This window comes from Methylobacterium sp. UNC378MF, from assembly GCF_900103195.1.
Classification (GTDB): domain Bacteria; phylum Pseudomonadota; class Alphaproteobacteria; order Rhizobiales; family Beijerinckiaceae; genus Methylobacterium.
Map to the genome: position 1 here is coordinate 1 of NZ_FMWU01000015.1, position 55,912 is coordinate 55,912.

Consider the following 55,912-nt stretch of genomic DNA (forward strand, 5'->3'; position numbering starts at 1 on the left):
GCCGATCTTCCGGCAGTAAACCTTTCCCCAAAAGGGCGTATCCGGTATTAGCCCTAGTTTCCCAGGGTTATTCCAGACCAGAAGGCACGTTCCCACGCGTTACTCACCCGTCCGCCGCTGACCCCGAAGGGCCCGCTCGACTTGCATGTGTTAAGCCTGCCGCCAGCGTTCGCTCTGAGCCAGGATCAAACTCTCACGTTGAAGAGATTGATCTGGCCGATCACATTATTCTCAGACGGAGCCTCACATCGACCAAGTGCCAGACGCTTCACAGCGCCAAAACACCCGTCGGTGAGCTCAGAAAGAAGAACAACAGATCAGCACAAGTCTCTCACGCCAGGTCCTAAGACCCAGCCGCAAGGACAAACGCCGCCCGCGTCTCCCTTCCTCATTCCAACTTGTCAAAGATCAGTAATCACTCTCGTAATTACCGGCTGAGGAGAAGTCAAGTACCTCGGCTTTCGCCAGATCTACTTTTCTAAACCCCGGGAAGTCCGTCCGACCCGCTCCGTTTTTCTTCCGGACCGCGTCGGGAGGCGCCGTATAAGCCGCCCCAGACTTCCGTGTCAACCGCCCATTTTCCCGGCGAAAGAACCGAACCGGCCGGGCCGGATCTCGGCGCCTCCGTCGACGAAGCGCAGCGTGGAACGGCCCGGAGGCCCTTCGGTGCGGCGCTGGACGATGGACGCTCCCTCAGCCGCCGGGTTCGGGTCGAGCCTGCGCCCGCGCCCGACAGCGTCCCGACCCCGAAGGGTCGATGCTGGCCGGTGATGCTGATGGAAGTTCCGGCCGACGGCGTGCCGTCGTGTCCGGTGAGGCGGATTTAGTGGTGGGGGCGGCGATACGCAAGGGGTCCCACGCAGGACGGCCAAGCCCGGGACGCACACCTCCCGGATGGCGGTTGCCGCCCGCGCAGAGACGACGCGGCCGGCCCCAATCTGCGCAAGGCGGGCCGCGGCCGCATCGCCTTTGGCCTTCCGTCGCGGGGCGCCGACGCGGATCATCCGGGCGCGAGTCCATCCTGTCCTGAGATGGTCCTGGCCGGGTATGCGTGCCGCAACCTCCGGCGACATCGTCACCCTGCAGGCGTATCGGGCCGGCGGCCAGGCTACGCCCCATCCCGCCCTGGCCGGAATCCCGGCAGACCTTGCTGCACGCCTTCGACACCCTGCCGCGCGGCCTGGAGCCCCATTTTGTGCCGGGCCGGTCCACGCGGAGGGGCCGAGCCCGGCGACATGGGTCAGGTCGACATCCTCGACCTGAGGTTCCGGCTCGCCTACGGGGGCGTCGGGCACGGGGTGTTAGGGCGACGGCAACGAGGGCGTCCACATGATGCGCCCGAAGAGCGCTCCGACCCCGTCCTGAGCGCCCCCGGCGCGGGCCTGCCCGGGCCCGGAGGCCGGCCGCCAAGACAGCTCGCCGAAGGCCTTAACCTAGGTCAATACCGTATTTATCGTCTCCTTAAACACGGAATTAGTATCTTCCGGACTATCGGATTCCGGTTTTCCTGCCGTGCGCCGCCCGGCGGCTCACTCGAGGCCACCTGGCATGCGCCCGCATCCCCAGCCTGCCATCCTGCCGCGCCGGGACGCGGCGCGCGATCCCCTGCTCCCCTATCTCGACGCGGTTCGGCAGGGCCTGCTGATGATCGACCGCACCGGGCTGGTCGTCATGGCGAACGCTCCGGCGCGGCAGCTCCTGGCCGGCCTGACGGTCACGCTGCGGGTGCAGGCCGCCGCGATCCCGCTGCTGCGGGCCCTGCGGGACGGGACCGCCCCGTCGCGGCGCGCCGTCCTGCGCAATCTCCGCCATGCACTGGCCCGGCGGCAGCCGGCCATGTTCGAAGTGCGGCGCCGGGACCATACGGTCCAGGTGGAGGTCCGTCCCCGCGCGGAGGACGGCTGGGTCGTCACACTCGAGGACGTCAGCACCCGCAAGGCCACCGAGGCCCGCGCCGACGCGATGGCGCGGCGCGATCCGCTCACCGGTCTGCCGAACCGCCTGCTCCTGCGCGAGCGTCTCGCCGAGGCCCTCGCGCGCCTCGCGCGGACCGGCGAGTGCTGCGCCCTGCTGCTGATCGACCTCGACCGGTTCAAGCCGGTCAACGACACGCTCGGCCATCCGGTCGGGGATGCGCTGCTGGAGACGGTCGCCGACCGCCTGCGCTCGACGGTCCGGCCCACCGACACGGTGGCGCGGATCGGCGGCGACGAGTTCGTCATCCTGCAGGCCGGGATCCGCGACGCGTCGGGCACGCAGGCGCTCGCCCGCCGGGTCGTGGACCTGATCGGCCGGACCTACATGGTGGAGGGGCATCTCCTGACGATCGGCGCCAGCGTCGGCGTGGCGCTGGCCCCCGAGGACGGGACGGATGCCGACAAGCTCCTGAAGAATGCCGACCTCGCCCTGTACCGCGCCAAGCTCGACGGCCGCAGCACCTACCGGTTCTTCGAGCCGGAGATGGATGCGCGCATGCAGACCCGCCGGAAGCTCGAACTCGACATGCGCCAGGCCCTCGCCCGGCGGGAATTCCAGCTGCATTTCCAGCCGCAATTGCAGCTTGCGAGCGGCACGCTGATCGGCTGCGAAGCCCTGATCCGATGGCGCCACCCTGAACGCGGGCTGGTCTCGCCCCTCGACTTCATTCCGCTGGCCGAGGAGATCGGGCTGATCGTCCCCATCGGCGAATGGGTCCTCCGCCAGGCCTGCCGCGACGCCATGACCTGGCCGGACCACATGTCGGTGGCCGTCAACGTCTCGCCGGCGCAGTTCAAGAGCGACCGGCTCGTGGAGACGATCATCTCGGCCCTGGCAGGCTCAGGGCTGCCCGCCCGGCGGCTGGAAGTGGAGATCACCGAGGGCGTGCTGCTGCAGGAGAACGAGAAGACGCTCCAGACCCTGCACCGGCTGCGGGAACTCGGCGTGCGCGTCTCCATGGACGATTTCGGCACCGGCTACTCGTCGCTGAGCTACCTGCGCTCGTTCCCGTTCGACAAGATCAAGATCGACCGCTCCTTCGTGAAGGATCTGACCAGCAAGCCCGACGGCGAAGCGATCATCCGGGCCATCGCCGGCCTGGGGAAGAGCCTGGGCATGACAACGGTCGCCGAGGGCGTCGAGACGGCGGAACAGATGCAGCGCATCCGCCTGGAGGGCTGCACCGACGTGCAGGGCTACCTCATCAGCAAGCCCGTTCCGGCCGAGGACCTGCGCCAGGTCTTCGCCGGCTTCCCGCAGGCCTGACCCCCCTCCCCTTCCGGACGCATTGCCATGAGCGACCTCTACCGTCTGGTCTATGCCAGCAAGAACCTGCTCCAGGGCCCGGAGCCGGAGGTGATGGCTGCAGTCCGGCAGATCCTCGACGCATCCCAGCGGAACAATGCGGCGGCCGGGGTCACCGGCGCCCTGATGTTCAACGCGGGCGCCTTCGCGCAGGTGCTCGAAGGCCCGCGGCGGGGCGTGGAGGCGACCTTCGAGCGCATCCAGCGCGACCTGCGGCACGACGACGTCACGGTCCTGCAATGCGGCCCGGCGGAGAGCCGCGCCTTCGGCAACTGGTCGATGGCGTTCGTGGGCCGGTCGACCAGCGGGCAGGCCCGCTTCAGCAGCCTCTCGGCCGAGAGCGGCTTCGACTTCGCGCGCCTCGACGGTGACCGGGTTTTCGCCATGCTGCACGGGCTCGTTCTGGAGGAAGAGGGATTCCCGGCCGTCGTGGCCGCCCCCGCAGAGATCAACGGCGCGGAGACCACCGGCGCTGAGAGCGCGCCCGAGCCGCGCGCGGCTTCCGGACTCGACGTCGCGCAGGTGCGGGCCGAGATCGCGCAGCTGCGCCCGGAGCCCGCAGCGCAGGTCGCCCCGCCGGCTTCCGGCGGATCGGACCGGACGCCACCGGTCGGCCCGATCCTGACCCGGCCTGCCGGAACGCGCGGCGCGACCGAAGCCGCGCTCAGCGTGCTCAAGGCGGCCCTGGCGAGTGAGCGGCAGCGCACGACCGACCTGCGGGCGGAGATCGACGCCCTGCGCATCGCGCTGGCCGCTTCCGCGGACCGGCTCGAGGCGATGCGCGACGAGAGGGACCTGTGGGCCGGACGGGCCGGCCTGCTCGCCCGCGCCATGGCGCAGGAGGCCGAAGGTGCGCGGGGCGCCGCACCGGCCGAGGCCGGCCAGACGCCTCCGGCGGCGACGCGCGAGACCCGCGCCGCCTGAAACCGCCGCGGCGGGCGGGCGAATAGGCGTCATCGTGGCCAGTCCCGAGGGACCCGATGACGCGGCTGCACGACCTGACGGGCCCCCCGGCATGACCGGGGGCGCCCTGCTCCTGCGCCTGTCCGCCATCGGCGCGGTGCTGGCCGGGACCGCCGGTACCTTCGCGTATGCCGGCGGCTGGCTCTCCCGTGGAAGTCGGCACCCTGACCCTCACGGCGGCGATGCCGGAGGCCGCCTCCACTTGCCGCGACATCAATTTCGATCCGCTGGTGCTGCCGGCCGGCAAATCACTGGCGCCATGCGCCGCCGCCCCTGCCGGCGGAGCTTCCGGGCTGGCAGAGGCGCGCCGCCCACGGCTCGCACATCCTGCTCTACGGCCTCATGCTGGCCCTGCCGCTCGTCGGCTGGGCGATACTGTCGGCGGCGCGCTATCCCGTTATCCTCGCCGGTCCGGTGGTCCTGCCGCCGATCCTGCCGCAGGATACGATGCTTTACGCGGTCCTGCGCCGACTCCACACCGTGCTGGCCTACGGGTTGTTCGGCGTGGTCCTTGCGCACCTCGGGGCCGCGCTGCTGCACGCGCTGATCCGCCGGGATGAGGTCGTCGCCAGCATGGCACCCCGGCGGTCGCGCCGCAGAGAGCCGACCGGCGGAGGATGACGGCTCAACCGTTCTCTTGAAAGTCTGATCCGTTCTCCATAAAGAACGCACGCCCGATCGGATTGGACGGTGCGGGCGCAGTCTGGGTGGAGGACGAGACGATGTCGGAGGGATTAGCGGCCCGGACCGTTGCGGCAGCCAACGGCGTGGCCCAGGACGCGGCCTTCGGCGCGGTGATCGCACCGATCCACCTGTCGACGACCTTCAAGTTCCCGGCCTTCGAGCAGGCCGGCCCCTATGATTACTCGCGCCTGGGCAACCCGACGCGGGATGCCCTCGCCGACACGATCGCCAAGCTCGAGGGCGGCGCCCGCGCCGTCCTGGTGGCGAGCGGCATGGCGGCCCTCGACCTCGCCCTGTCGAGCCTGCGGCCGGGCGATCTCCTGGTCGCGCCGCACGATTGCTACGGCGGGACGCACCGCCTGCTCAGCTTCCGCGCGGACCGGGGCCATTACCGCGTCGTCTTCGTCGACCAGACCGACCCGGACGCGCTGGCGGCGGCCCTGGCCCAGGGGCCGAAGGTCGTGCTGATCGAGACGCCCAGCAACCCGCTGATGCGCGTGGTCGATGTCCGGCGCATCACCGCGGACGCGAAGGCGGCCGGCGCGCTGGCTGTGGTGGACAACACCTTCCTGTCGCCCGCCCTGCAGCAGCCGATCGCCCTCGGGGCGGATCTGGTCGTCCATTCCACCACCAAGTTCCTGAACGGCCATTCCGACGTGATCGGCGGGGCGGTGATCGCCGCCGATAAGGCGGTGGGCGAGGACCTCGCCGCCTGGGCGAACACGATCGGCGTCACCGGCTCGCCCCTCGACGCCTACCTGACGCTCCGGGGCCTGCGCACCCTGTTCGTGCGGGTGGAGCAGCAGCAGCGCAACGCCGCCGCCCTGGCGGCTTTTCTGGATGCCCATCCGGCGGTGGCCCGGGTGCATTATCCCGGCCTGCCCACGCATCCGGGGCACGCCCTGGCCAAGGCGCAGCAGGCAGGCTTCGGGGCGATGCTGAGCTTCGAGCTGGCCGGCGGCCGCGCGGCGGTGAAGACCTTCGTGGAGGCCCTGCGGGTGTTCACGCTGGCCGAGTCGCTCGGCGGCGTCGAGAGCCTGATCGCCCATCCGCCGACCATGACGCACGCGGCGATGGACCCGGAGGCGCGCGCCATCGCGGGCATCACCGACGGGCTGCTGCGTCTCTCGGTCGGCCTGGAGGCGGAAGCCGACCTGCTGGCCGACCTGTCGCGGGCCTTCCAGGCCCTGGACGGCTGAGCCGGCCGGTCACTCCTCCTCGACCACGCTGAACCCGGATTCGTCCTCGACCACCCGGAAACGGGAGAGCTGCACGGTCCGGGAGCGCTCGGCCGCCTCGTCGCGGCACTTGTCGACATGGGCGGCGCGGTTGACCACCTGCAGGTTCGGCGCGCCCCAATAGCCGAGGAGCTCCGGCCAGGGCGCGTCCCGGTGCTCCCGCCAGACCCGGTAGAGCGGCAGCGTGTGGTCGACCTCGGCCGTTTTCAGCAGGCGCTTGCCGGTGGTGGTGCAGCGGTGACGCTGGCGGAGCTTCAGCGCCCGGACCTGGGCGTGGGGCGCGATCCAGAACTTCCACGCCGCGACACAGGCCGCGTGCCAGCCGGCCTTGGTGTTGGGCGCGCCGCCCGCCCAGAGATCCCGGTGCCAGCCGAACCGGTAGACCGGCTGGCCGCAGATGCAGCAGGCGCCCCGCCCGCGGGCGAAGGCCGGATCGCGGAAGGGGGCCGGTGGCAGGCGGAAGCTCCTGGCCTGGCCCGCGCCACCGAGCTGCCAGATCCAGCCCTCCGGCGTCCCGGAGCGAGCCGCGAGCGCCCGGGCGAGCCGGTCGGCCCTGAGGATGTGGTTGCGCCAGTAGCTCTCGACGGCGAGCCGCGGCGTCGGCGGGATCAGGGGGCGCGCGAGGGCGTGCTGCAAGACCGGCGCCGGGAAGATGGCCGGGAGGGCCTTCTCCAGTCGCGCCCGGGCCTGCACGTTGCGGAGGGTGCGCCAGCTCGATGTCGTCGTCATGCCGGACCGGTGGTAACCTGCCGGGCGCCGCGCCGCGACGGCGCCGCTGCAACAGCGGGCCCCTCCCGGTTTGCCGGCGCGATACCGCCTATTGTGCCGCGCCCGCCTCCGACGAGTTCGGCGCCCGCGCAAGGGTTAAGAGAATGTTTCCCGTGAAACATCGGCCGATCCGGCGGCTCCGGCACGCCGCTGCCCTCTAGCCCGGCCAGGCTCAAAGGCCCACCGTCGTCGACGGCAATTGGGTACGCGGTTGATGCCGCGATAGACGCGACAGAAATCGGGGCGCCCCGTTGCCAGGGCTGCACACCCCGCCTAGACGAGCCGGCGCAAGGTCTGCCCGTCACCCATCCTACTTCGCAGAGGCGATCTGTTCCGTGATCACCGGTCCGTGCCTCATCGTCCAGCCGATCCACGCGGCGGGCCTCGACCGGTTGCGCGCGGCCGGGCTTGAGCCGCGCCCGGCGAGTGGGACCGACCCCGAGACGCTGGCCCGCGAGGTCGGCGACTGCGTCGCCGTCATCACCCGCAACACCGGCTTCCCGGCCCGCGCCATCGCGGCGGCGCCGGTCCTGCGGGTGATCGGCGTGCACGGCACCGGCACCGACCACGTCGCCACCGCCGAGGCGACCGGGGCCGGGATCGTGGTGGTCAACACGCCCGGCGCCAACGCGGTCTCGGTGGCCGAGCAGACGCTGGCGCTGATCTTCGCCCTGGCCAAGGCCCTGCCGGAGGCCGACCGCTCGGTCCGGCGCGGCGACGACAGCTTCAAGTTCACCGCCCGCCTGGTCGAGCTCGCCGGCCTGACGCTGGGCCTCGTCGGCTTCGGGGCCATCGGGCAGGCGACTGCCCGGCTCGGCGCCGCCCTGGGCCTGCGGGTGCTGGCCTACGGCCCGAGCCGCCCGGACGCCGACTTCGCCAATGCCGGCGCCCTGCGGGCCGCCTCGGTCGATGCGCTCTTGGCCGAGGCCGACATCGTCTCCCTGCACGTGCCGCTCACCCCGGGCACCCGCGGCGTGATCGGCCGGGACCAGCTCGCCCGGATGAAGCGGGGAGCCTTCCTGATCAACACCAGCCGCGGCGGCCTGATCGACGAGGCGGCCCTGGTGGACGCGCTGGAGGCCGGCACGATCGCGGGCGCCGGGCTCGACGTCTTCGCCCAGGAGCCCTTGCCGGTCGACCACCCCCTCGCCCGCCAGGAGCGGGCGATCCTGACGCCCCATGTCGGCGGCTCCACCGGGGCTGCCCTGATCCGCACCGCCGAGACCGCCGCGACCCGCGTGGTCGACGTCCTCGCCGGCCGGCGGCCCGGCGGGCTGGTCAACCCGGCCGTCTGGGAGCGGCGCCGCGCGCCGTGATGGTCCCCCTCTCCCGTGCGGGAGAGGGTTGGGGTGAGAGACCCGTCGCTTCGGGATCGCGCGCCGTCGCCGCTCGCCCACCCGCGCGACTCGTCCGGAGAGCACGCATCCCTCACGCTGTCCCTCTCCCGCACGGGAGAGGGGACGCGCGGCCGATCCTGACGGCGCGGCGCAACTGGCCGGCCCGGATCACGGTGTTTCGTCCGCACCGCGACCGCCCGCCGCGCGCTCTGTCATGCAATCGTCGCAGACGGGCCGGAAAGCCACCCGCTGCATCCGAGGCCAGAGAGGGCTCCATGGACTTCCACCGCCGCTTCACGGTCCTGATGTGCGCCCCGGCCTTCGATCCGGACGATCTCGAGGGCGCGCGCCTCAATCAGATCGTGGCGGCCGTGGAGAGCCGCGGCTTCGAGGTGGTGCGCGCCCGGCGGGTGGAGGACGCGGCCATCGCCGTCCAGACCGACGCGGCGGTCGGCTGCCTCGTGGTCGACTGGGGCAAGCGCGGCCTCGACGGCAAGGCCGCCGCCCTCATCGACATGATGCGCCGGCGCGGCCTGGAGATGCCGATCGTCATCATGGTCCGCCGCAAGCGGCTGGAGGACATCCCGGTCGAGCTCCTCGACTTCATCGACGGCTACATCTTCCTCGCCGAGGAGACGCCGGAATTCATCGCCCGCGGCCTCGTCAGCCGGGTTACGCAATACGCCGAGACCCTCAAGACGCCGTTCTTCGGCGCGCTCGTCGACTACGCCGAGAAGGGCAACCAGCTCTGGACCTGCCCAGGCCACAACGGCGGCATCTTCTATAACCGGTCCCCCATCGGCCGGATCTTCGTGGAGCATCTGGGCGAGGCGATCTTCCGCGACGATCTCGACAACTCGGTCCTCGATCTCGGCGACCTGCTGACCCACGAGGGCCCGGCGCTAAAGGCCCAGAAGGAGGCCGCCAAGATCTTCGGGGCGGAGAAGACCTACTTCGTCCTCAACGGCACCTCGGCCTCCAACAAGATCGTCCTGTCCTCCCTGGTGGCGGAGGACGACCTCGTCCTGTTCGACCGCAACAACCACAAGGCGGCCCACCACGGCGCACTGTTCCTGGGCGGCGGCATCCCGATTTTTCTGGAAACGGACCGGAATGCGTACGGCCTGATCGGGCCGATCTTCCACGAGGCCCTCGACGAGACCCGGATCCGGGAGAAGATCCGCCGCAACCCGCTGGTGACCGATCCGGAGGCGTGGCGCCGGGAGCGGCCGTTCCGCGTCGCGGTGATCGAGCAGTGCACCTACGACGGCACGATCTACGACGCGCAGGAGATCCTGGAGAAGATCGGCCACCTCTGCGACTACATCCTGTTCGACGAGGCCTGGGCGGGCTTCATGAAGTTCCACCCGCTCTACGCCCGCCGGTTCGCCATGGGGCTGACCGGGCTCGACGAGACCTCGCCCGGCATCGTCGCCACGCAGTCGACCCACAAGCAGCTCGCGAGCTTCTCCCAGGCCTCGCAGATCCACACCCGGGACGGGCATATCCGCGGCCAGACCCGCCGGGTCGAGCACAAGCGGCTCAACGAGAGCTTCCTCGTCCACGCCTCGACCTCGCCCTTCTACCCGCTCTTCGCCTCCCTCGACGTCGGCGCCCAGATGATGAAGGGGCGCTCCGGCATGATCCTGTGGGACGACACGATCCGGCTCGGGATCGAGTGGCGCAAGAAGGTCCGGGCGATCCGGCGCGAGTTCGAGGAGAACGAGCGCGACCCGGCGCGGCGCTGGTTCTTCGACCCCTTCGTGCCGGACGTGACGGTGAACGCCGACGGCGCCGAGGTGCCGTGGGAGAGCGTGCCGACCGACGAGCTCGCCGCCACGCCGCGCCACTGGGAGCTGAAGCCCGGCGCGCGCTGGCACGGCTTCACCCACGTGGCGCCGGGCTACGCGATCACCGACCCGAACAAGCTCACCGTGCTGACCCCCGGATTCGACCGGCAGACCGGCGCCTACGCCCAGCACGGCGTGCCGGCGCCGGTCGTGGCGCAATACCTGCGTGAGAACCGGATCGTCGCCGAGAAGAACGACCTGAACTCGCTGCTCTTCCTGCTGACCCCGGGGGTCGAATCCTCGAAGGCCGGCACGCTGATCTCGGGCCTCGTCGCCTTCAAGCGGCTCCACGACGACAACGTCGCGCTGGAGGAGGCCATGCCGGAATTCGTCAACCGCCGGCCGAACCGCTACCGGGGCGTGCGCCTGCGCGACCTCTGCAACGAGCTCCACGCCTTCCACCGGGAGGCCGGCACCTCGGCACTGCAGCGGCGGCAATTCGCCCCCGAGCACCTGCCCGAGATGGTGATGCCGCCGAAGCGCGCCGCCCAGCTGCTGACGCGCAACAAGGTCGACTACGTGCCGATCGCCGAGGCCGAGGGGCGGATCGCCACCACGCTGATGCTGGTCTACCCCCCGGGCATCGGCACGGTGCTGCCGGGCGAGCGCCTGGACGAGCGGGCCAAGCCCATGCTCGACTATTTCAAGATGTTCGAGGCCTCCGCCAACCTGTTCCCGGGCTTCGAGGCCGAGATCCAGGGCGTCTACCGCGAGGTCGACCCGGACGGGCGGATCCGCTTTCACACCTACGTGGCGCGGGAGGGCGCCTGATGGAGATCGAGGTCGAGACGCCCGGCCCGGCCCGCGCCTGCCCCGACATCGTCATCCGCGCCTCCTCGGACGCCGATGTCGAGGCGATGGTGGCGATCTACGAGCACCACATCAGCCGGGGCGTCAGCGACGTCGGCGTCGCCGAGGAGGACCGGCTGCTCCCCGACGACCTGAAGCGGCGGCGCAAGACCATGCGCAAGAAGCGCCTGCCGCACCTCGTGGCCGAGCGGGACGGCGCGGTGGCGGGCTACGCCTACGCGGTGCCGTTCCGGAAGCGGCCGGCCTACCGCTACACGCTCAAGCACTCGATCTACGTGCATCCCGACCACCTCCATGCCGGGATCGGCCGGCGGCTGCTGCCGGCCCTGATCGAGGCCTGCGCGGCGGGCGGCTACCGCCAGATGATCGGCTACATCGACGCCGAGAACGCGGCCTCCCTGCGGCTCCACGAAGCCTGCGGGTTCGAGCGGGTCGGCTACCTGCGAGCGGTGGGCTTCAAGTACGGCCACTGGTCGGACAGCGTCATGGTCCAGCGGGCGCTGGGCACCGGGTCGGAGGACCGGCCGGGGTAGCGGGCCGGGACCGGGCCGCCGTCTTCGCGAGCGGAGCGAAGCGATCCAGCAGCGCCGGGTTCTCCGAGGTCGCGTTGCCCTGGGTCGCTTCGCTGCGCTCGCGAAGACGGAGCGCGTGACACACGCCGAAGGATTCGACCGGGGCCGGGATCAGTGGCCGGTCGCCGGCCGCGCCGTCGCCACGATGTCGATGTCGACCCCGACGTCGAGCGCCACCCACTGGCCCGAGGCCCAGGCCCCCTGCCCGACGCCGAACTCTGTGCGGACGAGACCGACGCGCCCCACGGCGTGCGCTGCCCCGCCGTCGAGGGTCAGGTGGAACGGCAGCGTCACCGGCCGGCTCGTGCCGCGGATCGTCAGCGTCCCGATCGCCGCGTAGTCGCCCTGCCCCTTGTCAACGAAGCGGGTCGCCTCGAAGCGCGCCTCGCTCGCCGCCTTGACGTCGAACCAATCCTTCTGCGGCAGGGCCTCGTCGCGCTGGACGTCCCCGGTCCGCGCGCTGGCGAGGTCGACCAACACGAGCGCGTGTCCCGCTTCGGGCTTGGTGGGGTCGAAATCGACCGCGGCCTTGAACCGCTCGAACCGTCCGGTGAAGGGCACGCCGACCTGCACGCCGGAGAACCGGATGGCGCTCCTGGCCGGATCGACCGCCCATTCGGCGGCGGCCGCCGGCAGGGCCGCACCCGGGAGCGCAGCCAGCAGCGCCGCGAGCAGGCAGAGGTGACGCGGGTTCATCGGGTCGACTCCACGGTGGGGGCGGCGGTCGGGGCGACCGGCGGCCGGTGCCCCGGCAGCATGCGGCGCAGCACGTCGTCGCGCAGGAGGAGGTGGTGGCGCAGGGCCGCCGCCATGTGGACGGCGAGCAAAGCCGCCAGGAACCACGCCCCCAGGGCGTGGACCCGCTCGAGGAGCCCCTCGGCGGCGTCCGGGTCGGGGACGAGGTCCGCCAGCGGCAGGTGCGGCCAGGGCACGAGCCCGTACAGCACCGTCGGGATGTTGAACGGCGACAGCGACACCACGGCCCAGCCGGTCAGGGGCAGCCCGACGAGGAGCAGGTACAGCAGGGCGTGCGCCGCCGCGGCCGCCCTCCGCTCCCGCGCCGGCATCCCGGCCGGGTGCGGCGGCGGCCGGTGGGTCAGGCGCCACAGGACGCGCAGGGCCGTCAGCGCCAGCACGGTGACGCCGACGGATTTGTGCCACTGGTAGAGCTGGAACTGGCGCAGCGGCGCCAACCCCGCATGGGTCATGATCAGGCCGAGGCCGATCAGGACGAGCACGCCCAGCGCGCTCGCCCAGTGCAGCAGGATCGCCACGGCGGAGTACCGCCGCGCGGGAACCCCGTTCGCCATGGCGGATCCCCTCAGGTCAGTCCTGCTTCTCGAAGGCGCCCGCGATCGTGAGGTGCAGCTCGTCGCCGATCAGCGGCACGTAGGTCTTCACCCCGAACTCGGAGCGCTTGAGCGTGCCGGTGGCCTCGAAGCCGACCGTGTATTTCTTGCTCAGCGGGTTCACGCCGGCGCCGACCAGCGTGACGTCGAGCGTCACCGGCTTGGTCACGCCGTGGAGCGTCAGGTCGCCCGTCACCTTCGCGTGGTCCTTGCCGGCGGGCACGACCTTGGTGGACACGAAGGTCATGTCGGGGAACTTGGCGGCGTCGAGCCACTGGTCGCCCTTGAGCTCGTCGGTGAGCTTGGCGCTGGTGGTCGTCACCGAGGCGACCGGGATCTTGACCGAGAGCTTGGCGGTGGACGGGTTCTTCGGCTGCAGCTCCAGCGTGCCGGACACGTCCGAGAAGCCGCCCGCATAGTTCGAGAAGCCCATATGGGAGACGCGCCAGCCGACCTGGGTGTGGCCGGGGTCGACCGCGTAGGTGCCGGCCTGGATCTGGGCGGGGTCGCGGGTCGGCGGCGTCTGGGCCAGCACCGGGGTGGTGACCAGCAGGGCCAGAAGGCCGGAGGCGAGAATCGACTTCAATTGTGTCTCCTGCAGAGCAGACGGTCGCGCCGCGATTCGCTGCGCCGCAGCAGCCCTGTAGACCCGTTCACGCCACCGGTTGAGCCTGCTATCCGGAACCCCATGGTTGCGAGAACGGAAACCTTCCGGGGCGGGCTCGAGGATGTGCGGGCCTTCTGCGCCGTGGTCGATCTCGGCACGGTGACGGCCGCGGCCGCGAGCCTGCAGGAGACCAAGGGCAGCGTCAGCCGGCGGATCTCCCGCCTGGAGCGGGCACTGGGCGCCCGGCTGATGGCCCGGACCTCCCGGGCGGTCTCACCGACCGCCGAGGGGCTCGCCTTCTACGCCAAGGCCCAGGAGAGCCTGACGCTCCTCGACGAGGCGGCCGAGACCGCCCGCGACGCCCGCACGGTGCCGGCCGGGCACCTGCGGATCACGACCTCGATCGATTTCGGGATCGAGGTGATGCCCGAGATCGTCGCGAGCTTCCGGGACGCCTACCCGCAGATCACCGTGGAGATGCTCAATACCGACGCGCGCCTCGACCTCGCGGCCAACCGGATCGACCTCGCCCTGCGGCTCGGCGGCGCGGAGGAGACCGGCTACCGCGCCATGGTTCTCGCCACCCTGGCCCTCGCCCTTTACGCCGCCCCCGCCTACCTGAAGCGCCGCCCGGCCCCGACCGACCTCGCGGGACTGCGCGACCACGACCTGATCCTCGCCCGGGAGCGGATCGGCTCGGCGGGGCTGACCCTCTCCGACGGGCACGGCCGCACGGAGCCGCTCTCCCTGAGCCCGGCGATCCGGGTCAGCGACTTCGCGACCGCACACCGGCTCACCCTCGCGGGCGCCGGGATCGGCCATCTCCCGAGCCTCGTGGCCGCCCGGGCGGTGGAGGCTGGGGAGATCGTGCGCGTGCTCAGCCCCTGGGCGACCCGCAGCAGCCGCCTGCGCGCCGTCACCCTGGCCGGGCGCGAGTTGCCGGCCCGCGTCCAGGTCTTCCGCGAGCATGTCCGCGCCGTCCTGGCCTCGCGCGAATGCCCCCGCGATGTCGTGGACGGTGACGGCGGACAGCGATAGGGCCGCCCCTCCCGGGTTCAGGACGCCGAGCCTGCAAAGGTCGAGATCGGTCCAATTTGACCGATTGCTGGCGCGACCGCTTAAGGGGTTTCGCGCATGCAGCGGAGGCCCGGACCGCCCGGCCATCATTCCGCACGGTCTGGCCCCTCTCGTTTCACGTCCGGATTCCGCTCATGGCCCTTCGCAGGAGGTGCCTGCGCCCCCTTCTATTCTTCGGGACGCTGGCCTTGATCGGAACGGGCATCGCCCTGGAGGCAGCCTGGGCCTCGTTGCCGGCCGCGACCCGGATCGTCCTGCAGAAGGGCAGCCGGTACTGGCCGACCGACCTGTATCTGCGCCGCGGCGACACCATCACGCTGCGAAACGGCGACGCACGCCTGATCCATCATGCCTTCATCGAGGCGGATCGGTTCTCGTTCGATGCCGGCGATCAGTCACCCGGCGCCGAGACGCGCCTGATCTTGGCTACCCCGGGCGATTTCATCATGCAGTGCGGCATTCACCCGAAGATGAAGCTCACGCTCCACGTCGAATAGGGCGCGGAATCCCGGGTCAGCCGTCGCGTCCGAGTCCGAGACCGCGGATGATGTCGCCGATCGGATCGATCCTCGCGGAAGGGTCCGCGGCGACTGGTGCGGGCTGAGGCGCGACCGCGGTAGCGGCCGCCCGATCAGACTGGGCGGTGCGCACGATTGCGGCATGACGGAGCCGGGCAGCCCGGTGCGGGCCGCGCTCCGCACCCTTCGGCCGGCGCGCCGCCACAGCCTTCCTCGGCGCTTCGGCCAGGCTCGCCATCTCGGCAGGAAGCGGCGCGGCCGGCATCGCGGTGGAGGGGACCGCGGCGGCGATCCGCGGCACCGGAACAGCTGCCAGCGCCCCTGTGGTTTCCGGTGCGGTCATTCGGGCCGGCGGATTGACCCAGGCCGTTGGGGCGATCGGTGCCCCGGCAGTCACGACCGGACGTGCGGGGCGCGTCTGCACTTCATAGTTGCCCGGATGCAGAATATGCGCAGCCGCCACCAGCCCGAATACGGCAACGGCAGTCGTCCCAAGGGTGGAGCGATAGTGTTCCATGGCGGAAAAACGTACCGCCAAGCTCCCGGTTCCGCAGGGCCGGAACGTCTGCCCGCATCGGGATGACCGGCCCAAAGAAAAAAGGCCACTCCCGAAGGAGCGGCCCGAAGTCTAGGGAGGAAACGCCCAAGAAGGGCAGCGGGATCGCGACGCCATCGCCATCCCGCAGTGCAGAGATAGGATACCGCATTGCGGCATGCAATGGATCGAGGCCGCCAAAGGCATGCATATGTGCCCTGGTGCAGCGGCAAAGCCATGCGCGCTCAGCATGCCGCAAAGGACGCACTCTCGGTGGAATGACGGCCCGCAACGCAACGGGTTGCAGCCGGAGCTGAAAACCGAGGCGCGAGCGGCGTGGTGTTCAAGCCCCGCCGGGCCGGCCATCCGGGCCGATCAGCCGCTCGATCTCCGCCTCCGCGACGGCGCGCGCCGCGTGTTCGGAAGTATACGGGCGGTACGACCCCCGGACCAGCTTGCCACGGTCGCGGATCGCCCAGGTGAAGCGGCCGGGATCATGCCGGCTCGGCCTGACCTCGACCGTGTAGAGATGCCCGTCCGTCGCACCCATGCGCAGAATGTGCGGAAGCCATCCACATCGGGACAGGGGGTGCGACCGTGGGCGGCAGCCGTGATCGCTGGATCCGTTCCCGATTGGGTCGAGACGGGGGCGATAGCCGAGCCCGTGCCGAACGAGGCACGGATCCCCTCTCCCACACGGGAGAGCGGGCATGTCGCGGCTGTCTCGACCAGAGACGCCTGCCTTCCAGACCGTCGCAGCACGATCGGCAACGGCCCTAGCGCGCCGGCCGCTTGCGGCCCGAGGCCGATCCGCGCGGTCCGGAGCCACCGGCGTCCCGGTCGACGCGCCCGCCCTGGATCGGGCTCCCGGCGCGGCCCTCGGCCCGAGCCTCGACCTGCCCCTCGGTCCGGGTCCCGAGCCAGACCACGTGCTTCGGACCGCTGCCGCGGCCGCTCGCATGGACTCGCATCTCGTCGACCGCGAAGCCGGAGCGTTGGAGGCGGCTCTTGAACTTCCGATCCGGCGCGCCCGACCAGACACCCAGGATGCCGCCCGGCCGCAGGGCCCACCGGGCGCGCTTCAGGCCCCAATTGTCGTAGAGCCGGTCGTTCGACTTGCGCATCAGCCCCTCCGGGCCGTTGTCGACGTCGAGCAGGATCGCGTCGTACCGGTCGGGACCGGCCTGGATCAGGCGGTTGACATCCGCCTCCTGCAGGTCGACCCGCGGATCATCCAGGCAGCCGGCGAAGACATGGGCCAGCGGCCCCCGGGCCCAGGCGACCACCGCGGGCACCAGCTCGGCCACCACCACCTGCGCCTCCGGCCCGAGGCCCTCGAGCGCCGCGCGCAGGGTGAAGCCCATGCCGAGGCCGCCGATCAGGATCCGGGCCCGGGGCCGGTCCTGGAGCCGCGCGCAGGTCATCGCGGCGAGCGCGACCTCCGAGCCGCTGCGCCGGTTGTTCATCAGCTCGATCGTATCGGCCAGGATCGCGAACTCGTCGCCGCGCCGCATCAGCCGCAGGTCGGTGCCGCCGCCCGGCACGGAGCCGGTATCGAGATGAACCCAGGGTATCACGCGCGCGTCCTCGTTTGCCGGCGCCCGTCCCGGACGGGCGTGCGGAGAGATCGTGGCAAGAGCGCGGTGGCGCGCGAGCCCGGCAGTGCGCGCCGCGCAACCCCCCGCCCGGCGACACGTCTTGCCGCGACCGATTCCGGCGGCGTATCAGCACCTATGGCCAAGCGCATCAAGTCGAGACCGCAGGAGCGGGGCTCCGTTCTGTTCGATATCGTCTTCACGGACGGCTCACGGGCCTCGAACCGGCGCGTGCCGGCCGAGATCCTCGGCGGTCTGGACGGCGACGAGCCGGCCCGGCAGTTGATCGCCGAGCAGGAGGAGGAGATCGCCCGCAAGGCCGGCCGGCCGGGCCGCGCGATCGAGAGCCTGACGCGCTCACCCATCGTCAAGCCGAAGCCGGTCGTCTGACCGGCCGGGTCAGACGCTCTCGGCCATCCGGCGTGCGACCTCGTCCCGCAGAGCCTCGTTCATCGCGGTGAACCGGGCTTCCAGGCGCGGGCGCAGCCAGGGGAACAGGCCGGGGGCGAGCAGGCCCGCGACGGTCTCGGACTGCACGAGGCGGACCCCGTCGGCGGTCTCGGTGATCCGGACGTCGTGGTCGCCGGTGAGCAGGGGCGGCACGGGGACGCCGCCGCGCCACGTCAGCCGCCGGCCGGGTTCCCAGCAGGTCACGGTCACCTGCCGCGCGCGATAGGCGCGGCCGTTCAAGGTTCGCTCCAGCCGCCAGCGCGCGCCCTCGCGCAGGCGGCCTTCCGCCTTGCGGATATAGGGGTTCCACGCCGCGTAGGAATCCAGATCCGTCAGTACGGACCAGACCAGTCCGGCCCGCGCGGGGATCGTGATCGCCGCGCTGCTGACCCTGCCGCCCGTCATGCATCCCCTCCCGGTGGCCCGGCGCCCGTTCGCGCCGGCCGTTTCCTGTTCCCGGAAACGCGCGCCGCCCGCCCTTCGGTTCAGACCGCGCCCTCGACCACCTCCAGCGCCCGCAGGATGGCGAAGCCGATCCGCTCGGCCTCGGCCTCCGCGTCGGCGGGGAGCAGCGCCACGGTCTCGACCCCCCGCTCGTCCTCCGGACCGACCACGATCCGGAGGATGTCGCCCTCGACCGCCGACGGGTCCCGGATCAGGCCAACCCGATGGCCGGCCCCCGTGCCGAAAACGCGCAGGGGTGCCTGGTCCAGATCGGGCTCCGGTTCCGGCGCGGGGCTGCGGGGGACGCCGAAGGCAGGGCGGATGACGTTGTCGTCGGACATGCGGAACCCAGTCTCCGTTCGTACGCGGATGCCGGCGCGGGCGGTGCTCAGGCCTGCTTGTGCCGGCGACCCGAGAGGCCTGCCGTCGCGAGCACCGCGTCGGCCAGCACCTCCAGGCCGGCCCCGGCCCAGGCCGGCGTGATGCTCTCGGCCTCGTTGTGGCTGATCCCGCCGTGGCAGGGGCAGAAGACCAGGGCGGCCGGCACCGCGCGGGCGCAGTAGACGGCGTCGTGGTAGATTGCGGTCGGCATGCGCGTCCAGGCATGGCCCCGCGCCTCGGCCGCCGCCTGGACGCGATCCACCAGAACCGGATCGAACGGGGTCGGCGGCGCCCGCCAGAACTCCGCGACCTGGATCGTGACGCCGCGCTCCGCCGCCAGGACGCCGGCCCGGGCGCGGATCTGCGCACCCATCGCCTCCAGCTGCGCGGTATCGCCGTGGCGGGTGTCGAGGCTGAACCAGACCCGGCCGGGCGTGATGTTGCGGCTCGCCGGCTCCGCCTGCAGCACGCCGACGGTGGCGCGGCCGCGCTCTCCGCCCGCGCCGACGGCCGCCCCGGCGATGCCTTCCAGCGACGCGATCAGCGCCGCCGCGGCCATCATCGCGTCGCGCCGGCCGGCCATGGGGCTGCCGGCATGGGCCTCCTCGCCGAGCACCGTGATCTCGTACCAGATCTGGGCGAGCGCCCGGTCGACCACCCCGATGGTGAGGCCGGCATCCTCCAGGCGCTTGCCCTGCTCGATGTGGAGCTCGAAATAGGCGCCGATCTCCCGCAGGCCGGCCGGATCCGCCGCCCCCGCCCAGCCGATGCGCCGCAATTCGTCGCCGAAGGCGTGGCCCGCAAGGTCCCGGGTCGCCAGGATGTCGGCCTCCGGGACGATGCCCATGGCGACGCCGCTGCCGCTCATCGGCGGCGCGAAGCGCGCGCCCTCCTCGTTGCACCAGTTGATCAGCAGGAGCGGCGCCTCGGTCTCGATCCCGGCCTCGTGCAGGGCGCGCATGATCTCCAGCCCGGCGAGGACCCCGAGGGGGCCGTCGAACTTGCCGCCGGTTGGCTGGGTGTCGAGATGGCTGCCGACGGCCACGGGCCTGCGGCCCGGATCGCGCCCGGGGCGATGGAAGATCATGTTGCCGACCCGGTCCACGGTGAGCGTCAGCCCCGCCGCCTCGCCCCAGCGCCGGAACAGGGCGCGCCCCTCGGCGTCGCGGTCGGTCAGGGCTTGCCGGTCGTTGCCGCCGTTGGGCAGCGAACCGATCCGGGCGAGGTCCATCAGGCTGTCCCAGAGCCGATCCTGCGAGAGCGGGAGGTTGATGCGGTCCATGGCGCCTCTGCCGAATGCCTACCGGAGGGTCGAGGTTACGGCGCAGCGGCAACCCGCACCAGGGTGAGCCGGCGCCGATTCCGGCTGCCGGGCGTCCAGTGCACAGGGGCCGGATCGCGGATCCCCGTCGGATCGCGGCGTCTACCGATCATGCGTGGTCGAACTGTTCATGCCGGAGCGATGTGAACCCGACCTTTGTGCCGTGACGGGACGGTCGTGGATTGTCCGGGATCGGATTGCCCAGAGCCAGGGTCTCGATCATCCGCAATAATGCAGCCCGATGGCCGGCGCCCACGACCTCATGCCAAAAGCCGTTGGCGTGGCCGATACTGGACTTCGGGCTTGCGGATTGCATGGGCTCGGGGTTTATCTGTCCGCCATCGTACACTGATCGGTTGTAGCCAGGTCGGAGGGGATTCCATGGTGCTGGCTTCCACGGCAGCCTCTGCCCTGCAGGCCGCCGGATTCGTCGGAACCTGGGATACGGATGTCCGGGCCGGCCGGTCCGTGCTGGACGCGGGCGCGGCGTCCCTGATGGCAGGCGATCCGGGGCTCGCCGGGACTCCGCTGCCGCTGGACGCCGCGCTCGGCCGGATCCATCCGGCGGACCGGGACTGGGTGTTCGGCCGGATCCGCCATGTCCGTCAGACCGGTGGCCCGGTCTCGCTCGAATTCCGCATCGTGACCGGGACGGGCGAGACCCGCTGGATCCTCAACCGCGGCAGCCTGACGCCTGATGCGGACGGCACCTTGCGCGGGCGCGGTGCCTATATCGACGTGACGGATCTGCACCGGGACGCGCTGCAGGCCGCGGAGGGAAACGGCGCGGCGCACGGGACGGACCTGAATGAAGCGGCCGACCACGGCCTCCAGATCCATGCGGCGCTGGAGCGCCACGGCGACCCCTATCTGCGGTCGGTCTCGGGGATGCTGCTCCTCGGGATCGGCCGCGCGCTGGCGCGGCGCGATCCTTGAGACACCCGGTCGGCGGCTCAGGCTCGCCGCCTCAGGTCCGCCAGGGATGGGCCGGCAGCTCGGTCTGGCCGATGGCCTTGGCGCCGGCTTCCGCGACGGCGTGATCGTTCTCGACCGTCGAGCCGCTGACCCCGATGGCACCCGACATCACGCCGTCGCCGTCGACGATCGGGATCCCACCCGGGAAGGTGATCAGCCCGTCATTCGAGTGCTCGATCCCGTAGAGGGGACCGCCCGGCTGGGACAGCTGGCCGATCTGGCCGGTCATCATGCCGAAGAAGACCGACGTCTTGGCCTTCTTCTGGGCGATGTCGATTGAGCCCACCCAGGCATCGTCCATGCGGTGGAACGCCTTGAGGTTCCCGCCGGAATCGACCACCGCGATGCACATCTGGGTGCCGAGCTCCACGGCCTTCGCGCGCGCAGCCGCGATTGCTTTCTCGGCCTGCTCGATCGTTACGTGCATGGGGACACTCCCGTTCGCGTTGTCTGCGAGACAGCCTGTGACGGTTTGAAGCGCCCGGCGTCAAGGTCAGTCGGCGCGCTCCCGGGCGGCACGGATGCGCTCCAAGAGATCGGCCGCCAGCGCTGCGCAGGTGGCGGAATCCGGGCAGGAACGCTTCCACACCACCCGGCCCTCACGCAGGAGGATTTCCGCCTCGGCGGCCATGGCGGGCAGCGGCCGGTCCGGCCGCAGGTCGGCCGCGACGCCCTGCGGGCCGCCCCGAAGCCGGGCAACACCCAGCGCGCAGCAGGACGCACGCAATCGCGCGAGGTCGAACAGGGCGAGCACCGGGGCGGGAGCAGCGCCGAACCGGTCCTCGACCTCGCCGGCAAGCGCCTCGATTGCCTCCGAATCCTGCAGGCGCAGGAGGCGCGTGTAGAGGCTGAGGCGGATCTCGGGCTCGGGGACGTAATCCTCGGGAATCCGGCTCGGCAGGCCGAGTTCGATCTCCGGGCTCCAATCCTCGGCGCGCTCGCCCTTGGCGGCAGTGAGCGCCAGCTGCAGCAGGTGCTGGTAGAGGCCGAGCCCGACGAGCTTGGCGTGCCCCGCCTGATCCTCGCCCACGAGGTCGCCGGCGCCGCGCAGGTCGAGGTCCCGGGCGCTGACCGCGAAGCCGGCGCCGAGGCGATCCAGGGCCTCCAGGGCGCGCAGGCGCTGGAGCGCCCCCGCCGGCGGGGGAGCGGCGGGGTCGCTGAGCAGGTGGACGGTGCCGCGCCGCTGGCCGCGGCCGACACGCCCGCGCAGCTGGTGGAGCTGGGCCAGCCCGAAGCGGGCCGCCTCCCAGACCAGCATGGTGTTGGCCCGGGGCACGTCGAGCCCGCTCTCCACGATCGCGGTGGCGAGGAGAACGTCGCCGTCGCCCTCCGCGAAGCGGACCATGACCTCGTCCATCGCGGAGGGCTTGAGATCCCCATGCGCCACCAGGATATCGAGGCCCGGCACGAGGGCGCGGAGGCGCTCGGCCATGGGGGCGATGTCCTCGATCCGCGGGCAGACCACGAAGCTCTGGCCGCCCCGGCGATGCTCGCGGATCAGTGCCTCGCGCACCGCCTCGGCGTCGAAGGGCGCAACCACCGTGCGGACCGGCTGGCGCAAAGCCGGCGGCGTGGCGAGCACGCTGAGGCTCTGGAGGCCGACAAGCGCCGCCTGGAGGGTACGGGGGATCGGGGTCGCGGTGAGCGTCAGGACGTGGCCGCCTTCCGCGAGGCGGCGCAGGTCGGCCTTCATCTTCGCGCCGAAGCGCTGCTCCTCGTCGATCACCGTCAGGCCGAGATCCGCGAAGGACACGCCGCTTCCGGCGAGCGCATGCGTGCCGACCACGAGGCGGATCGAGCCGTCGGCGAGCCCCGCCTTGACGCGCCTGGCCTCTGCGGGCGCTACGAGGCGCGAGAGCTGCGCGACCTCGACGCCGAACCGGCCGAAGCGGCGCCGCAGGGTCTCGGCATGCTGGCGCGCCAGCACCGTGGTCGGGGCGATCAGCGCCGCCTGCCTGCCGGAGAAGATCGCGGCCGCCAGCGCCCGCAGGGCCACCTCGGTCTTGCCGAAGCCGACATCGCCGCAGACAAGCCGGTCCATCGGCCGCCCGGAAGCGAGGTCGGCCATCAGCGCGTCGACCGCCGCCGCCTGATCGGGTGTCGGCGCGAAGCCGAAGCCCGCGGCGAAGCGCTCCATCTCCCGCGCCGGCGGTGCCAGAACCGGCGCCTCGGTCTCCCCCCGGGCGCGGGCGGCCGCCAGCATCAGGCGGGCGGTCCGCGCCATGGTGGCCTCGGCCTCCAGGCGGCGCCGGGGCCAGGTGCCGCCGTCCAGCTTGTCGAGGGTGACGGCATCGGGTTCCGACCCGTAGCGCCAGATCCGATCGGCTTGGGTCACCGGCACCATCAGGATCGCGTCGCCGGCAAAGCGCAGGCGCAGGCCTTCGGAGAGCGCCTCGCCCTGCGTCGCCATCGGCTCCAGCCCCTCGAACACGCACAGGCCATGATCGCGGTCGACGGCGACATCGCCGGGGCGCAGGTCGACCTCCCCCATCGGCAGCATCGCGCGAACGCCGCCCGTGACCGCGGCTTCCGGGCCGAACAGATCGGCGGCGGCGATCACGGTCGCGCCCTGCTCCGGCACCCGGAAGCCGGCCGCCAGCGGCGCCTCCAGGGCGAGGACATCGCCGGGTGCCGCTTCGGCCACGTCGGTCCAGGCGTCGATCAGACGGATCGGGCGCTCGGCGATCTTGCCCGCCTGGCGCACGAGGCGCCGGAGCGGTCGGACCGAGCCGGCCAGCACGACGACGTCCCCGGCCTTCAACCGCTCGCGCACGACCTTGGCGAAGGCGGTTCCCGGCCGGCGCTCCCCCGAGAAGGTCGGCATGGCGCGGGGTTCCCCGGCTGCCTCGGTGGCGCTGAGCCGGCCGTGCGCCGCAACGATGTCCCGCCACGCCTCCGGCGTCAGATAGAGGCCGGCGCCGGCCTGTCCCTGGGCGTCGCGGCCCTTCAGCCGGCCCCGTGCCTCGTCCATCTGCTCGAAGAAGGCGTCGATCCGGGCCTGTGTGCCGTCCTCAACCGCGAGGCGAGCCTCGGGCACGTAGTCGAGGAGGGTGACGAGGCGCGGGTAGTAGCGGTCGAGCCGATGCTCCTGGCCGGTGAACGGTTCGAAGCTCTGGCCGGAGCCGGGCTCCAGGATGATCTCGGTGGCCGGGTCGATGACGAGCGCGTCCGCCTCCGCCACCGAGCGCTGCGAGACCGGGTCGTAGGAGCGGATCGCGGTGACGCGGCCCTCCGCGTGCTCGATCCGGCAGGGGCGCGACGCGGCGGCGGGAAACACCTCCACGGTGCGCCCGCGGACCGCGGTCTCGCCGGGCTCGTCGACCCGCTCGTCGAGGATGTAGCCGAGGCGCTTGAGGTCGGCGGTCACGGCGGCGACGTCGAGGGGGTCGCCGACCCGCAGGGTCACGCGGGCGGTGGCCCAGGTCTCCGGCGGCGGGACCCGCTGGACCAGGGCGGGGGCGGTCGTCAGCACGAAATCCGGCAGGGCGTCCCGGTCGGTCAGCCAGCGCAGCACGGCGGCCCGGGCCCCCATCGTCGCGCGCGACGGCGAGGCGTGGTCGAAGGGCAGGCAGTCCCATTCGGGATAGACCGCGACCTGCGCGTCGGGGTCCAACGCCCGCAGGGTCGCGGCGAGGTCCTCGAGGCGGCGGGCGTCCCGGGCGACGTGCACCACCGGCCCGGGCCCCTCGGCGAAGGCCAGGAGCGCCACCGCCAGGGCGCCGGTGGGCATCAGCGGCGCGTCCTCCAGCCCCTGCTGGGCGCCCGCCTTCGTCCTGCGCTTGGCCATGCCTGATCCGAACCCATCCCTTGTGAGCCGGCAACGCCGCACCCGCCCCGCGGGCTCCCGGCCGCGGCGATCCGATCCACAACCGTGATCGCGACGCCTCAGCCGCGGTCCGCGACCGCGCCTCTCGAACCCATTCCTGTCGACGGCCGGAACCGCTGCACAGGCAAGACTTGGACGGCGACTGTGAAATTCTTCCGCCGCCGACGGTCAGATGTGAGTGTCGAGTATTGGACCATCGCGGAATGCTTCGCGTGGTCACGCCGCCGGAACGGTGATGCAGAGTTTCACTAGGGGGAAGCGGGAGCGTAGGCTATGACGGTTCCGTGTCGCGGAACGAGACAATGCCCCGCCTGTCGGGTTTCGAGCCCCAGCATGCCCAGCGGCTCGCCGCTTTGCGCGCCTACGCCATCCTCGACACGCCGCCCGAGCGCGAGTTCGACGAGATCGCCGAGATGGCCGCCCAGGCCTGCGGCACGCCGATGGCTCACATCAATTTCATCGATGCCGACCGGCAGTGGATCAAGGCCGCCTTCGGCCACACGCCGCGATCGATGCCCCTCGATTTCGGCTTCTGTACCGAGGCCATGCGCGCGGACGGCGTCCTCGTGCTGCCCGATCTGGCCGCGGAGCCGGAGACCGCCGCCAACCCGCTCGTCACCGGCGCGCCGCATCTGCGCTTCTACGCCGGCGTGCCCCTGGTGACGCCGGACGGCTGGGCCATCGGAACGCTCTGCGTCCTCGACCGCGTCCCGCGCACGCTGACCGACCAGCAGATCTTCATCCTGAAGGCGCTCGCCCGGACGGTGATGACGCAGCTGGAATCCCGGAACGCCGAGGCGGCCCTGCGCCGGAACGAGGAACGCTACCGCTCGCTGTTCACCTTCATCGATGCCGGCTTCTGCTTGGTCGAGCTGAAGTTCGAAGGCGGCCAGGCGGTCGATTACCGCTTCCTGGAGGCCAATCCCGCCTTCGAGCGGCAGACCGGCCTGACCGACGTGGTGGGCCGCTGGATGCGGGAGCTCGCCCCCGACCACGAGCAGCGCTGGCTCGACCTCTACGGCCGTGTTGCCCTGACCGGCGAGCCGGTCCGGGTCGAGCAATCCGCCGAGCCCCTCGGCCGCTGGTATGACGTGCACGCCTACCGGGTCGACGGGCCGGGGCGGAACCGCGTCGCGATCCTGTACAACGACATCACCGAGCGCCGCCGGAGCGAGCGTGTGCTCCGGGCCCGGGAGGCGGAACTCCGGCTGGTCGCGGACGCGATGCCGGTCCTGATCGCCTTCATCGACCGCAATCTGACCTACCAGTTCGCGAACGCCGCCTACGAGGCCTGGACGGGCCAGACACCCGACGCCGTCGTCGGGCGGACCGTCCGGGACCTCCTCGGCCCCGGCCCGTTCGAGGCCCGACGCTCCGGCATCGAGCGGGCGCTCGCCGGTCAGGAGGTCCGCGAGGAATGGGCCTGGACCTTCCCGAACGGGCAGGCCCGGATCGCCGACACCCGCTACCTCCCGCGCCGCGGTCCGGACGGCCGCATCGACGGGTTCTACGTTTTCGCCCACGACGTCTCCGAGCGGAAGCGGATCGAGGTTCTGCTCCAGTCCCGGGCGGAGCACCTGGAGGCGCAGGTCGCCGCCCAGACCCGCGACCGCGACCGGGTCTGGACGCTGTCTCCGGTGCTGAAGCTCGTCTCGGACCGGGACGGGCAGGTCCAGTCGGTGAACCCCTCGTGGAGCCGGGCGCTCGGCTGGTCGGAGACCGAGACGATCGGGCGGCCGGCCCTGGACTTCCTCGCAACGCCCGAGCGCGAGGCGGCGCTGGCGGCGCTACGCCCGCTTTGCGCGGGCAGTCGGGTCGAGGATATCGAACTCTCCTGCCTGACCCGCGCCGGCGACCGGCGCCGGGTGCTCTGGACGGTCGTGCCGGAGGACGGGTTGTTCTACGGCTTCGGGCGCGACATCACCGAGCAGCGCGAGGCCGAGGAGGCCCTGCGCCAGTCGCAGAAGCTCGAAGCCATCGGCCAGCTCACCGGTGGAGTGGCGCACGACTTCAACAATCTCCTGACCATCATCCGGTCCTCCATGGAGTTCCTGCGCCGGCCGGACCTCGCCGAGGAGCGCCGGCGCCGCTACCTCGACGCCGTCTCCGACACCGTCGACCGGGCAGCCAAGCTTACCGGCCAGCTCCTCGCCTTCGCCCGGCGCCAGGCGTTGAAGCCCCAAATCTTCGACATCGGCGCGCGCCTGCGCAGCATCGCCGACATGCTCGACTCGGTCACCGGCGCGCGCATCCGCGTGGTCATCGACCTGCCGGAGACGCCCCGCTACGTGCGCGCCGACGAGAGCCAGTTCGAGACCGCGCTGATCAACATGGCGGTCAATGCCCGGGACGCCATGGACGGGGAAGGCAGCCTGATTCTGCGCCTGGAGGGCGACCGCCCCATGCCGCCGATCCGCGGGCATGCCGGCGCCCCGGGGCCGTTCGTCGCCGTGCGGGTCTCCGATACCGGCGCCGGCATCCCGGACGCGGATCTGGGGCGGATCTTCGAGCCGTTCTTCACCACCAAGGAGATCGGCAAGGGCACCGGCCTCGGCCTCAGCCAGGTCATCGGCTTCGCCAAGCAATCAGGCGGCGACATCGACGTGGCGAGCGCGCGGGGCCACGGCACGACCTTCTCGCTCTACCTGCCGCAGGTCGAGGCGCCCGCCGAGGCGGCCGAGGCGGATCGCGGTCCCCGCCGGACGGCGGAAGCGCGGCGGGGCCTGTGCATCCTCGTCGTGGAGGACAATCTCGGGGTCGGACGGTTCTGCACCCAGATCCTGGAGGATCTGGGCCATGCGCCGGTCTGGGCGAAATCCGCCGAGGAGGCGCTGACCGAACTCGACCAGGCGCCGGACCGGTTCGACGTGGTCTTCTCCGACGTGGTCATGCCGGGGATGGGCGGCTTCGCCCTCGCCCGGCAGCTTCAGACCAACCGTCCCGATCTGCCCGTGGTGCTGACCTCTGGCTACAGCCACGTCCTGGCCAAGGATGACGCCCACGGCTTCGCCCTGGTGCGCAAGCCCTACTCGGCCGAGCAGCTCGCCCAGGTCCTCTACGAGACAGCGAAGCGGCGCGGCCAGCCGGCCACGCCGCTGCCGCGACCGGGAAAGACCGACTTTCCTCCCGCTTAACAGTCTCCGCGTGAATTCACCCGCACCATAGACGGAAATGTTCCCGCTGTCCGAATCCGGATGTAGTCTATCCCCATCGACACGCGAGGCATCGACCGTCATGCCGCTGACCGGACGTTTCTGGTTCCGCCGGACCTGGACCGGCAAGCTGATTCTGCTCGTCGAAGAGGAGCGCGGGCGCTGGTTCCGCCGCCGCCTCGGCCGCAGGCTGCGCTGGCGCGACGCGCGGCTTCTCGACCTCGCTGAAGCGCCCCTGCGCGGGCTCATGACCCTGGAGCGGACCTACCGCGCCGAGTTCGGCCCCGGCGAGCCGCGGCGCGCCGTCAGCCTCACCCCGGTCGCGGGCGGATTGGCCTTGGGGCGCGGCACACCGGATTCAGGAACAAGACCGCCCCTGTCGGGTTGAGGGACGGCAGGACAGCGGTGACGTCGCTGTCTTGCAGCCCCTCGTGGGCGTTTCCTCCCTAGACTTCCGGGCCGTTCTCCTGAGGGCGGTCCTTTTTTTGTTTTCGGCCCGCGGCTGTCGACACGACCTGCGACGGAAAATTCTCACGAATCTCTCAGAGAATCTTCCCTGCCGCCGCGGCGATCCCCGTCTGACCCGGCCTCGAGGGCCAGAAGCGCGAAGGTCGCGAGCCAGTGCTCGCCCATATAGTCGCCCGTGATGTGCGGAAGCCCCGCCGCAAGGTGGTCCTCCGCGGCCGCCCAGAGTAGCGGCCGGCGGAGGTCGTCCGGGCCGAGGGCCGCGGCCAGCGCGCGGAAACACCAGGCGCGCGTGAGATTCAGCCCGTCGAGATGCGCGATCTTCCCATCCGAGCGGTCGGTCACGACGGCCGGGCGGAACAGGGTCGCGGGCCGGGACGCCGCGAGATCGGGCAGGAACCGGTCGAACCAGGGCATGAAGCGCGCGGGCGGCAGCAGCCGGCGCATGCATTCGGCCTCGATCAAAGCGGAGGACAGGAAGTCGTCGCCGCCGGGCTCGCCCCAGGCCGGGCAATCTGCATCTGCCCCGTACCAGCGCTCGGCCGTGTCGTTCAGCAGGGCCGTCAGTTCGGCCTCCCGTGCGCCCTCCGCGTAGTCGGCCGCCAGGCGCAGCGCGAAGGCGGTGTTGAAATGGGTCCCGACCCGCACCGGATAGGGAGCCACCGGCAGGAACTCCGCGAATCGCCGGACGATGGTTCCGGCCAGCGGCGCCAGGGCCTCGGACCAGCGGCGCTCGGGGAGCGCGGAAAGTTCGTCGGCGAGCTTCAGGAGCCAGCCCCAGCCATAGGGCCGCTCGAAGCCCCGGGCGGTGGGGGCGGCGAAGTAGGCGCATTCGCCCGCCACCGTCGCGGGGGTCAGCTGCGCGTCGAACCGGGCGCGGATCGCCGGCGCCTGCGGCCCGTCCGGAAACAGCCGCAGCACGCGCGCCAGCAACCATGTGCCGTGGACGCAGGAATGCCAGTCATAGCTGCCGTGGAAGGCCGGGTGCAGGGCCGCGGGGGTGCGCGCATCCTCCGGCCCGGCCAGGACGTGCCCCGGCTTGTTCGGATATTCGCGGCCGACATGGCCGAGGGCGAGTGCGGCGAAGCGGGCGGCAATGTCCGGGGTGAGCGCACGGGTCGGCGTGGCGGACATCGCGGGGCTCCGACTCTCGGGCGGCCGGCATAGCGGGTTTCCGGTGCGGCGTCAGCGCTCGCGGATCCTTTGGCCGCACGGCCCCGGATCGGCTATCGCGAAACGGCCATGCCGGACGCGCAGCGCCGGCCCTATCGGGAGCCCCCCATGCGCCGCGCGTTGCTCGCCGCCCTCCTCGCCGCGGTCACGGTCGCGAGCCCGGCTTCCGCCGCGCCGGATCCCAGCCGCGACGTCCTGTGGGCCGCCCTGAAGACCTGCGTGCTCGCCAAGCGGCTCGCCAACCGGACCTTCCCGTGTCTCTCGGTCGATCTCGGGGACGGGGACCGTCCGGGCTCGGCAGTCCTGCGCGCGCCCGGCGAGCCGACCCACAGCGTCGTCATGCCCACCGACACCGTGGCGGGCCTGGAGGCGCCGGTCCTGCGGGGACCGCGGGGGGCCGCCTATTGGCGGGCGGCTCTGGCGGCGCGGCCATTCGTGTCCGACGTGCTGAAGGGGAAGCTCACGCCAGCGGAGGTCGGGCTGGCGGTCAATTCGGCCCGGGGCCGCAGCCAGGACCAGCTCCACATCCATCTCGACTGCCTGAAGCCGAGCGTGCTCAAGGCCGTCCGGGCGCATGGTCGCCACGTGGGCCGCACCTGGACGCGCTTCCCGGTGCCGCTGGCCGGCGACCGCTTCTACGCGCTGCGGGTGCCGGAGGCCGAGGCCGCGCAGTTCAATCCGTTCGCGGCCCTGCACACCCTGCCGGGGGCCCGGCCCGACCTGCACCGGACGAGCTTCGCGGCGCTCGCGACGCCCCCGGGCGATCCCGAGCCGGGCTACATCCTGCTGGCCTACCGGGCGCCCAGCGCCAGCGCCGAGGACGTGATGGACCACAGCTGCTCCGTCGCGGCGGCCCGGGGCGGCGCCTGAGCAGTCAGCCGGGCGCGCTGCCGGGAGGCGCGGCGACCGCCGAGGCGTTCCCGGCCTTCGAAGTGCGCCCCCGGCCATGAGGAATCCACCGGCTCCCGTCCGTTCGCACGATCGGCGCAGCGGACGTCGCCCCGGGCATGGTCAGGACGTCACCGGCGGCGGCAATGCATCGAGGAGCTGGCGCAGGAACGCCCGCACCGCCTTCGGGAGCCGCCGGTCGCGCATGGCCTGGACCTGGATGCCGCGGGCGAGGCTCGCCCGGGACTGGATCGGCAAGCTGACCAGCTCGTTGAGGCGCAGAGGCGTCCGGACCGACAGCGCCGACATCAGCGCGAGCCCGCGCGAGCGCCGCACGAAGGGCAGCAGCGCCGAGAGCTTGTTGGCGGTCAGCACCGGCTCGACCGTGATGCCCTCATGCGCGCAGGCGGCGTCGAAGACCTGCCGGAGCGTCGTGTCCCGGGTCGGCAGGGCGACGGGATAGTCGAGGAGATCGACCAGGCGCAGGGCCGGCGCCGGCGCGAGGGGGTGGTCGGGGGCGGCGAGCGCCAGCATGTCGACCTGCCCGTCATAGAGCACTTCCACCTGCGGCGAGGGGGTCAGTGCGAAGGTGATCCCGAGATCGACCTCTCCCACCGACACCGTCTGGGTCACCTGAGCGGGCGGCAGCACCGTCACCTCGAAGCGGATGCCGGGATGGGCCGCGTGGAAGGCCGCGATGGCGTTCGGCACGATATCGAGAGAGAATCCCTCGGAACTCGCCACCCGGATCAGGCCCCGGGCGAGCCCTTCCAGCTCCCGGATCTCCGTGACCACCTGCTCGGAGCGGATCAGCACCTGATGGGCGTGCTGCGCGAGGAGTTCCCCGGCCGGGCTCGGCACCATCCCCCGGGGACGCCGCTCGAACAGAACGCAGTCGAGTTCGGCTTCGAGGTTGGCGATCTGTCGGCTGATCGCCGAAGCCGCCACGTTGAGCTGGGACGAGGCTGCCGCGATCGAGCCGGTCCGCGCCACCGCCAGGAAGTAGCGCAAGCCCGTCGTCTGCATTATTCTGCATTCTTCCTATTATGGTGCCCTGCACATTGCCGAATCGGCAAGGCAGCACTCGCTAAATTCTACTTGTTGCGATCCCAGATGCACAACATCATGGCACGGTGAAAAAGGCGGCAGCCGCGGAACCATCCGCCGGACCTGTTCGCCGCGCCGTCGGAGCCTGCATGCCGCTACGGAGTCTCACCCGGGCCGCCACCTTGGCCGCCTCGCTCGCGACCCTGGTCGCTGCGCACCCGGCGCTCGCCGGCAAGGCCGACGACACCCTGGTCTACGCCTCCGATAGCGAGCCCGAGAACGTCAGCCCGTATCACAACAGCGCCCGCGAGGGCGTGATCCTGGCCCGGAACTGCTGGGACACGCTGCTGTATCGCGACTCCAAGGACGGCTCCTACAAGCCGATGCTGGCGACCGCCTGGACCTGGGCGGACGACACGACCCTGGATCTCACGATCCGCGAGGGCGTGACCTTCCACAACGGCGACCCGCTCGGGCCGGAGGACGTGGCCTTCACGTTCAACTACGTGCTGACGCCCGAGGCGCGCACGGTCACCCGCCAGAACGTCGACTGGATGAAGTCGGTGGAGGTGACCGGCCCACATACGGTCCGCATCCACCTCAAGGCGCCGTTCCCGGCGGCGCTCGAATATCTCGCCGGCCCGACGCCGATCTTCCCGGCGGCCTATTTCAAGAAGGTGGGGCTCGACGGCTTCGCCAAGGCGCCGATCGGCAGTGGCCCCTACCGGATCACCAAGGTCGACAGCGGCCGCGGCGTCAGCATGGAGCGCTTCGACAAGTACTGGTCGGGCAGCCCTCTGGGTAAGCCGAAGATCGGCAAGCTGCAGTTCCGCGTCATCCCGGACGGCGAGAGCCGAATGGCCGAGCTGATGACCGGCGGCGTCGACTGGATCTGGCGGGTGCCGAGCGATCAGGCCGAGCAGCTGCGCGCCGCGCCCAACGTCACCGTGCTCAACTCCGAGACGATGCGGGTCGGCTTCCTGCAATTCGACACGCTCGGCCGGGCGAAGGAGAACTCGCCCCTCAAGGACGTCCGCGTCCGGCAGGCGATCAGCTACGCCATCGACCGCAAGGCGATGGTCGACAACCTCGTGCGCGGCGCCTCGCGGGTGATGAACGCCCTCTGCTTCGTCGACCAGTTCGGCTGCACCGACCAGGGCGTGATGCGCTACCCCTACGACCCGGCCAAGGCCAAGGCGCTGCTGAAGGAAGCCGGCTATCCGAATGGCTTCGAGATCGACCTCGGCGCCTATCGCGAGCGGGACTACGCCGAGGCGGTGATCGGCTATCTCGGTGCCGTCGGCATCAAGGCGCGGCTCAACTACCTGCGCTATGCGGCCTTCCGCGACTCGCTGCGGGCCGGCAAGGTCTCGATCGGCTACCAGACCTGGGGGTCGTTCTCGGTCCTGGACGTCTCGGCCTTCGACGGGGTGTATTTCCGCGGCGGCGAGGAGGATCTGACCAAGGATCCGCAGGTGATCGCCGATCTTCAGAAGGGCGACGGCTCCACCGATCCGGAAACGCGCAAGGCCGCCTACGCCAAGGCGCTCCAGCGGATCTCCGGCGAAGCCTATGCGCTGCCGATGTTCTCCTACTCGACGAACTACGCCTTCACGTCCGACCTGAACTTCACCGCCCAGCCCGACGAGGTGGCGCGCTTCTACACGGCGTCGTGGAAGTGACGATGTCGGTGAAGGCTCAACGCTTTTCCCCTCCCCCTTGTGGTGCGGGGTCAGGGGTGGGGGTGGTGCAGACGGCACCGCAGCGCTCGATCCTGAACCACCCCCACCTCCGGCTCCTCCCCACAAGCTTGAGCGATCCCGGGCAAGCCCGGGATCGCCGGGGGAGGAGAGGACGCTCCGTCCCGATCCGGCACGATCGACGGGAAACGGCAGGAGCCTGAGCCATGCTGGCCTTCACGTTCCGGCGCATCCTGGTCGCCCTGGCGGTGGCCTTCACGGTCTCGGTGGCGAGCTTCCTGCTCCTTCACCTCTCGGGCGACCTCGCGACCGCGATCGCCGGGCCCGAGGCCACCGGGCCGCAGATCGCGCAGATCCGCCAGGATTACGGCCTGGACCAGCCGCTGCTGACCCAGTTCCTCACCTGGGGCTGGCGGGCTCTGCACCTCGACTTCGGCAATTCTTTCTACTTTCGCGAGAGCGTGATCGACCTGCTCGCCGCCCGCCTGCCGATCACCCTCTATCTCGGCATCATCGCGCTGGCCGTGGCCCTGTTCGTGGCGATCCCACTGGGCGTCGTCGCCGCCGTGAAGCGGGATACGTGGATCGACCGGACGGCGCTGGCCGTCTCGGTGCTCGGCCAGGCGATGCCGAGCTTCTGGTTCGGCCTGACGCTGATCCTGATCTTCTCCGTCAACCTCCGCTGGCTGCCGGTCTCGGGCAACGCCAGCTGGAAGAACTTCGTCCTGCCGGCGATTGCCCTCGGCTACTACGCGATGCCGGCGGTGATGCGGCTCACCCGCAACGGCATGCTGGAGGTGCTGGCCTCCGACTACGTCCGCACCGCCCGCGCCAAAGGGCTGCCGCCCCGAAAAGTCCTGGTGCGGCACGCGCTGCGCAACGCCGTGATCCCGGTGATCGCCCTCTCGGCGGTGCAGTTCGGCTTCATGCTCGGCGGCTCGATCGTGATCGAGGCGGTGTTCTCGCTCCAGGGCCTGGGGCAGCTCGCCTGGGAATCCATCGCCCGCAACGACTTCCCCGTCGTCCAGGCGATCGTGCTGGTGCTGGCCATGATCTACATCGGGCTGACGCTGGCGGCCGACCTCTTGAACGCCTTCCTCGATCCGCGCCTGCGCCAATCGTGAGGAGCTGCCGCCCATGAGCCTCCCACCCGACACGGCGGCGCTCGCCGCCGCGGCCCTGCCCCCCGACGCGCCGGTGGCGGTCCCCTCTCCCACCCGCCTGATCCTGCGGCGTGGCCTGCGCCACACTGGCTTCCTGATCGGGGCCGGGATTCTCGGGCTGATCGTGCTGGCGGCGCTCGCCGCCCCGCTCATCGCGCCGCACGACCCCTACGCGCAGGACGTGTCCCGCCGCCTGATCCCGCCGGTCTGGCAGGCCAAGGGCACCTGGGAGCACGTGCTCGGCACCGACAAGCTCGGCCGCGACTACCTGAGCCGCCTCCTCTACGGCGGCCAGATCTCGCTGCTGATCGGGATCTCGGCGGCGCTGATCTCCGGGCTCATCGGCACGGTGCTGGGGCTCTGCGCCGGCTATTTCGGCGGCTGGGTCGATTCGGTGGTGAGCTATATCGTGACCACGCGGCTCGCCATGCCGGTGGTGCTGGTGGCGCTCGCCATGGCGGCCCTGGTCGGCGGCTCGCTCAAGGTGGTGGTGCTGGTGCTGGGCTTCCTGCTCTGGGACCGCTTCGCCGTGGTCACCCGGGCCGCGACCCAGCAGATCCGCAACCAGGATTTCGTCTCGGCCGCCCGCGCCGCGGGGCTCACGGACCTGCGGATCATCCGCCAGGAGATCCTGCCCAACATCATGAACGCGCTGATCGTCGTGGCGACCCTGGAGATGGCCCACGCGATCCTGCTGGAGGCCGCCCTGTCGTTCCTCGGCCTCGGCGTGCAGCCGCCCCTGCCCTCCTGGGGCCTGATGATCGCCGAGGGCAAGCAGTACATGTTCTTCCAGCCCTGGGTGATCACCATCCCGGGCGTGGCGCTCCTCCTGCTCGTGCTGGCGATCAACCTCCTGGGCGACGGCCTGCGCGACATCACCGCCCCCGAGGCGCGCAACTGACGCCTCCGTCAGGCCGGGGCGCAGCCGGTACGTTAACGAAATGTTTCACGGGAAACACACCATGACGCGAGACGCCGCCATCGCGCGCGCCACGGAGGCCTTCGATTCGGGCGCGTTCCTCGCGCTCCTGCGGGAGGCGGTGGCGATGCCCACCGAGAGCCAAGCCCCCGGCCAGGAGGCGGCGCTCCGCGCCTATCTCGACGCCTTCATCGCGCCGCTCGTCGCCCGCCTCGACTTCGAGACCCCGAAGATCTTCTCGAACCCCGACGGGGTGCACGGTCCCTTCCTGATCGCCGAGCGGCACGAGGGCGCGGATCTGCCGACCGTGCTGATCTACGGCCACGGCGACACGGTGCGGGGCTACCCCGAGCAGTGGCGGGAAGGGCTCGGGCCCTGGGAAATCGTGGTCGAGGGCGACCGCTGGTACGGGCGCGGCACCGCCGACAACAAGGGCCAGCACGTTCTCAACCTCGCCGCCCTGGAGCAGGTGATCGCGGCCCGCGACGGTCGTCTCGGCTTCAACGTGAAGCTCCTGATCGAGATGGGCGAGGAATCGGGCTCCCCGGGCCTGCGGCCGTTCTGCCGGGAGCAGGCGGAGGCCCTGCGCTCCGACGTGCTGATCGCCTCGGACGGGCCGCGCCTCAACGGCGAGCGCCCGACCCTCTTCCTGGGCTCCCGCGGCGCCTACAATTTCGAGCTGAGCCTGAACCTTCGGGAGGGCCCGCACCATTCCGGCAACTGGGGCGGCCTGCTGCGCAACCCCGGCACGGTGCTGGCCTCGGCCATCGCCTCGATGGTCGATGCCCGCGGCAGCATCCTGGTGGACGCCTTACGGCCGCCGCCGATTCCCGAGGGCGTGCGCACGGCGCTCGCCGACATCCGCGTCGGCGAGGACCCGACCGCGCCCAAGATCGATGCCGACTGGGGCGAGCCGGGCCTGAGTCCGGCCGAGCGGGTCTTCGCCTGGAACACGCTGGAGGTGCTGGCCTTCAAGACCGGCGATCCGGACGGGCCGCTCAACGCCGTGCCGCCCCACGCCAAGGCGACCCTGCAGCTGCGCTTCGTGGTCGGCACCGACTGGCAGAACCTCATCCAGAACGTGCGCGCCCATCTCGACGCGCACGGCTTCCCGATGATCGAGGTCCGGCCGGCCCGCGCCGCGGAGGTGTTCCAGGCGACACGTCTCCCCGTGGAGGATCCCTGGGTCGAGTGGGCGCTCCAGTCGATCGAGGCGAGCTCCGGCAAGAAGCCGGCGCTGCTGCCCAATCTCGGCGGCTCGCTGCCGAACGACGCCTTCTCGGAGATCTTGGGCCTGCCCACCCTCTGGGTGCCGCATTCCTACCCGGCCTGCCGCCAGCACGGACCCGACGAGCACATGCTCGCCTCCGGCACCCGCGAGGGGATGGCGATCATGGCGGGCCTGTTCTGGGATCTGGGCCGAGACGGACCCGACATCCTCCGCCGCCGCAACGCGAGGGCCTGACACCATGAGCGAGCCGGTCGTCCGCATCCGCGATCTGACGATCGCGCTCCCCAAGGGCGCCGACCGCCCGCACGCGGTCGAGGGCCTGAACCTCGACCTCGAGGCCGGGAAGATCCTGTGCGTGGTCGGGGAGTCGGGCTCGGGCAAGTCGATGAGCGCCTACGCGCTGACCGGCCTCCTGCCCCGGGCCCTGAAACCGACGGCCGGCACGATCCTGTTCGAAGGGCGCGACCTCCTGACCCTCGACGAGCCCGCGTGGCGGTCGCTGCGGGGCCGGCGCATCGCCATGGTGTTCCAGGAGCCGATGACGGCGCTGAACCCGGTGATGCGGATCGGCGACCAGATCGCCGAGATGTTCGAGGCGCACAACCTGCTCACCCGCAGCGAGCGCTGGGCCCGGGCGGTCGCGCTCGCTACCGAGGTCGGCCTGCCGAACCCCGATGAGGCGGTGCGGGCCTACCCGCACCAGCTCTCCGGTGGCCAGCGGCAGCGGGCGATGATCGCCATGGCGCTGGCGCTGGAGCCCTCGGTGCTGGTCGCCGACGAGCCGACCACGGCGCTCGACGTCACCACCCAGGCCCAGATCCTCCGGCTGATCCGCGACCTGCAGCAGAAGCGCGGGATGAGCGTCCTGTTCATCACCCACGATTTCGGCGTGGTGGCGGAGATCGCCGACCACGTGGCGGTGCTCCAGCGCGGGCGGCTGGTGGAATCCGGCACGGCCGAAGCGGTGCTGCGGAACCCGCAGGCGCCCTACACGAAGGCGCTGCTCGCCGCCGTCCCGAGTCTCACGCCGCCGCCGCGTCCGCCCGTGGAGACGGCCCCGGTCGCCCTCTCGGTGACCGGGCTGTCCAAGACCTATTCCGGACGCTCAGGCCTGTTCGGCAAGCCGCGGGTCGTGGCGGCGGTCAAGGAGGTCTCGTTCGACGTCCGCCGCGGCGAGACCCTGGGGATCGTGGGCGAATCCGGCTCGGGCAAGTCGACCACGGCCCGGCTCGCGATCCGCCTGATCGAGCCCGACGGCGGCACGGTCCGGCTGGGCGACCTCGACTACACGGCCCTCGGGAAGGCCGAGCTGCGCGACAAGCGCAGCCGCATCCAGATGATCTTCCAGGACCCGTTCGCGTCGCTGAACCCGCGGCGCACCGTGGAGCAGATCATCACGGCGGGCCCGATCGCCCACGGGGTTCCGGCCGCCGAGGCGCGGGAACGGGCCCGGAGCCTTCTCGACCTCGTCGGCCTCGATCCCAAGGCCGCCGCCCGCTACCCGAACGCCTTCTCAGGCGGCCAGCGCCAGCGCATCGGCATCGCCCGGGCGCTCGCCATGGAGCCGGACGTATTGGTCGCCGACGAGGCGGTCTCGGCGCTCGACGTCTCGGTCCAGCGGCAGGTGCTCGACCTTCTGGAGGATCTGAAGCAGCGCCTGTCGCTGGCCATGCTGTTCATCACCCACGACCTGCGGGTGGCCGCCACGATCTGCGACCGGATCGCCGTGATGCACCGTGGCGCCATCGTGGAGATGCGGGGCACCGCGGACCTGTTCGCCGCGCCGCAGCACGCCTACACCCGCAGCCTGCTGGCAGCCGTGCCGGGTGCTCGCGCATCCTGAGCCGCACCGGCCCTGAACGGGCCAATCTGGGACGCAGAGACAAGTTTTTTGGACGGGACCGCCCTGTCGGGATCCTGCAAGTTCAGTAGGATAGCGCCGTTGTCGAGGGTGGAGCACCCCGGCGGATCCACGGCTGCACCCGCTATCCGTCCCTGCTCGCGCCTCGAACGGGACAGGGTTATCGAGCGTGTCGATCTCAGACAAGACCGACGACATCCGGCCGAACCGCAAGCGCAGCGAGACAGACTTGCCGCCGGCGCTCCGCCGCGGGCGCGAACACCGGATCGTGCGCTGGATCGGTGCCGCCAACCACAAAGCACCGAAACATGCAGGAGAGCCCGCGGAGGAACCTGCATCCGCGTCTCCGGAGACCCGTGTGATCAAGCTGAGCTGGGCCGACACGTTCGGCCGTCCGGGCCGCACTGAACGCGGCCGGTCGGCACCGGGCTCCGCGCAGGTGTTGCCGTTCCAGTCTCGCAAGGGCGAGACCGTGCCGCGATCGGCCCTGCGCCGCGCGGCCGATCAGCCGCCGGTGCCCGTCCTGCGCTGATCGACGCGTCCTCCGGGCACGCCGAGGCCGATCGCCTTCGCGAGGGCGGAGCGCTGCGCGGCGTAGCCCGGCGCGGTCATCGGGTAATCGTCTGGCAGGCCGTAGCGCTCGCGGTACCGATCCGGCGTGAGCCCGTGGGCGGTGAGGTGGCGCTTCAGGGTCTTGTAGGTTCGGCCGTCGATGAAGCTGACGATCCCGTCCTCCTGGACCGATTTGCGGATCTGGGCCGGTGTCGGCCGCTCCACGGCCGGCTCGGCGGCAGCCACCGGCTGCCCATCGAGGGTGGCCAGGGCTCCGTGCACGCTCGCCATCAGCTCGGGCAGCGCTGTCGGCGGAACGGAATTGTTCGAGACATAGGCGGCGACGATCTCGCCAACCAGCGTGACCAACCTGAGGCCGTTCTCGGGATTCTTTTCGGGCACAGCGTGAGTCCACATAAAGCTTTCGACAACGATGCCTGCGGTTCCAAAGCAAAAACCGCGTATGTGTCAAGACGGTCTTGACAGCTGGTCGATCATCCAAAGCGCTTTTCGGTGCGGAAGGGCCCGATCGCCGTCGCGAAAGGCTCCGGTCACCTGCACAAAGGTGCCAATTCGATGTCGGTTACAGGGCTCGAAAGAAAGCGCGGCGGGAAATACCGCGCGGCGTCACCCGATCCCGAGGGCGCGGATCAGCGTGAGGCTGAGGGCGATCAGGACCGCGAGGGAGGCGGTGACCGCCAGGGTGACCCGGCCGCCGACCCGGGCGAGAACCCGGACATCGACCCCGAGGCCGAGGGCGGCCATGGATAGGACCGTGAGCACGCCGGCGAGCTGGGTCAGCGGCTTCACCGCCTGATCCGGGACGAGGCCCAGGGAGCGCAGGGTGGCCAGCGCCAGGAAGCCGAGAATGAACCAGGGCACGAGCTTGGTGAGCCCCGGACGGGCGGGGGCCGTCGGCGCTCCCGCCGCCTGCGGAAGCCGCGGGGCGATCAGCGAGAACACCACCACGACGGGGCCGAGCATCAGCACGCGCACCAGCTTGACCAGGGTGCCGACCTGGGTCGACAGCAGGCTCACCGGCACGGTCGCGGCCAGCACCTGCGGCACCGCGTAGACGGTGAGCCCCGCCAGAACCCCGTACTGGTTGTCGCTCAACCCGGCGAAGGGCACGAACAGCGGCAGCCCGAGCACCATCAGCACGCCGAGGACGGCGGTGAACGCGATGGCGGCGGCAATGTCCTTCGCCTCCGCGCCGATCACCGGCGCCACCGCCGCGATCGCCGAGTTGCCGCAGATCGCGTTGCCGCAGGCCACCAGAATCGCCATCCGGGCCGGAAGCCCGAGCGCCCGGCAGATCGCCACGCTGGCGGCGATGCCGAGCACCACAGTCCCGACGATGCCGGCCAGCAGCGCCGGGCCGGAGGCGAGGATCGCCCCGAGGCTGAGGGAGGCGCCGAGCAGCACGACGGCGACTTCGAGGAGCTGCTTGGCCGAGAAGGCGACGCCGGTGCGGAACCGCGCCGGGGGTGTCCAGGCGGTCCGCACCGCGATGCCGATCAGGATCGCCAGGACCAGGGCCTCGATATAGGGGTGGCCGGCGACCCGCTCCTCCAACGCCTGCGCGGCCATCGCGACGGCGGTGATCACCGCGCACAGGCCGATTCCGGGCAGGACCGAGGCGGCCGTATCCGATCGGCCGCCCCGCTCGCGGCGCAGCGGCGTCGGGGCCGTCTTGGAAGAGGCTTCAAGGCTCACAGGATTGGGCTCCGAAGGTCGGCGACGGAGCCTATAGGAAGAAAACGGTTGCCGCATCCGAACGAAAGAGAAATTGATTCTCTATTCGAGCGATAGATGAGAAGAAACGTCTTCACTCGCGTCGGGTTGCGGCGGTCCGGCCCGCGCACCAAGGGCCGGCGGATTGCGCCGCTCCGGCGTGGACGAGGGCTGGTGGGTGCGCAGCCCGCCTACCGACCCTCAGGCCTGCATGCCCCAGCGCTGGACGGTGCGCCGCTCGACCGTCTGGAAGATCACGTTCTCGACCACGAGACCGATCAGGATGACGGTGAGCAGCCCGGCGAACACGTTCGGGATGTCGAGCATGTTCTTGTTCTCGAAGATGAACCAGCCGAGTCCTCCCGCCCCGGACGACACGCCGAAGACCAGCTCGGCGGCGATCAGGGTGCGCCACGCGAACGCCCAGCCGACCTTCAGGCCGGTGAGGATCGCGGGAAAGGCCGCCGGGATCAGGATCTTGCCGATCAGCCGCGGTCCCGACAGCCCATAATTGCGCCCGACCATCTTCAGCGTCCGGCTCACCGACAGGAAGCCCGAATGGGTGTTCAGCGCGATCGCCCAGGTCACCGAGTGGACGAGGACGAAGATCAGGCTGCCGTTCCCCAGGCCGAACCAGATCAGCGCCAGGGGCAGCAGCGCGATCGCCGGCAGCGGGTTGAACATCGACGTCAGCGTCTCGAGCAGGTCGGTCCCGATCCGCGACGCGATGGCGACGCCGGTGAGCACGGTCGCCAGGGCGACGCCGGCGGCGTAGCCCATGAGCAGCACCTTCAGCGAACTCCAGGCCCGGGCCGGCAGCGTGCCGTCGGCGATGCCCCGGAAGAAGGCCTCCACCGTCGCCGAGAAAGTCGGGAACAGGAGGTCGTTGTCGAGGTAGCGCCCGTAAGCCTCCCAGATTCCGGCCAGGAGGACGAGGATCACGATCTTGCGCAGCCAAGCCTGGTTGTAGAGCCGCTCAGGGATCGACAGCGGCTTCTCCACCACGGCGGCGCCGTGGGCATGGCCGGTCTCGCGCACGATCTCGGGGCGGCTGACCTGCCCATGCGACAGGCGCAGCGCGGTGCCGGACAGCGGGGTGTCAGTCAGGGCTTGCGCGCTAGACATTCTCCGCCTCCTGGATCTCTTCCGAGAACAGCATGTGCTGGATCCGGCCCTCGAGTTGCAGCGCGGCCTCCGGCGATGCAGCACTGTTGAGTTCTGCCTTGACCTCGCCCGGATGGGGCGAGAGCAGGAGGATGCGCGAGCCGACCTTGATCGCCTCGGGGATCGAGTGGGTGACGAACAGCACGGTGAAGCGCGTGCCCTCCCACAGCATCAACAACTCGTCCTGCATGCGCCGCCGGGTGAGCGCGTCCAGCGCCGCGAAGGGCTCGTCCATCAGCAGGATGTCGGGCTCCATCGCCATGCCGCGGGCGATGGCGACGCGCTGCTTCATGCCGCCCGACAGGGTGTGGGGATAGCTGTCGGCGAATTTCGTCAGGTTGACCTTGTCGATGTAGAGGTTCGCCCGCTCCAGGGCCTCGCGGCCCTTGAGCCGGCCCGAGGCCTCGAGGGCGAAGACCACGTTCTGCCGGACGGTCTTCCACGGCAGGAGCTGGTCGAATTCCTGGAACACCATCATCCGGTCGGGGCCGGGTTCGGTGACCGGGCGCCCCTTCAGGCGGATCTCGCCCTCGGTCGGCGCCATGTAGCCGCCCACCGCCTTGAGCAGGGTCGACTTCCCGCAGCCGGACGGCCCGAGCAGGACGAAGCGGTCCCCGGGCCAGACTCGGAAGCTCACCCGATAGGTGGCCGTGACGAGGTGCTCGGGCGTCTTGTAGCGGAGCGTGACGCCGTCGACCTCCAGCAGAGGCTGACCCGTGTCCATCCATCCTCCCTGGCGCCGCGGCTTGGGCCGCGTTTCGCTGAGCGCCGGAGATGGTCCAGCCCTCACGGGAAAGTGTATCGGTCAGTCGAAGAGGCTGTAAAGCTCGATATTTTGTATGCGATAGGACCGGAGTCCTGGTGAACCGGTCCCGGCGGGTTCAGGCCGGGTACCACCACGCCCCGCGCAGCACCACGCCTTCGGCGGTGATCCGCTGGGCGCCCGTCATGTGCTCGCCGCGCGTGTCGACGTAGTCGAAGGCGCCGTCCCGGACCGCCAGCACGGTGGCGTCGCCGAGCGCCCCGACCTTCAGGGTCCCATACTCCATCCGCTTCAGCGCCACGGCGGCGTTCACCGTTGAGGCGGCGATCACGTCGGTGAGGCTCATGCCGAGGCAGAGCATCTTCGACATGGTGGTGACCTGGTCGAAGGCCGGCCCCTCGATGCAGAGCTGGTGCACGTCCGACGAGATCGTGTCGGGCAGGAAGCCCCCCGCCAGCATGGCCCGCGCGGTTCTGAAGGCGAACGAGCCCTTGCCGTGGCCGATGTCGAAGATCACGCCCCGCGCCCGCGCCTCGCGGAGCGCCGGCTTGACGGCGCCCTGCGCGGTCACTGGGGAATTGGGGAACGGCCGGAACGCGTGGGTCAGCACGTCGCCGGGCCGCAGCATGGCCAGCACCTGCTCGTAGCTCGGCGGCGGCTCGTCGATATGGGCCATCAGCGGCAGGCCGGTCTCCTCGGCGACCTGCAGGGCGATGTCCAGCGGCGCGGTGCCCTGGTCGCCCGAGGCGTGGCGCCCGACCCGGACCTTGATGCCGACGATCACGTCCCGGTTGGCGTCGGCGACCTCGACCGCTTCACGCGGTGCCATGAGCCGCGGGTCCTCGCTCTCGCCGACCATGATTGTCTTCGAGAAGCCGAAGATGCCCGCAAAGGACACGTGCAGGTAGGCGAGGATCCGCGCCTGGGACCGCTCGATCACGTGACTGCGGAAGCCCGCGAAATTGCCGGGGCCGGCGCTGCCGGTATCGACCGAGGTGGTCACCCCCGAGGTCCGGCAGAATTCGTCGGCGTCGATGCCCAGCGAGGTGCCGCCCCAGTAGACGTGGGTGTGCAGGTCGATCAGGCCGGGGGTCACGATGGCGCCGGCCATGTCCCGAACCTGCGTGCCCGGGCCGGCCGGCAGGTCGCGGCCGAAGCCCGAGACGCGGCCATCCGCGAAGGCGACGTCACAGATCCCGTCATGGTTCTGCGATGGGTCGATGACCCGCGCGCCCTTCAGGATGAGGTCGTGCTGCACGAGAGGCTCCGGATGTTGGTCGCGGGAATCCGACCCGTCATCGCGAGCGCAGCGAAGCGACCCAGGGATCCGCCACGCTCGGGGATCGCGCGCTGCACTGGGTTGCTTCGCTGCGCTCGCAAAGACGGCGCCGTCATGCCGCCTGAGCGGCCACGTCGTTGAGATGGCACGCGGCGAAGTGGCCGGCGCCTACGGGATCGAGCCCCGGCACCTCGGTCCGGCAGCGGTCGAAGGCGTGCGGGCAGCGGGTGTGGAAGCGGCAGCCGGAGGGCGGGTTGATCGGGCTCGGCACGTCGCCCTTGAGCACGATCCGGGTGCGCCCGGCTCCGGGCTCGGGAATCGGCACCGCCGAGAGCAGGGCCTGGGTGTAGGGGTGCTTGGGCGCCAGGAACAGGTCGCGGCGCGGCCCGATCTCGACGATCTTGCCGAGATACATCACCGCCACCCGGTGGGTCATGTGCTCGACGATGGCGAGGTCGTGCGAGATGAACAGCATCGCGAGGTCGAGCTCGCGCTGCAGGTCGCGCAGCAAGTTGACGATCTGCGCCTTCACCGAGACGTCCAGCGCCGAGACCGCCTCGTCGCAGATGATCAGGTCCGGCTCGGCGGCGAGCGCCCGGGCGATGCCGATGCGCTGGCGCTGCCCGCCCGAGAACTCGTGCGGGAAGCGCCCGAGCGCCTCGCGGGGCAGGCCGACCCGCTCCATCAGGCTGGCCAGCCGGCTCTCCAGATCGGCGGCGTTGCGGGCGAGGCCGAAATTGCGGATCGGCTCGGCCAGGATCGCCCGCACCCGCATCCGCGGGTTGAGCGACGAGAATGGGTCCTGGAACACCATCTGGATGTGGCGCCGCAGGGGCCGGAGCGCCCCGGCCGAGAGATCGTCGATGCGTTTCCCGTCGAGCACCACCTGGCCCGCGGTGGGCGCGTAGAGGCGCATCAGCGCCTTGGCGACGGTGGACTTGCCGCAGCCGGACTCGCCGACGAGCGAGAGGGTCTCGCCCCGGGCCACCGTGAAGGACAGGCCGTCCACCGCCTTGAGTACGCGCTTGGACTGGCCGAACAGGCCGCCGCCGAGGGCGAAGTGCTTCTTGAGGTCGTTGACCTCCAGCAGGATGCGGGCGGCGGGTGCGGGCGTGGCGCTCATGCCGCGAGGGCGTCCTTCGGCGCGTAGTGGCAGGCGGCGAGGTGGCCCGGCGCCTTCGGCTCCAGGGCCGGCGCGTAGGCGCGGCACAGGTCGGTCACGTCCGGGCAGCGCCCGGCGAAGACGCAGCCCTCGATCCGACCTTTGAGGCTCGGCACCATGCCGGGGATCTCGGCGAGCCGCGCGTCGGCGCCGTGCTCGACGGCGCCGAGCTTCGGCACCGCCCCCATCAGGCCGCGGGTGTAGGGGTGGCGCGGCGACCGGAACAGGTCGCGGACCGGCGCCTCCTCGACCTTGCGGCCGGCATACATCACCACCACCCGGTCGGCGACCTCGGCGACCACGCCGAGGTCGTGGGTGATCAGCATGATCGCGGCCCCGACCCGGGCCTTCAGGTCGCGCATCAGGTCGAGGATCTGGGCCTGGATGGTCACGTCCAGCGCCGTGGTCGGCTCGTCGGCGATCAGGAGTTTCGGCGAGCAGGCGAGCGCGATGGCGATCATCACCCGCTGGCGCATGCCGCCGGAGAGCTGGTGCGGGTATTCCCGCACCCGGCGCCGGGGCTCGGGGATGCCGACCAGCGTCAGCATCTCCACGGCCCGCTCCTCGGCCTCGCGCCGGCCGAGCCCCTGGTGCAGCCGCAGGGTCTCGCCGATCTGGCGGCCGACCGTCAGCACCGGGTTCAGGCTGGTCATCGGCTCCTGGAAGATCACGCTGATGTCGTTGCCGCGGATCCTGCGCATGGCGCTGTTCGGCAGGTCGAGGAGGTTCCTGCCCTCGAACTTGATCGCGCCGGCGATGCGCGCCGGCGGCTCGGGCAGGAGCCGCAGGATCGACATCGAGGTCACCGACTTGCCGCAGCCGGATTCGCCCACGATCGCCAGGGTCTCGCCCGACTGGATCGCGAAGGAGACCCCGTCCACCGCCCGGTTCACCCCGTCGGGGGTGCGGAAATGGACCTGCAGGTTCTCGATCGACAGGAGGGGAGTGCCGCTCACGCCTGTGCTCATCACACGTCTTTCGCCATGCGGGGGTCGAGGGCGTCGCGCAGGCCGTCGCCGACGAGGTTCACGGCGAGCACCGTCATCGAGAGGAAGATGGCCGGGAACAGGATGATGTAGAACTTCACCTGCCAGAGCGCCCGGCCCTCGGCCATGATGTTGCCCCAGGACGGCGTCGACGGCGGCACGCCCGCGCCGATGAACGACAGGATCGCCTCGGTGATCATCGCGGAGGCGCAGATGTAGGTCGCCTGCACGGTCATGGGCGCCAGCGTGTTGGGCAGGATGTGGCGCCAGATGATCGCCGGCATCCGCGTGCCCGTGGTCACCGCCGCCTCGACGTAGGGCTGCTCGCGCAGCGACAGCACCACGCCGCGCACGAGGCGGGCGACGCGCGGGATCTCCGCGATGGTGATCGCCACGATGACGTTCTGGACCGAGCCGCGGGTGAGCGCCATGAGCGCGACCGCGAGCAGGATCGGCGGGATCGACATCATGCCGTCGACGACCCGCATGACGATCCCGTCGAGCCAGCGCACCATGCCGGAGACGAGACCGACCGCGAGCCCCGCGATCGAGGCGAGGAACGCCACCGAGAAGCCGACCAGCAGCGAGACCCGGGCGCCGTAGACCACCCGCGAGTACACGTCGCGGCCGAGCATGTCGGTACCGAACCAGTACTGCGCGGACGGCACCCGGGTGCGCTTGGCCGGCGCCAGGGCGGTCGGGTCGACGGTGCCGAGCCACGGGGCCAGCACCGCCATCAGGAACACGATGAGGAGCAGCAGCCCGCCGACCACGATGGTCGGGTTGCGGCGCATGTAGGTCCAGACCCGGCCCCGGCGCTTGCGCACCGGGATGACGTCCGGCAGCGGCGCCGCGACGGCGAGACCCGGGGGCGGGGGCGCCTTCGGGGACGCCTCTGCGGACGGGAGGCCCGTGGGCCGGGCGCTGTCGGGGTAGGGCGCGGCGGTCGCGGTCAATAGCGGATCCTCGGGTCGAGCAAGGTGTAGGACAAGTCGATGGCGAGGTTCACGAGCACGTAGACGAAGCTGAACAGCAGCACGACGCCCTGGATGACGGGGTAATCGCGCCGGAGGATCGCATCGACCGTGAGACGGCCGAGACCGGGGATCGCGAAGACCGTTTCGGTCACGACGGCGCCGCCGATCAGCAGGGCGATGCCGATGCCGATGACGGTGACGATCGGCACCGCGGCGTTCTTCAGTGCGTGGATGAACAGGACCGGCCCCTGCGACAGCCCCTTGGCCCGGGCGGTGCGGACGTAATCCTGCTGCAGCACGTCGAGCATGGTCGCCCGGGTGACCCGGGCGATCAGCGCGATGTAGACGAGGCCGAGCGTCACGGCCGGCAGGATCAGGTTCGACAGCCAGGGCCAGAACCCCTGCTCGATCGGCGTGTAGCCCTGCACGGGCAGCCAGCCGAGTTCGAGGGCGAACACGTAGGCCAGCACGTAGCCGACCACGAAGACCGGCACCGAGAAGCCCATCACGGCAAGCCCCATCACGAGGCGGTCGATCAGGCTGCCGGCCTTCCAGGCGGCGACGACGCCGAGCGGCACCGCCACCACGATGGCGAAGACCAGGGTGACGAGCATCAGCGAGACGGTGGGCTGCACCCGCTGGCCGATCATGGTGGTGACCGGCAGGTTGGTGAAGATCGAGGTGCCGAGATCCCCGTGCAGGATCTGCCACGACCATTCCCAGAACCGCACCAGGAACGGCCGGTCGAGGCCCAGCGTGGCGCGGATGCGGGCAACGTCGTCGGGCGTCGCCTGGTCACCCGCGATGATCGCCGCCGGGTCGCCGGGGGCGAAGTAGAGGAGGCTGAAGACGAACAGCCCGACCACCGCCATGACCGGGATGGTGGCGAGGATGCGCCTGCCGATATAGCCGAGCATGGGTCCTCGCTATCGTGCCGGCTTACAAGGCGCCGAACCGTCTCCGGCCGAGGCGCGGGTCAGAGCGTAATCCATCACGCCTTCGACACGCCCCAGGTGAACGGGATCGGCCCCTTCACGATGCCCGAGACGTTCTTGCGCCACGCCTGGTAGCCGAGGAAGAACCCGGTCGGGACGTAGACCACGCCCTCGCAGGCGGCGGCGTTGACCTTGTCGATGGCGGCCTTCTCGGCGGCCGGGTCGGCGGCGTCAAACCACTCGGCGATGGCGGTCTCCACCGGCGGGATGTTGGGCCAGCCGAACCACGCCTTGTCGCCACTCGCCCGCACCGCCGGATAGCCCGCCGGGTTGATGCAGTCGGCGCCCGCGTGCCAGGTGTGGAACATGTTCCAGCCCCCCTGGCTCGGTGGCGCCTTGGAAGCCCGGCGGGTGCCGGTGGTGCCCCAGTCGGTGGCGACGAAGTCGACGTTGAAGCCCATCTGCTTCAGCAGGTCGGCGGTGATGTCGCCCTGCGCCTTGGTGATCCCCTGGTCCTGCGCCACGATGCAGACCACCGGCTCGCCCTTGTAGCCGGCTTCCTTGAGCAGCTTCTGGCCGAGCTTGATGTCGCCCTTGCCGACATTGTCGCCGCCCGCCTCGCTGTAGAGGGGCGTTCCCGGCGTGAAGAAGCCTGGCAGCTTCTTCCACAGGCTGTCGTCGTCGCCGACGATCGCCCGCATGTAATCCTCCTGGCTCATCGCGGTCATGACCGCCTGGCGGATCTTCGGATTGTCGAAGGGCGGATGCAGGTGGTTCATCCGGAACGACCCGACATTGCCCAGCGGGTCGGCGATATCGACGTTGAGATTGCTGTTCTTGCGGAGCAGCGGGACGAGGTCGGAGATCGGGTTCTCCCACCAGTCGACCTCGCCGTTCTGCAAGGCCGCCGAGGCGGTGGCCGGGTCCGGCATGATGACCCACTCGACTCGGTCGACCAGCATGCGCTTGCCGCCGGCGAGCCAGGAATTCGGCTCGTCGCGGGGCTTGTAGTCGGTGAAGGTCTCGAACACCGCCCGGGCGCCCGGCACCCACTCGTTGCGGACGAACTTCATCGGGCCCGAGCCGACATACTCCGTGATCTGCGTGAACGGGTCGGTCTTGGCGATCCGCTCCGGCATCATCAGGGCCATCGGGGCATTGGTCTTGCCGAGCGCGTAGAGGAGCTTCGGGAACGGCTTCTTCAGGCGCCACTGAACAGTCTTGTCGTCGGTCGCCGTGAGGTCGTCCTGGATGCCTCGGATCATCAGGCCGATCGGGTCCCGAGCCATCCAGCGGGTGAGGCTCGCAACCACGTCCTTGGCGAGAACCGGCTCGCCGTCGTGCCACTTGAGGCCGGGCCGCAGCCGGAAGGTCCAGGTCAGCTTGTCGCCCGAGACCTCCTCGGACTCGACCATCTGGCGCTGCGGCTTCAGCTGCGCGTCGACGCCGTAGAGCATGTCCCAGACGAGGGTGCCGGCATTGCGGACCACGTATTGGGTCCCCCAGATCGGATCGAAATTGGCGAGGTTCGCCTGCGGCACGAAGCGCAGCACCTTGGCGCCCTGCGCCAAGGCTGGGCGCGCGATCTGCGATGCGGCCAGCCCGAGCGCAGCCGAGCCCTTGAGGAAGGTCCTGCGGTCCATCGTCTTCTCCCTGGCGGTGCGGGTCTCAGCCCCGAAGCGCCGGCCCACACCTTGCGGGCGAGTTTGAACGGTTCTGATGCAGGGGCGCAATGCCCCGACGTGACAATGGGGCCCGGGCAAGCGGCCGCACGGCCGCCGGTATCGGGGCGGCGTCAGCTTGGATGAGGGCGGTATTTGCGCGGATCGAACTCACGGGGCGCGCCTCGCAAACCCCGCGCCAGCTCGGCCGTCACTGCGTTATGTATTCAGGATCGCCGAGGGATTTTTCCTGTGCGCCGCCACGGGGCCCGGCGGGTGCGCGCTCGGTGTCGCGAACCCGCGTCATCCCGACACCGCGTCGCCGGGCCCGCGATCCGAACGCGCTGAGGCCCGAAGATCCTGCTCCGACGGCCGCTCTGGTTTCCCGGCTCGCCTGCGACGCTCCCCGGAATGACGGCGCGGAGCGAGATCTCGCCTGACCGAACGTCTCAGCCCACCTGGCGCCTCAGCCCACCTGCCGCAGGTGGCCGCCCCGCGCGCCCGGCACCGCCTGCATGGCGCGGATGAAGGCCGCAATGCGGGGCGCGATCACCGCCCGGTAGCGCGAGCCGTTGAACACGCCGTAATGGCCGACGCCGGCCTGGAGGTGGTAGGCCTTGCGCGCCTCGGGCAGGTTCGGCGTCAGGTCGAGGGCCGCCTTGGTCTGGCCGACGCCGGAGATGTCGTCGTTCTCGCCCTCGACCGCGAGGATCGCGCAGCGGCGGATGGCACCGAGATCGACCGGCGTGCCGCGGTGCTTCATCTGTCCCGTCGGCAGGGCGTGGTCGACGAACACGGTCTGCACGGTCTGGAGGTAGTACTCGGCCGTCAGGTCCATCACGGCGAGGTACTCGTCGTAGAACTCGCGGTGCTTCTCGGCCGAGTCGCCGTCGCCCGTCACCAGATGGTCGAACATGTCCGAATGGGCGGTGACGTGCCGGTCGAGATTCATCGCCATGAAGCCCGACAGCTGCAGGAAGCCCGGATAGACCCGGCGCCACGCGCCCGGGTAAATCGGCGGCACGAGGCTGATCGTGTTGCGCTCGAACCAGGCTTGGCCGCGCTCCTGCGCGAGGCAGTTCACCGCGGTTGGCGAGCACCGGGTGTCGATCGGGCCGCCCATCAGGGTCATGGAGGTCGGCACAGCCGGCTCGTCGGCCGCCTCCATCAGCGCCACCGCGGCCAGGACCGGAACCGCCGGCTGGCACACCGCCATGACGTGCAGATCCGGCCCGAGCACGGCGAAGATCTCCTGCAGGTAGTCGATGTAGTCGTCGAGATCGAACTGGCCCGCGAAGAGCGGCACCATCCGGGCATCGGTCCAGTCGGTGATGAACACCCGGTGGTTCGGCAGCATCGCCTCCACGGTGCCGCGCAGCAGCGTGGCGTAGTGCCCCGACATCGGCGCGACGATCAGCAGCTTGGGCTGCGGCTCCGCGGGCGGCGTCGGAAAGGCGCGGTCGAAGGCGATCAGGCGGCAGAACGGCCGCTCCCAGACCACCCGTTCGGTGACCGGAACCGGATTGCCGTCCACGACCGTCTCGCTGAAGCCGAAGGCGGGCTTGCCGTATTGACGGGTGACGCGCTCGAACATCTCGCAGCCGGCGCTGACGGCGCGGGCATAGGGACCGTAGGCCAGGGGATTGCCCGGCATCTGCAGCCCGTAGCGGGTGAGGTCGGCGGCAACGCGGGCGGGCGCCATCAGGGCGCGGGCGCCCTCGTACATCGAATAGGCCAGCAGCATCGTCACCTCGCGGTCTCGGTCAGGCCACGGGCATCGAACCGCGCGGCTCCTACCTCCTGCAACCCGAATCGGTAGGATAATGCTCCACCCTGAACGCGGGCGGAACATCCCCGAGCCGCGGCGACTTGCCTGTGACCACGTTCGCCTGCGACGCCTCGTCCCGATCGGCTTGCCGGAATCCCCGCCTCCGCGTCATGCGGTGGGGACCCGAAAGAAGCCGGGTCGGCCGGACCCGTCCGACGACGCACCGAAACAGCTGATGCCCGACACCGATCTCAGCGGCCTCGGTCGCGACGCCCGACACCTGCGGCTCGACACCTTCGTGCGCCTGCGCTGGCTCGCCATCACCGGCCAGAGCGCCGCCGTGGTCGGCGCGCAGTTCGGCCTCGGCCTGCCCCTGCCCTTCGGCTGGTGCTTCCTGGTCATCGCCACCTCGTCCTGGCTGAACCTGGCCCTGCGGATCCGCTTCCCGGCGAGCTACCGGCTCAGCGACGATTCCGCCGCCCTGCTGCTCGCCTTCGACATCGTCCAGCTCGCGGCCCTCCTGTTCCTCACGGGCGGGCTGCAGAACCCGTTCTCGCTGCTGTTCCTCGCCCCCGTGTTGATCTCCGCCACCGCCCTGCCGCCCGAGCGGACACTGGCGCTGGGCCTCCTGGCGGTGGGACTCGCGACCCTGCTCGCCCTGGTGCACCGGCCCCTGCCCTGGTTCGCCGACGGGCGAATCGAGCTGCCGTTCCTGTACGTCTCCGGCGTCTGGACTGCGATTCTGCTCGGGACCGCCTTCACGGGCGTCTACGCGTGGCGGGTGGCGGAGGAGACCCGGCTCCTCGCCCAGGCGCTCGCCGCCACCGAGCTGGTCCTCGCCCGTGAGCAGCACCTGTCGCAGCTCGACGGGCTCGCGGCCGCGGCTGCCCACGAATTGGGCACACCGCTGGGCACGATCATGGTGGTGACCAAGGAGCTGATCCGCCAGCTTGGTCCCACAGCCTCCCCGGCGGTGGCGGAGGATCTGAATCTCCTGCGCGAGCAGGTCGACCGCTGCCGCGGCATCCTCGGCAAATTGACCTCCCTCGACGGGGACGGCGCCGGGGCCGGCTTCCTGGAGACGGTGACGTTCAGCCACCTCGTCGAGGAGCTGGTGGCGCCCCAGCGGGCCCTGGGTGCAGCCCTCGACGTGACCAGCAGGGGCGACGGGCCGGAGCCGGCCTGCCGCCGGAATCCCGGCGTGATGTTCGGGCTCGCCAACATCCTCGACAACGCCGTGGATTTCGCCGAGGCCCGCGTCTCCGTGGAGGGGCGCTGGACCCCGGACCGGGTCTGGATCGAGATCCGCGACGACGGGCCGGGCTTCTCCAGCGAGGTGCTGCTGCGGGCGGGCGAGCCCTATGTCACGACGCGCAGCCATGACCGGCCGCAATCCGGCGAGACCGTGGGAGCCGGGCTCGGCCTCGGTCTGTTCATCGCCAAGACCCTGATCGAGCGCTCGGGCGCACAGCTCGCCCTGATGAACGTTGCGGCGCCGGACGCCCACGGGGCGATCGTGCGCGTCTCCTGGGCCCGCCACATCTTCGAACGGGGCGCGGCGCCGCGACATTCTCCGGAACTCAGTATCCGCGCACCCCTGCCACCGCGCGATGCCGTACCTATATAAGGCACAGACCAAGAACCCGACGACAAAATTGGAATGGAGTGCTGGATGCTCACGCAGCCCGGGACCTCGGCGGCGACCGACGCTGCCGTGATCAACGATGCCGATCCGCTGGCCGCCTTCTCCGACCGCAGCCTGCTGATCGTCGATGACGACAAGCCCTTCTCGACACGTCTCGCCCGCGCCATGGAAAGCCGCGGCTACCACGTGCAGGTGGCCGACAGCGTCGCGGACGGCGTCTCGGCTGTCGAGGCACGCGCGCCCGCCTTCGCGGTCATCGATATGCGCCTCGGGGACGGCAACGGCCTCGACGTGATCGCCCGCCTCAAGGAGCGCCGCCCCGAGGCCCGCGGGGTGATCCTCACCGGCTACGGCAACATCGCCACCGCGGTTACGGCAGTGAAGCTCGGCGCCTTCGACTACCTCGCCAAGCCGGCCGATGCGGACGAGATCCACGGCACGCTGATGGCGCAGCCGGGTGAGCGGGCGGATCCGCCGGAGAACCCGATGTCGGCCGACCGGGTCCGCTGGGAGCACATCCAGCGCGTCTACGAGCTGTGCAGCCGCAACGTCAGTGAAACCGCCCGGCGCCTCAACATGCACCGACGGACTCTGCAGCGGATCCTCGCCAAGCGCGCGCCGCGCTGAGGCTGGCCGACCCGGTCGGTTGCATCGCCCCGTCTCTGTGGGCTAGCTGCGCGGGTCTCGGATGGTTCGTCCGGGGCCCGAAATCTTTTCGAGGGCGGATCTCGTGAACGGGCGCAACGCCATCACCATCATCAGCATGATGGTTCTCGTCGGCACCGAAGTGTTCGCCGTGGCCATCGCAGCGGGCTGGGCTCTCGCGGGCATCTTCGATCTCGGCGAGCGGGTCGGGCATGTGCTGATGGGTGTGTTCAGCCTGTTCGCGGCCTGGATCATGCTCCAGCTCTGGCGCCGGGCGACCAGTATCGAGCCTCTGCGCGCTCCGGCTGCGCATCGCTGAACGAGCGCCCCAGGACAAGAGCTTCATTCACGTTGTATCGAACAGCGGAATGATCCCTATGCGTGCGGCGTGTTCGACAGCGCGGCGGCCTTCCTGCTAGAAGCGACCGGCGACGGTCTGTGTGATGTTGTCGCAGGTCACACTCCCGTCCCGGACACGCGTGAGACCCGAAGATCCATGAAAGCCCGTATTATCGTCACCCTGAAGACCGGTGTGCTGGACCCGCAGGGCAAGGCGATCGAGGCCGCCCTCAGGTCCCTCAGCATCGAGGGCGTCGACGGCGTCCGGCAGGGCAAGGTCTTCGATATCGAGGTGTCGGCGGTCGACAGCACTGCCGCGGAGGCGACCTTGCGTGCGGCCTGCGAGAAGCTCCTGGCCAACACCGTCGTCGAAAATTACGCGATCGAGATCCTCTGATGCACGCCGCGGTCGTCGTCTTCCCGGGTTCCAACCGTGAGTCGGACGTCGTCCGGGCCCTGCGGCGCTCCGGCGCCCAGGTGAGCCTCGTCTGGCACGCAGACCACGAGCTGCCCGCCGGCACCGACCTCGCCGTTCTGCCCGGGGGCTTCTCGTACGGCGACTACCTGCGCTGCGGCGCCATCGCCGGCCGGGCCGCCGCCATGGACGCGGTCCGAGCCCACGCGGCCCGCGGCGGGCTCGTGCTCGGCATCTGCAACGGCTTCCAGATCCTGTGCGAATCGGGCCTGCTGCCCGGCGTGCTGATGCGCAACATCGACCGGCGCTTCATCTGCCACCGGCAGACGCTCCGGGTCGAGCGCACCGACACGCGCTTCACCAGCGCCTACACCCAAGGCCAGGTGATCGACGTCTGCGTCGCCCACGGGGAAGGCAATTACTTCGCCGATCCCGAGACCCTGGCGCGGATCGAGGGCGAGGGCCGGGTCGCCTTCCGCTACTGCGATGCGCAGGGCGCCATCACCGTGGAGGCCAACCGCAACGGCTCCCTTAACGCCATCGCGGGCGTTCTGTCGGAGACCGGGACCGTGCTCGGCATGATGCCGCATCCGGAAAATTTCGTCGAAGACTTGGTCGGCGGGACCGACGGGCGTGGCCTGTTCGACAGTCTGGCGGCCTGAGATTTCTGTGCGAAGATTTGTATTAACCGCGCATTAAGGTTTTCGAGGCATGAAGAGGCATCCAGTGATCTGGATGTCGAGTTGGACATATTCGTCCGCTCTGTTTTGATGCCTCCCTGATGACTCTTCGAGCCGCTCCTTCCGGGGCGGCTTTTTTCTGTACGCATGCCGAGGCGGAGCACGACGCGCGTCCAAGCCGACGAGCAGGGTCACGCGTTGCAGCGGGCCACACGGATTCGGAACGCGGCGTGGAGACCGCGCCGGTTTCACCTCCCGCTGGAGCAGATGGCTCGATCCGACCCCCGTCCGGGGCGCGGTAGGCGGGCCCGGATCCGGGAGGACGGCGCGGATCACCGATCACGGGGCCTCGACACGGAGATGAATCGTCCGTCGCGCCGCCGCCGCGGATTCGGAACGCCGTCCTCGCATGAGACTCGCGCCCGCTCGGGATCCGCAACGCGAAAGCCCAGGCCGGGCGGACCCGACCTGGGCTGAGAGCGATCTCGGCTGAGAGCGATCTGGCGGAGCGTCTCAGTACAAGCCGCCGGCCTGCGCGGCCCGGTCGGGATCGGGCGCGACCGCCGCGGGGGCGGCCGCCTGGCCGCCGCCGGAGGAGGACGGGGCCGAGTAGGAATCCGGCGGCGCCGTTCCGGGCTTGAATGCCTCCAGGATCGTGCCGGCGCCCTCGCCCGAGCCGGCGCGGGTGCCGCTGGCGAGGTTGACGCGGATCAGCTTGATCCCCGGGGGCACGCGGAACGGCGTCGGCGGCTTGTCCTTCAGGGCCGTCTTCAGGAACTCGAGGGCGATCGGCGCTGCCAGCCCGCCGCCGGTGGCGCGGTCGCCGAGCGACCGGGGCTTGTCGAAGCCGATATAGATGCCGACCGCGAGGTCCGGCGAGAAGCCCACGAACCACGCGTCCTTGGCGTCGTTCGTTGTGCCGGTCTTACCGGCGAGCGGCTTGCCGATCTGCTTCAGGATCGTGGCGGTGCCGCGCTGGACCACGCCCTCCATGATCGAGACCATCTGGTAGGCGGTCAGCGGGTC

At 70.7% G+C, this 55,912-nt stretch carries 50 protein-coding genes, 1 rRNA gene and 1 pseudogene (1 of these 52 cut by a window edge); 25 read left to right on the forward strand and 27 right to left on the reverse strand.

Annotation, left to right across the window (positions count from 1 at the left end; genetic code table 11):
* A 16S ribosomal RNA gene (locus BLT59_RS16485) occupies positions 1 to 201 on the reverse strand; the annotation flags it as partial.
* Positions 202 to 1,548: 1,347 nt separating this feature from the next.
* Here BLT59_RS16485 and BLT59_RS16490 point away from each other — a divergent pair.
* The 4 genes and pseudogenes from BLT59_RS16490 to metB all read left to right on the forward strand — a co-directional run bounded on the left by BLT59_RS16490 (position 1,549) and on the right by metB (position 6,128).
* Positions 1,549 to 3,243, forward strand: a complete 1,695-nt coding sequence (locus BLT59_RS16490) for a putative bifunctional diguanylate cyclase/phosphodiesterase (RefSeq protein ID WP_091782345.1) — start codon at positions 1,549 to 1,551, stop codon at positions 3,241 to 3,243.
* Between the two features lie 27 nt (positions 3,244 to 3,270).
* Positions 3,271 to 4,206, forward strand: coding sequence for a BLUF domain-containing protein (locus BLT59_RS16495; protein WP_091782348.1), 936 nt, complete (start codon positions 3,271 to 3,273; stop codon positions 4,204 to 4,206).
* A gap of 276 nt (positions 4,207 to 4,482) precedes the next feature.
* A pseudogene (locus tag BLT59_RS16500) lies at positions 4,483 to 4,866 on the forward strand (cytochrome b/b6 domain-containing protein); the annotation flags it as partial.
* A 101-nt stretch (positions 4,867 to 4,967) separates the two neighbouring features.
* Positions 4,968 to 6,128, forward strand: a complete 1,161-nt coding sequence (gene metB / locus BLT59_RS16505; RefSeq protein WP_091782778.1) for a cystathionine gamma-synthase — start codon at positions 4,968 to 4,970, stop codon at positions 6,126 to 6,128.
* A 9-nt stretch (positions 6,129 to 6,137) separates the two neighbouring features.
* Here metB and BLT59_RS16510 read toward each other — a convergent pair whose 3' ends face one another.
* Positions 6,138 to 6,896: a hypothetical protein gene (locus BLT59_RS16510; RefSeq protein WP_091782354.1), complete on the reverse strand. Its 759-nt coding sequence runs from the start codon at positions 6,894 to 6,896 to the stop codon at positions 6,138 to 6,140.
* 374 nt (positions 6,897 to 7,270) lie between these two features.
* Between BLT59_RS16510 and BLT59_RS16515 the strand changes: the two genes are divergently transcribed.
* From BLT59_RS16515 to BLT59_RS16525, 3 genes are all read left to right on the forward strand, one after another.
* Positions 7,271 to 8,251 carry a hydroxyacid dehydrogenase gene (locus BLT59_RS16515; protein ID WP_091782356.1) on the forward strand — a complete coding sequence of 327 codons (981 nt, stop codon included), beginning with the start codon at positions 7,271 to 7,273 and terminating at the stop codon, positions 8,249 to 8,251.
* Positions 8,252 to 8,547: 296 nt separating this feature from the next.
* A complete protein-coding gene (locus tag BLT59_RS16520; RefSeq protein ID WP_091782358.1) occupies positions 8,548 to 10,893 on the forward strand; it encodes an Orn/Lys/Arg family decarboxylase in 2,346 nt (781 codons plus the stop codon).
* Positions 10,893 to 11,465 carry a GNAT family N-acetyltransferase gene (locus tag BLT59_RS16525; RefSeq protein WP_091782361.1) on the forward strand — a complete coding sequence of 191 codons (573 nt, stop codon included), beginning with the start codon at positions 10,893 to 10,895 and terminating at the stop codon, positions 11,463 to 11,465. Before BLT59_RS16520 ends, BLT59_RS16525 begins: the two co-directional genes overlap by 1 nt.
* A 150-nt stretch (positions 11,466 to 11,615) precedes the next feature.
* On the opposite strand, the gene BLT59_RS16530 is transcribed toward BLT59_RS16525, so the two are convergent.
* The 3 genes from BLT59_RS16530 to BLT59_RS16540 are packed head-to-tail and all read right to left on the reverse strand — an operon-like array spanning position 11,616 to position 13,439.
* On the reverse strand, positions 11,616 to 12,200 hold the full coding sequence (locus tag BLT59_RS16530; protein WP_091782363.1) for a YceI family protein: 585 nt from the start codon (positions 12,198 to 12,200) through the stop codon (positions 11,616 to 11,618).
* Positions 12,197 to 12,814: a cytochrome b gene (locus BLT59_RS16535; RefSeq protein WP_091782366.1), complete on the reverse strand. Its 618-nt coding sequence runs from the start codon at positions 12,812 to 12,814 to the stop codon at positions 12,197 to 12,199. Before BLT59_RS16535 ends, BLT59_RS16530 begins: the two co-directional genes overlap by 4 nt.
* A gap of 16 nt (positions 12,815 to 12,830) precedes the next feature.
* Positions 12,831 to 13,439 carry a YceI family protein gene (locus BLT59_RS16540; RefSeq protein ID WP_091782369.1) on the reverse strand — a complete coding sequence of 203 codons (609 nt, stop codon included), beginning with the start codon at positions 13,437 to 13,439 and terminating at the stop codon, positions 12,831 to 12,833.
* 102 nt (positions 13,440 to 13,541) lie between these two features.
* Between BLT59_RS16540 and BLT59_RS16545 the strand changes: the two genes are divergently transcribed.
* Together BLT59_RS16545 and BLT59_RS16550 are read left to right on the forward strand one after the other, a co-directional pair.
* Positions 13,542 to 14,498, forward strand: a complete 957-nt coding sequence (locus BLT59_RS16545) for a LysR family transcriptional regulator (RefSeq protein WP_091782372.1) — start codon at positions 13,542 to 13,544, stop codon at positions 14,496 to 14,498.
* A gap of 173 nt (positions 14,499 to 14,671) precedes the next feature.
* Complete coding sequence (locus BLT59_RS16550) at positions 14,672 to 15,034, forward strand: cupredoxin domain-containing protein (RefSeq protein WP_091782375.1); 363 nt, start codon at positions 14,672 to 14,674, stop codon at positions 15,032 to 15,034.
* 16 nt (positions 15,035 to 15,050) lie between these two features.
* Here the strand turns inward: BLT59_RS16550 and BLT59_RS16555 are convergent, their stop codons facing one another.
* The 3 genes from BLT59_RS16555 to BLT59_RS16565 form a co-directional block, all read right to left on the reverse strand.
* Positions 15,051 to 15,593: a hypothetical protein gene (locus tag BLT59_RS16555; RefSeq protein ID WP_244514025.1), complete on the reverse strand. Its 543-nt coding sequence runs from the start codon at positions 15,591 to 15,593 to the stop codon at positions 15,051 to 15,053.
* A gap of 340 nt (positions 15,594 to 15,933) precedes the next feature.
* Positions 15,934 to 16,140, reverse strand: coding sequence for a hypothetical protein (locus tag BLT59_RS16560; RefSeq protein ID WP_091782380.1), 207 nt, complete (start codon positions 16,138 to 16,140; stop codon positions 15,934 to 15,936).
* 226 nt (positions 16,141 to 16,366) lie between these two features.
* A complete protein-coding gene (locus BLT59_RS16565) occupies positions 16,367 to 17,167 on the reverse strand; it encodes a spermidine synthase (protein WP_091782383.1) in 801 nt (266 codons plus the stop codon).
* A 156-nt stretch (positions 17,168 to 17,323) separates the two neighbouring features.
* Here BLT59_RS16565 and BLT59_RS16570 point away from each other — a divergent pair, with 156 nt between their 5' ends.
* Positions 17,324 to 17,575 carry a hypothetical protein gene (locus BLT59_RS16570; RefSeq protein ID WP_091782386.1) on the forward strand — a complete coding sequence of 84 codons (252 nt, stop codon included), beginning with the start codon at positions 17,324 to 17,326 and terminating at the stop codon, positions 17,573 to 17,575.
* A 9-nt stretch (positions 17,576 to 17,584) separates the two neighbouring features.
* Here BLT59_RS16570 and BLT59_RS16575 read toward each other — a convergent pair whose 3' ends face one another.
* From BLT59_RS16575 to BLT59_RS16585, 3 genes are all read right to left on the reverse strand, one after another.
* On the reverse strand, positions 17,585 to 18,040 hold the full coding sequence (locus BLT59_RS16575; protein WP_091782389.1) for an SRPBCC domain-containing protein: 456 nt from the start codon (positions 18,038 to 18,040) through the stop codon (positions 17,585 to 17,587).
* A gap of 80 nt (positions 18,041 to 18,120) precedes the next feature.
* Positions 18,121 to 18,420 (reverse strand): hypothetical protein, encoded by a 300-nt coding sequence (locus BLT59_RS16580; protein ID WP_091782392.1) that lies wholly within the window; start codon positions 18,418 to 18,420, stop codon positions 18,121 to 18,123.
* Positions 18,421 to 18,467: 47 nt separating this feature from the next.
* On the reverse strand, positions 18,468 to 19,742 hold the full coding sequence (locus tag BLT59_RS16585; protein WP_091782394.1) for a Zn-dependent hydrolase: 1,275 nt from the start codon (positions 19,740 to 19,742) through the stop codon (positions 18,468 to 18,470).
* A gap of 420 nt (positions 19,743 to 20,162) precedes the next feature.
* Here BLT59_RS16585 and BLT59_RS16590 point away from each other — a divergent pair, with 420 nt between their 5' ends.
* Positions 20,163 to 20,717 carry a PAS domain-containing protein gene (locus tag BLT59_RS16590; RefSeq protein ID WP_091782397.1) on the forward strand — a complete coding sequence of 185 codons (555 nt, stop codon included), beginning with the start codon at positions 20,163 to 20,165 and terminating at the stop codon, positions 20,715 to 20,717.
* Positions 20,718 to 20,748: 31 nt separating this feature from the next.
* Here the strand turns inward: BLT59_RS16590 and BLT59_RS16595 are convergent, their stop codons facing one another.
* Both BLT59_RS16595 and BLT59_RS16600 read right to left on the reverse strand, forming a co-directional pair.
* Positions 20,749 to 21,183 carry a GlcG/HbpS family heme-binding protein gene (locus BLT59_RS16595; RefSeq protein WP_091782400.1) on the reverse strand — a complete coding sequence of 145 codons (435 nt, stop codon included), beginning with the start codon at positions 21,181 to 21,183 and terminating at the stop codon, positions 20,749 to 20,751.
* 66 nt (positions 21,184 to 21,249) lie between these two features.
* On the reverse strand, positions 21,250 to 24,543 hold the full coding sequence (locus tag BLT59_RS16600) for a DEAD/DEAH box helicase (protein WP_175544038.1): 3,294 nt from the start codon (positions 24,541 to 24,543) through the stop codon (positions 21,250 to 21,252).
* A gap of 341 nt (positions 24,544 to 24,884) precedes the next feature.
* Here BLT59_RS16600 and BLT59_RS16605 point away from each other — a divergent pair, with 341 nt between their 5' ends.
* Both BLT59_RS16605 and BLT59_RS16610 read left to right on the forward strand, forming a co-directional pair.
* Positions 24,885 to 27,716, forward strand: coding sequence for a PAS domain-containing protein (locus BLT59_RS16605; RefSeq protein WP_091782402.1), 2,832 nt, complete (start codon positions 24,885 to 24,887; stop codon positions 27,714 to 27,716).
* Positions 27,717 to 27,816: 100 nt separating this feature from the next.
* Positions 27,817 to 28,122: a hypothetical protein gene (locus BLT59_RS16610; RefSeq protein WP_091782403.1), complete on the forward strand. Its 306-nt coding sequence runs from the start codon at positions 27,817 to 27,819 to the stop codon at positions 28,120 to 28,122.
* Positions 28,123 to 28,265: 143 nt separating this feature from the next.
* Here the strand turns inward: BLT59_RS16610 and BLT59_RS16615 are convergent, their stop codons facing one another.
* The gene (locus tag BLT59_RS16615) at positions 28,266 to 29,333 is read right to left on the reverse strand and encodes a DUF2891 domain-containing protein (protein ID WP_091782405.1); all 1,068 of its coding nucleotides are present in this window, start codon (positions 29,331 to 29,333) and stop codon (positions 28,266 to 28,268) included.
* Between the two features lie 147 nt (positions 29,334 to 29,480).
* Here BLT59_RS16615 and BLT59_RS16620 point away from each other — a divergent pair, with 147 nt between their 5' ends.
* Positions 29,481 to 30,242: a CDP-diacylglycerol diphosphatase gene (locus BLT59_RS16620; RefSeq protein ID WP_091782785.1), complete on the forward strand. Its 762-nt coding sequence runs from the start codon at positions 29,481 to 29,483 to the stop codon at positions 30,240 to 30,242.
* A 141-nt stretch (positions 30,243 to 30,383) separates the two neighbouring features.
* On the opposite strand, the gene BLT59_RS16625 is transcribed toward BLT59_RS16620, so the two are convergent.
* Complete coding sequence (locus BLT59_RS16625) at positions 30,384 to 31,286, reverse strand: LysR family transcriptional regulator (RefSeq protein WP_091782407.1); 903 nt, start codon at positions 31,284 to 31,286, stop codon at positions 30,384 to 30,386.
* Positions 31,287 to 31,456: 170 nt separating this feature from the next.
* Between BLT59_RS16625 and BLT59_RS16630 the strand changes: the two genes are divergently transcribed.
* From BLT59_RS16630 to BLT59_RS31865, 6 genes are all read left to right on the forward strand, one after another.
* Positions 31,457 to 32,989 (forward strand): ABC transporter substrate-binding protein, encoded by a 1,533-nt coding sequence (locus BLT59_RS16630; RefSeq protein ID WP_091782409.1) that lies wholly within the window; start codon positions 31,457 to 31,459, stop codon positions 32,987 to 32,989.
* Between the two features lie 224 nt (positions 32,990 to 33,213).
* Complete coding sequence (locus BLT59_RS16635; RefSeq protein WP_091782411.1) at positions 33,214 to 34,131, forward strand: ABC transporter permease; 918 nt, start codon at positions 33,214 to 33,216, stop codon at positions 34,129 to 34,131.
* 13 nt (positions 34,132 to 34,144) lie between these two features.
* A complete protein-coding gene (locus BLT59_RS16640; protein WP_091782413.1) occupies positions 34,145 to 35,071 on the forward strand; it encodes an ABC transporter permease in 927 nt (308 codons plus the stop codon).
* A gap of 61 nt (positions 35,072 to 35,132) precedes the next feature.
* The gene (locus tag BLT59_RS16645; RefSeq protein ID WP_091782415.1) at positions 35,133 to 36,554 is read left to right on the forward strand and encodes a M20 family metallopeptidase; all 1,422 of its coding nucleotides are present in this window, start codon (positions 35,133 to 35,135) and stop codon (positions 36,552 to 36,554) included.
* 4 nt (positions 36,555 to 36,558) lie between these two features.
* Positions 36,559 to 38,163 carry an ABC transporter ATP-binding protein gene (locus BLT59_RS16650; protein ID WP_091782417.1) on the forward strand — a complete coding sequence of 535 codons (1,605 nt, stop codon included), beginning with the start codon at positions 36,559 to 36,561 and terminating at the stop codon, positions 38,161 to 38,163.
* A gap of 376 nt (positions 38,164 to 38,539) precedes the next feature.
* Positions 38,540 to 38,713 carry a hypothetical protein gene (locus BLT59_RS31865; protein ID WP_244514026.1) on the forward strand — a complete coding sequence of 58 codons (174 nt, stop codon included), beginning with the start codon at positions 38,540 to 38,542 and terminating at the stop codon, positions 38,711 to 38,713.
* On the opposite strand, the gene BLT59_RS16660 is transcribed toward BLT59_RS31865, so the two are convergent.
* From BLT59_RS16660 to phaZ, 11 genes are all read right to left on the reverse strand, one after another.
* The gene (locus BLT59_RS16660) at positions 38,686 to 39,150 is read right to left on the reverse strand and encodes a Ros/MucR family transcriptional regulator (protein WP_210185978.1); all 465 of its coding nucleotides are present in this window, start codon (positions 39,148 to 39,150) and stop codon (positions 38,686 to 38,688) included. The genes BLT59_RS31865 and BLT59_RS16660 overlap by 28 nt on opposite strands.
* A gap of 210 nt (positions 39,151 to 39,360) precedes the next feature.
* On the reverse strand, positions 39,361 to 40,410 hold the full coding sequence (locus BLT59_RS16665) for a YeiH family protein (protein WP_244514031.1): 1,050 nt from the start codon (positions 40,408 to 40,410) through the stop codon (positions 39,361 to 39,363).
* Positions 40,411 to 40,668: 258 nt separating this feature from the next.
* Entirely contained in the window at positions 40,669 to 41,592 is a 924-nt protein-coding gene (locus BLT59_RS16670) for an ABC transporter permease (RefSeq protein WP_091782427.1), read from the reverse strand.
* On the reverse strand, positions 41,585 to 42,355 hold the full coding sequence (locus BLT59_RS16675; RefSeq protein WP_091782430.1) for an ABC transporter ATP-binding protein: 771 nt from the start codon (positions 42,353 to 42,355) through the stop codon (positions 41,585 to 41,587). The genes BLT59_RS16670 and BLT59_RS16675 overlap by 8 nt, the downstream gene beginning before the upstream one ends.
* A 157-nt stretch (positions 42,356 to 42,512) precedes the next feature.
* Positions 42,513 to 43,652 (reverse strand): amidohydrolase/deacetylase family metallohydrolase, encoded by a 1,140-nt coding sequence (locus tag BLT59_RS16680; protein WP_091782438.1) that lies wholly within the window; start codon positions 43,650 to 43,652, stop codon positions 42,513 to 42,515.
* Between the two features lie 133 nt (positions 43,653 to 43,785).
* On the reverse strand, positions 43,786 to 44,796 hold the full coding sequence (locus BLT59_RS16685) for an ABC transporter ATP-binding protein (RefSeq protein WP_091782445.1): 1,011 nt from the start codon (positions 44,794 to 44,796) through the stop codon (positions 43,786 to 43,788).
* Positions 44,793 to 45,803: an ABC transporter ATP-binding protein gene (locus tag BLT59_RS16690; protein ID WP_091782450.1), complete on the reverse strand. Its 1,011-nt coding sequence runs from the start codon at positions 45,801 to 45,803 to the stop codon at positions 44,793 to 44,795. Before BLT59_RS16690 ends, BLT59_RS16685 begins: the two co-directional genes overlap by 4 nt.
* Positions 45,803 to 46,666: an ABC transporter permease gene (locus BLT59_RS16695; RefSeq protein ID WP_173009395.1), complete on the reverse strand. Its 864-nt coding sequence runs from the start codon at positions 46,664 to 46,666 to the stop codon at positions 45,803 to 45,805. Before BLT59_RS16695 ends, BLT59_RS16690 begins: the two co-directional genes overlap by 1 nt.
* Before the next feature lie 107 nt (positions 46,667 to 46,773).
* Positions 46,774 to 47,715: an ABC transporter permease gene (locus tag BLT59_RS16700; RefSeq protein ID WP_091782462.1), complete on the reverse strand. Its 942-nt coding sequence runs from the start codon at positions 47,713 to 47,715 to the stop codon at positions 46,774 to 46,776.
* Between the two features lie 74 nt (positions 47,716 to 47,789).
* Complete coding sequence (locus BLT59_RS16705) at positions 47,790 to 49,376, reverse strand: ABC transporter substrate-binding protein (RefSeq protein WP_091782467.1); 1,587 nt, start codon at positions 49,374 to 49,376, stop codon at positions 47,790 to 47,792.
* Between the two features lie 484 nt (positions 49,377 to 49,860).
* On the reverse strand, positions 49,861 to 51,138 hold the full coding sequence (gene phaZ / locus BLT59_RS16710) for a polyhydroxyalkanoate depolymerase (protein ID WP_091782472.1): 1,278 nt from the start codon (positions 51,136 to 51,138) through the stop codon (positions 49,861 to 49,863).
* Positions 51,139 to 51,397: 259 nt separating this feature from the next.
* Between phaZ and BLT59_RS16715 the strand changes: the two genes are divergently transcribed.
* The 5 genes from BLT59_RS16715 (at position 51,398) to purQ (ending at position 54,868) form a co-directional block, all read left to right on the forward strand.
* On the forward strand, positions 51,398 to 52,789 hold the full coding sequence (locus BLT59_RS16715) for an ActS/PrrB/RegB family redox-sensitive histidine kinase (RefSeq protein WP_091782477.1): 1,392 nt from the start codon (positions 51,398 to 51,400) through the stop codon (positions 52,787 to 52,789).
* Positions 52,790 to 52,834: 45 nt separating this feature from the next.
* On the forward strand, positions 52,835 to 53,434 hold the full coding sequence (locus tag BLT59_RS16720; RefSeq protein ID WP_091782791.1) for an ActR/PrrA/RegA family redox response regulator transcription factor: 600 nt from the start codon (positions 52,835 to 52,837) through the stop codon (positions 53,432 to 53,434).
* Between the two features lie 103 nt (positions 53,435 to 53,537).
* On the forward strand, positions 53,538 to 53,771 hold the full coding sequence (locus tag BLT59_RS16725) for a hypothetical protein (RefSeq protein ID WP_091782482.1): 234 nt from the start codon (positions 53,538 to 53,540) through the stop codon (positions 53,769 to 53,771).
* Between the two features lie 177 nt (positions 53,772 to 53,948).
* The gene (gene purS / locus BLT59_RS16730; RefSeq protein WP_091782486.1) at positions 53,949 to 54,188 is read left to right on the forward strand and encodes a phosphoribosylformylglycinamidine synthase subunit PurS; all 240 of its coding nucleotides are present in this window, start codon (positions 53,949 to 53,951) and stop codon (positions 54,186 to 54,188) included.
* Positions 54,188 to 54,868, forward strand: a complete 681-nt coding sequence (gene purQ, locus BLT59_RS16735; protein WP_091782490.1) for a phosphoribosylformylglycinamidine synthase subunit PurQ — start codon at positions 54,188 to 54,190, stop codon at positions 54,866 to 54,868. The genes purS and purQ overlap by 1 nt, the downstream gene beginning before the upstream one ends.
* Before the next feature lie 531 nt (positions 54,869 to 55,399).
* Here the strand turns inward: purQ and BLT59_RS16740 are convergent.
* Positions 55,400 to 55,912, reverse strand: partial view of a penicillin-binding protein 1A gene (locus BLT59_RS16740; protein ID WP_091782493.1) — the 3' portion only. 1,920 nt of this gene lie beyond the right edge of the window; only the last 513 of its 2,433 coding nucleotides appear in the window; the start codon falls outside the window, past its right edge; its stop codon occupies positions 55,400 to 55,402.

Excerpts from the sequence above, each read along its gene's own strand:
- BLT59_RS16490 (WP_091782345.1), top strand. The coding sequence starts at position 1,549 with ATGCGCCCGCATCCCCAGCCTGCCATCCTGCCGCGCCGGGACGCGGCG.
- BLT59_RS16495 (WP_091782348.1), top strand. The coding sequence starts at position 3,271 with ATGAGCGACCTCTACCGTCTGGTCTATGCCAGCAAGAACCTGCTCCAG.
- metB (WP_091782778.1), top strand. The coding sequence starts at position 4,968 with ATGTCGGAGGGATTAGCGGCCCGGACCGTTGCGGCAGCCAACGGCGTG.
- BLT59_RS16510 (WP_091782354.1), bottom strand. The coding sequence starts at position 6,896 with ATGACGACGACATCGAGCTGGCGCACCCTCCGCAACGTGCAGGCCCGG.
- BLT59_RS16520 (WP_091782358.1), top strand. The coding sequence starts at position 8,548 with ATGGACTTCCACCGCCGCTTCACGGTCCTGATGTGCGCCCCGGCCTTC.
- BLT59_RS16525 (WP_091782361.1), top strand. The coding sequence starts at position 10,893 with ATGGAGATCGAGGTCGAGACGCCCGGCCCGGCCCGCGCCTGCCCCGAC.
- BLT59_RS16530 (WP_091782363.1), bottom strand. The coding sequence starts at position 12,200 with ATGAACCCGCGTCACCTCTGCCTGCTCGCGGCGCTGCTGGCTGCGCTC.
- BLT59_RS16535 (WP_091782366.1), bottom strand. The coding sequence starts at position 12,814 with ATGGCGAACGGGGTTCCCGCGCGGCGGTACTCCGCCGTGGCGATCCTG.
- BLT59_RS16545 (WP_091782372.1), top strand. The coding sequence starts at position 13,542 with ATGGTTGCGAGAACGGAAACCTTCCGGGGCGGGCTCGAGGATGTGCGG.
- BLT59_RS16550 (WP_091782375.1), top strand. The coding sequence starts at position 14,672 with ATGGCCCTTCGCAGGAGGTGCCTGCGCCCCCTTCTATTCTTCGGGACG.
- BLT59_RS16560 (WP_091782380.1), bottom strand. The coding sequence starts at position 16,140 with ATGGGTGCGACGGACGGGCATCTCTACACGGTCGAGGTCAGGCCGAGC.
- BLT59_RS16570 (WP_091782386.1), top strand. The coding sequence starts at position 17,324 with ATGGCCAAGCGCATCAAGTCGAGACCGCAGGAGCGGGGCTCCGTTCTG.
- BLT59_RS16575 (WP_091782389.1), bottom strand. The coding sequence starts at position 18,040 with ATGACGGGCGGCAGGGTCAGCAGCGCGGCGATCACGATCCCCGCGCGG.
- BLT59_RS16580 (WP_091782392.1), bottom strand. The coding sequence starts at position 18,420 with ATGTCCGACGACAACGTCATCCGCCCTGCCTTCGGCGTCCCCCGCAGC.
- BLT59_RS16585 (WP_091782394.1), bottom strand. The coding sequence starts at position 19,742 with ATGGACCGCATCAACCTCCCGCTCTCGCAGGATCGGCTCTGGGACAGC.
- BLT59_RS16590 (WP_091782397.1), top strand. The coding sequence starts at position 20,163 with ATGGTGCTGGCTTCCACGGCAGCCTCTGCCCTGCAGGCCGCCGGATTC.
- BLT59_RS16595 (WP_091782400.1), bottom strand. The coding sequence starts at position 21,183 with ATGCACGTAACGATCGAGCAGGCCGAGAAAGCAATCGCGGCTGCGCGC.
- BLT59_RS16600 (WP_175544038.1), bottom strand. The coding sequence starts at position 24,543 with ATGGCCAAGCGCAGGACGAAGGCGGGCGCCCAGCAGGGGCTGGAGGAC.
- BLT59_RS16605 (WP_091782402.1), top strand. The coding sequence starts at position 24,885 with ATGCCCCGCCTGTCGGGTTTCGAGCCCCAGCATGCCCAGCGGCTCGCC.
- BLT59_RS16610 (WP_091782403.1), top strand. The coding sequence starts at position 27,817 with ATGCCGCTGACCGGACGTTTCTGGTTCCGCCGGACCTGGACCGGCAAG.
- BLT59_RS16615 (WP_091782405.1), bottom strand. The coding sequence starts at position 29,333 with ATGTCCGCCACGCCGACCCGTGCGCTCACCCCGGACATTGCCGCCCGC.
- BLT59_RS16620 (WP_091782785.1), top strand. The coding sequence starts at position 29,481 with ATGCGCCGCGCGTTGCTCGCCGCCCTCCTCGCCGCGGTCACGGTCGCG.
- BLT59_RS16625 (WP_091782407.1), bottom strand. The coding sequence starts at position 31,286 with ATGCAGACGACGGGCTTGCGCTACTTCCTGGCGGTGGCGCGGACCGGC.
- BLT59_RS16630 (WP_091782409.1), top strand. The coding sequence starts at position 31,457 with ATGCCGCTACGGAGTCTCACCCGGGCCGCCACCTTGGCCGCCTCGCTC.
- BLT59_RS16635 (WP_091782411.1), top strand. The coding sequence starts at position 33,214 with ATGCTGGCCTTCACGTTCCGGCGCATCCTGGTCGCCCTGGCGGTGGCC.
- BLT59_RS16640 (WP_091782413.1), top strand. The coding sequence starts at position 34,145 with ATGAGCCTCCCACCCGACACGGCGGCGCTCGCCGCCGCGGCCCTGCCC.
- BLT59_RS16645 (WP_091782415.1), top strand. The coding sequence starts at position 35,133 with ATGACGCGAGACGCCGCCATCGCGCGCGCCACGGAGGCCTTCGATTCG.
- BLT59_RS16650 (WP_091782417.1), top strand. The coding sequence starts at position 36,559 with ATGAGCGAGCCGGTCGTCCGCATCCGCGATCTGACGATCGCGCTCCCC.
- BLT59_RS16660 (WP_210185978.1), bottom strand. The coding sequence starts at position 39,150 with ATGTGGACTCACGCTGTGCCCGAAAAGAATCCCGAGAACGGCCTCAGG.
- BLT59_RS16670 (WP_091782427.1), bottom strand. The coding sequence starts at position 41,592 with ATGTCTAGCGCGCAAGCCCTGACTGACACCCCGCTGTCCGGCACCGCG.
- BLT59_RS16675 (WP_091782430.1), bottom strand. The coding sequence starts at position 42,355 with ATGGACACGGGTCAGCCTCTGCTGGAGGTCGACGGCGTCACGCTCCGC.
- BLT59_RS16685 (WP_091782445.1), bottom strand. The coding sequence starts at position 44,796 with ATGAGCGCCACGCCCGCACCCGCCGCCCGCATCCTGCTGGAGGTCAAC.
- BLT59_RS16690 (WP_091782450.1), bottom strand. The coding sequence starts at position 45,803 with ATGAGCACAGGCGTGAGCGGCACTCCCCTCCTGTCGATCGAGAACCTG.
- BLT59_RS16700 (WP_091782462.1), bottom strand. The coding sequence starts at position 47,715 with ATGCTCGGCTATATCGGCAGGCGCATCCTCGCCACCATCCCGGTCATG.
- BLT59_RS16705 (WP_091782467.1), bottom strand. The coding sequence starts at position 49,376 with ATGGACCGCAGGACCTTCCTCAAGGGCTCGGCTGCGCTCGGGCTGGCC.
- phaZ (WP_091782472.1), bottom strand. The coding sequence starts at position 51,138 with ATGCTGCTGGCCTATTCGATGTACGAGGGCGCCCGCGCCCTGATGGCG.
- BLT59_RS16715 (WP_091782477.1), top strand. The coding sequence starts at position 51,398 with ATGCCCGACACCGATCTCAGCGGCCTCGGTCGCGACGCCCGACACCTG.
- BLT59_RS16720 (WP_091782791.1), top strand. The coding sequence starts at position 52,835 with ATGCTCACGCAGCCCGGGACCTCGGCGGCGACCGACGCTGCCGTGATC.
- purS (WP_091782486.1), top strand. The coding sequence starts at position 53,949 with ATGAAAGCCCGTATTATCGTCACCCTGAAGACCGGTGTGCTGGACCCG.
- purQ (WP_091782490.1), top strand. The coding sequence starts at position 54,188 with ATGCACGCCGCGGTCGTCGTCTTCCCGGGTTCCAACCGTGAGTCGGAC.